Below are 55,968 nucleotides of genomic sequence, written 5' to 3'. Positions count from 1 at the left end.
TGGATATCTACCTGCTGCGTTCCGGCGCCTAGGACTGAGCAGTCGCAGCGGTGCCAGTTCGGCTAGCTGACTTTCTTGCCCAAGAAGCCCTCTGCCCATCGGTGGAGGGCTTTTTCGGCGGCTTCGACGCCGTCGGCGACGGTTACCTTGGTGAGGACCTGATCGTCGTTAGGCAACACGCGTGCGGGATCGCCTGCGGGACGGACGGTGATGCTGACGTGGTCGGCATTGATGACCTCGACGGTTGCTAGTGCGAGCATCTCGACGTTCGTCTGCTCAGCAACCGCAAAGCGGTAGGCGGTGTCGTTTTCCCACTCGGTGGTGGAGTTCCGAAGGAACTCGGCGACGGAGTCAGGGGCCAATTCTGTGAGTAATTGGGTTGCGACCGGGGCGTCATCGACGCGGGAATCGTGGCGCAGCGGACGGCAGTAGAAGCGGCCGGCATTTACTTCCATGGGTTCCATACCGTCCACTCTAGACGTCCTGAACAGTGTTTAAGGGCGCCGGGGGAGGGGCTGAAAAGAATCAAGCGGGGCTGGCTGCGAATCCCATCGCAACCAGCCCCGCTTAGAGCTTTAGAACTACTTCAGTTCCATCAGGACATCGCCCTTGCCGACACCTGAGCCAGCCTCGGTAGCCAGACCCGTGACAACGCCGTCCTTGTGAGCCTTGACTGGGTTTTCCATCTTCATGGCCTCAAGGACAACCACGGTGTCACCCTCGGAGACTTCCTGGCCCTCTTCGACGTTGACCTTGATGACGGTGCCCTGCATCGGAGCAACCACAGCGTCACCGGAAGCGGCCTTCTTGGAACCGCCAGCGCGCTTCTTCTTGCTCTTCTTCTTGGCACCAGCGTTGCCGCCGCCCAGAGCCAGGTCGCCCGGCAGGGCTACCTCGACGCGGCGACCGTCGATCTCGACGACAACCTTCTGAGCCGGAACGGTGTCGGTGTCAGCGTCGGAGTCACCGTCGTACGGAGCAATCGGGTTGTCCCATTCCTCTTCAATCCACTTGGTGTAGACGTCAAACTTCTCGCCATCGCCGACAAACGCCGGGTTCTCCACAATGTGGCGGTGGAACGGAATGACCGTTGCCAGGCCCTCAACCTGGTACTCGGACAGAGCACGAGCGGAGCGGCGTAGGGCCTCTTCGCGGGTCTCGCCCCAAACAATCAGCTTGGCCAGCATGGAGTCGAACTGGCCGCCGATGACGTCGCCCTCCTTGATGCCGGTGTCCATGCGGACACCCGGGCCGGACGGTTCGACGTACTTGGTGATGGTGCCCGGAGCCGGCATGAAGTTGCTGCCGGCGTCCTCGCCGTTGATGCGGAACTCGAAAGCGTGACCGCGCATCTCCGGGTCTTCCTTGATGGACAGTTCCTTGCCTTCAGCAATGCGGAACTGCTCGCGGACCAGATCGAGGCCGGTAATTTCCTCGGTGACCGGGTGCTCCACCTGTAGACGAGTGTTGACCTCGAGGAAGTTAATCAGACCGTCAGCGCCAACCAGGTACTCAACGGTGCCCGCACCGTAGTAGCCAGCCTCGCGGCAGATGTCCTTAGCGGACTGGCGCAGGCGCTCATCCTGCTCTGGGGTCAGGAACGGAGCGGGTGCTTCCTCGACGAGCTTCTGGAAACGACGCTGTAGCGAGCAGTCACGGGTGGAGGCGACAACGACGTTGCCGTGCTTATCAGCGAGAACCTGGCACTCGACGTGGCGTGCCTTGTCCAGGTAGCGCTCTACGAAGCACTCACCGCGACCGAAGGCCGCAACGGCCTCACGGGTAGCGGACTCGTAGAGGTCGGCGACCTCTTCCATCTTGTGTGCGACCTTCATGCCGCGGCCACCGCCACCGAAAGCGGCCTTAATGGCGATTGGCAGACCGTGCTCCTTAGCGAACGCGACGACCTCGTCTGCATCCTTAACTGGCTCCTTGGTGCCTGGAGCCATTGGAGCGTCAGCCTTCAGCGCGATGTGACGAGCGGTGACCTTGTCGCCCAGGGCGCGGATGGACTCTGGTGACGGGCCAATCCAGATCAGGCCAGCGTTCTCAACAGCCTCAGCGAAGTCGCCGTTCTCCGACAGGAAGCCGTATCCCGGGTGGATGGCATTAGCGCCGGACTTCTTTGCGGCGTCCAGAATCTTGTCGAAAACTAGGTAGGACTCAGCGGAAGTGGTGCCACCGAGAGCAAAAGCCTCATCCGCCATGGTCACGAAAGGAGCGTCCGCATCCGGCTCAGCGTAAACGGCGACGGAAGGAATGCCGGCGTCCTTCGCAGCGCGAATAACGCGAACGGCAATCTCGCCACGGTTGGCGACGAGAACCTTCGTGATTTTTTCAGTGGTCTGCTCGGACACGAAATCCTCCATTTTTCGTGGGCACCCCGAGAATTGGCCCTCGGGGCAAGGTTGCGACAGTCATTTGTAGGAATCACAAGCAGCACTGCAGTTAACTGAGTGGTGAACCGCAATGCGGTTCACCACGCGGTAGCTAACAGCGTGTGACCCAATGTCTCCATTGTGTCACAGGTGCGGTAAGCAACCTCTTTTTGCTCGCTACATAAGGGGGTAGGGATTGTGGTCTTGAGCAGCGTTCAAGTGGTCATGGGGGCAGCTGAAGTGGCTATTTTCCGCCCAAAAACCTAGGTTTGTGGTTAAAATTATCACCCAAGAGTGCAAGAGCCGCCCCCTTGATTGGGGGCGGCAGGGGGAAACTAAATCTCCGGTGTAGCGTCAGCCGCTGACGCTGGAAAAACGGTGGGGGAAGCGCCCACCGGTTGCGTCGATCGACTACAGGCTTCCCGGCTCCGAACCGTGGGCAATGGGCATGCCAATCATATTGCCCCACTCAACCCACGAGCCGTCGTAGTTGCGAACATTCTCGTGGCCGAGCAGGTGGTGCAGTACAAACCAGGTGTGCGCGGAGCGCTCGCCGATGCGGCAGTAGACAATCGCCTCATCTTCAAATTGGACGTGCGCGTAAATCTGCTCGAGCTCTTCGCGATCGCGGAAACGCGAGTTCGGGTGAACGGACTGATTCCATGGAATGTTTACCGCGGTTGGAATGTGGCCACCACGCAGGACGCCTTCCTGTGGGTAATCGACCATGTGGGTTCGTGCACCGGCATACTCCTCCGGAGTGCGCACGTCGATAATCGGAGCCTTTCCAATGAGCTCACGTGTATCGCTGAAGTAGGCGCGCAGTGTCTTGTCGTCGCGCTCGACGACAGGGTAGTCAGTGCGTGGGTAATTGGGGACCTCGAAGCTCGTGTCTCGTTCTTCAGTCATCCAGGCATCGCGGCCACCGTTAAGCAGGCGCACGTCGGGATGCCCAAAAAGCTCGAAGACCCAGAGTGTGTAGGCGGCCCACCAGTTGGACTTGTCGCCGTAGATTACGACGGTGTCATCGCGCGAGATGCCCTTCTCGCGCATGAGCTCGGCAAAGCCTTCGGCGTCGATATAGTCGCGGCGCACGGGATCGTTAAGGTCGTGATGCCAGTCGATGCGAACCGCGCCCGGAATATGTCCAATGTCGTAGAGCAGTGAGTCCTCGTCGGATTCAACAACGCGCAGACCGGGAGAGCCCAGTCGGGCAGCAAGCCAGGAGCTAGAGACGAGGCGCTCAGGGTGGGCGTACTGCTGGAACTGGGGGTGCGGGTCGTGCGGAACAGCCATCGGATACTCCCTTGGCGCAAGTTGGGTGGGTGGGACTTTCTGACGTTTATCGTCAATTGCATATCTAGTTTACGGGTCGCGTGGCGAACGGCGGAATAGTCCCCAGTGTGAGCGCTTTCCGACGGCAACAATTGCGTCCGCGGCCACCCTGGGATACGCCTCACAGTTGGGGGTAAAAGCAGTGTTTTCAGCGCGCTTGGAGTCCAGGTAGTGCCCTAAAATTTAGCTGAGAGTTAGCGCAAAAACTGTGTTGATTCGTATCACTGGAAAATGGGCTGAAATGGGCTATCTGCCTGGGTATTCGCTGCGTTACGGAGACAATTGAGTGCCGGAAGTCCATGTATTTTCTTAAAAGGAGTGCCTGTGCACAAGAGCATTGTTGTATTCGAGATCGAGGGCGGCTCGGACAAGTACTTCGACGGACACCGCAAGGACACCATGCCAATCGTCAACGCTATCCGCGAAGCCGGTTGGTCCGCTGAGGTCGTCTACTACCGACCGGAGTGGAAGGACGACCTGTACGACTACGTCTCCCAGAACTTCGACGGCTACATCTCCCGCGTAAACCCGGGCAACATCCCGGGTGGTGAGAGGGGCTACTTCGAGCTTCTGACCAGTCTCTCGGTCGCTGGTTTGGTTGGTATGTCCACCCCGGGCGAAATGATGGCCTACGGCGCAAAGGACGCACTGGTCAAGCTCAAGGACACCGACCTGGTTCCGTCTGACACCGCTGCATACTACGACGTCGAGGCATTCCACAGCACTTTCCCGACCTCCCTGTCCTACGGCGAGCGCGTCCTCAAGCAGAACCGTGGCTCCACCGGATCTGGCATTTGGCGCGTGCGTATCGCTGACGAAGAGGTTGCTAAGAACGTTGAGCCGGGCACCCCGCTGCCGCTGAACACCAAGCTGAAGTGCACCGAGGCCGTGGACAACCACACCGAGACTCGCGAGCTCGGCGAGTTCATGGATTTCTGCGACCAGTACATCATCGGCGATAACGGCATGCTCGTGGACATGCGCTTCATGCCGCGCATCACCGAAGGCGAAATTCGCATTCTGCTGGTCGGTCCGCACCCGGTCTTCGTGGTTCACAAGAAGCCGGCCGAGGGCGGCGACGCTTTCTCCGCAACCTTGTTCTCTGGCGCGAAGTACACCTACAACAAGCCGGAAGAGTGGCAGGACCTCATCGACATGTTTGCTGAGGCTCGCCCGGTCATTGCCGAGAACCTCGGTGGCGACAATATCCCGCTAATCTGGACCGCTGATTTCATGCTGGCAGACGGCGAGGACGGCGAGGACACTTACGTTCTCGGCGAGATCAACTGCTCCTGTGTCGGCTTCACCTCCGAGCTGGATATGGGTATTCAGGAGCTTGTTGCTCAGGAGGCCATCAAGCGCGTTGAGGCTGCTAACAAGTAGTCTCAACAGCTAAGAAAACCGCACCAATTTGGTGCGGTTTTTGCTTTACGACGTCCTTGCGATGCCTACCGATTCCAGAACTGGGAGACCGAATAGCCGTAGCGATACAGAGCTCGGCGCACGACAGGTAGCGACAGTCCGATCACACTGGATGAGTCGCCATTGATGCCATCGACAAACCAGCCGCCTAGAGCCTCCAAAGTAAACGCGCCAGCGCACTTCAGCGGCTCGCCCGTCGCAGCGTAGGCACGGATGTCCTCTTCTGGGACTTCAGCGAAATCGAGGGAAGTAATCGCCACCTCAAGGTGCTCGCCCTTTGGTGTCACGACACAGTGACCAGTAATCAGCTCAGCCGTCCGGCCACTCTGTTGATGCCAGCGCTCAATGGTCTTTTCTTCCGTGTGGGGCTTGCCCTGCAACTGCCCGTCGAGAAGCAGCATTGAATCCCCGCCAATGACAATGTCATTGGGGTAGGCCGGAGAGGCAGCGTGTGCCTTGGCCTGTGCGAGTTCCTCGACGATGCGTACCGGCGATGCGTCCGGAAGGGCTGTGATTACGGCATCCTCGTCGACGTTGGGCGCTACTGTGATGGGCTCGATGCCTGCAGAGCGGAGAATGTGCAGTCGCGAAGGGGAAGTGGAAGCCAAGACGATTCGGGGGCTGCTCATAGTTAGTGATTTTAGTGAGGGCGGAATCGTAAAGCCTAATTTTTGTGGCAAACATGCGTGGGGTTGGCCCGATTGTAAGAACAGGCAGATTCTTTTAGATGGCAGCTGCCTTCTAGTGATGTAAAGTAAAGTGGACATCAAGTTAAAGAAAGTACACAGATGAGTGGGGAAGAACGTTCGAACCAGGTCAGGAGATACCGACGCTGGTTGGAGCTGAGCCAAGCGGATTTAGCCGCGAAGGTGGAGGTCTCGCGGCAAACCATTGCAAATATCGAGCGGGGAAATTACTCGCCTTCGGTGTATTTGGCGTTGCGTATCTGCAAGGTACTGGGAAAAACAGTCGAAGAAATTTTTGGTGAGGAAGGATACTGACAATGTCCTATGCGGATGTCGTAATTGAACGCAACAGCGCCACGGTGGACGATGAGTATCAGCAGATGTTGCTGCATAAGTCCTACACGTACGGGTTCACAATGATGATGTGGGCTAATTACGTGCTTGCAACGGTACTGATTTGGCTCATTCCAGAGCCAAAGATGGTGGGCGTGACAGTGGCAATCATCTTGATGCCGCTGGTTGGACTCCTGTTTTCGCAGCGGTGGTTGCGACGTCAAGTGCCAATGCCGAAGATTAATGGTCTTACAAAAGGCGAGATTGCAGCACTCGTAGCCGTCATTGGGCTGTGGCTGATTGGTTTTATCAGAGTGCAAATGCTCTCTGAGGCAAGCGCTGGTGGGGCACTATCGGAATCGTGGGGATTCATTGCCGGCGCTGTGGTGGGTGCTGCCATCGGTCTGGCGTTTGTGTATTTCCTGTTCAAGGTGGTGTGGCCGGTAGCTCGCAACCGTGATCAGCGTCGGCTGGACCGGGAGCTCGATGACGAGTTTGATGGCGAGTCGCTGGGTGAACAGCGCTAGTAATAAGCAGTGGTCAAGGCTAAGGCAGTAACAAAAACCAAAGCGCCACCATCGGAAAACCCGATGGTGGCGCTTTGTGCTAGCGAATCGACGCAGCTAGCGTGCGGTAACGACTACGCGGTAAGCGGTAGCTGTACTAGTAGAAATGGACGTTGCGGAACGTGCCCGGTACGTGCTGGTGCGGCTGGTGGAAACCCTCTTCCAGCCGACCCCAGTTGTTGCGCGGGCCGCGGTCCTCTGGGGCACCGCCGGCTGCTGCCATACCTGCGAACAAAAGCGCGAGCGTGGCGGTTTCAGCGTCTGACGGGTTGCCCTTGAGGACGGACATGAACGGTGCAGCCGGGGCTGTAGCGGCGTCCTTGTCTTCGGTTGCTGGGGTGTTTTTGGAATCGGTCACAGCGGAATGTTCCCATGCTTCTTGGCGGGTACGTTAACAACCTTGCGATCCAGCAGACGCAGACCCTCGATGATCTGGCCGCGGGTCTCGCTCGGCGGGATAACGGCGTCGATGAAGCCGCGCTCAGCAGCCATGTACGGGTTGACCAGGGTGGCCTCGTACTCTGCCTCGTACTCCTTCTGCAGTGCGACGACATCCTTGCCCTCGGCCGCAGCAGCCTTGAGCTCCTTGCGGTAGATGAAGCCGACAGCGCCGGAAGCACCCATGACCGCAATCTGAGCGGTCGGCCATGCCAGGTTGATGTCAGCGCCCATGTCCTTGGAGCCCATCACACAGTAAGCTCCGCCGTAGGCCTTACGGGTGATGACGGTAATCTTCGGGACGGTGGCCTCAGCATATGCGTACAGCAGCTTGGCGCCACGGCGGATGATGCCGTCGAACTCTTGGTTGGTGCCCGGCAGGAAGCCTGGAACGTCAACCAGCATGATGATCGGAATGTTGAAGGCGTCACAGGTGCGGACGAAGCGAGCCGCCTTCTCGGATGCCTTGATGTCGAGGCAGCCAGCGAACTGAATCGGCTGGTTGGCGACGAAACCGACCGAGCGACCCTCCACGCGACCGAAGCCGATGACCACGTTCTGTGCGTAGTCCTCCTGAATTTCCAGGAAGTCCTCGTCGTCGACCAGACGGGTGATGACGTCCTTGATGTCGTACGGCTGGTTTGGGGAGTCCGGAATCAGCGTGTCGAGCTCGAGGTCAGTCTCAGTGATGTTGTCAGCGATGGAGCCCTCGAACGGCTCAGCCTCCATGCGAGGAGCCTCAGCGCGGTTGTTGGACGGCAGGTAGCTGACTAATTCCTGAACGAAAGTCAGAGCGTCTTCGTCATCAGCGGCGGTGTAGTGCGAAGTACCGGAGGTGCTCATGTGAGTACCAGCGCCACCCAGCTCTTCCTGTGTGACCTCTTCGCCAGTGACGGTCTTAATAACGTCCGGGCCGGTGATGAACATCTTGGAAGTGCCATCGACCATGACAATGAAGTCGGTCAGAGCCGGGGAGTAGACGTGGCCACCAGCGCAGGCGCCCATGATCAGGGAGATCTGTGGGATAACACCAGAAGCCTGGGTGTTTCGGAAGAAAATCTGGGAGTAGAGGCCGAGGGAAACAACGCCCTCTTGGATGCGGGCACCAGCACCCTCGTTGATGCCGATAATTGGGACACCGGTCTTGATGGCCAAATCCATGATCTTGACAATCTTTTCACCGTAGACTTCACCGAGCGCGCCACCGAAGATGGCGCCGTCCTGCGAGAAGACACAGACCTGGCGGCCATCGATGGTGCCGTAGCCTGTCACAACACCGTCAGTGACAGGGCGCTTGGCGTCGAGGCCGAAGTTCTTGGAGCGGTGACGTGCGAGAGCGTCAACCTCCACGAACGAGCCCTCGTCCAAGAGGAACTCGATGCGCTCACGAGCGGTCATCTTGCCCTTGTCGTGGACGCGGTCAATGCTGGCCTGGCCCATTGGAGCCTGGGTCTCTGCGAGACGGGCTCGCAGATCGGCCAGCTTTCCAGCAGTAGTGGTCAAATCCGGGGTTTCACCGGTTGATGTATTTGCGGCAGTCGTCATACCAACTAGTTTACGTTTCGAAAACGGGGGGAGGTAGTTGGGGGCAATCGCTGTTAACAAAAGTAGGGGTAATGACTAGCTCGTTGTACAGCAAAAAGCCTGCTCTTACAGTGGAATATTGCCGTGCTTGCGCGCAGGCCACGGTACTTTCTTTGAAGTTAGAAGGCGCAGATTTTTTATCACTCGAGTTCGTGTCTCGGAGGGGAGGATGACTTCATCAATTAACCCCCGTTCGGCGGCACGATAAGGCGTGAGCATGTGTTGCTCGTATCCCATTTCCAGTTCAGCAATGAGTTCTTTCACACTCTCGGGAGTGCCAAATCTATCGGCCGCTGGGTCTGCTGCGAGAGCTGCTTCGGTGGCGGTTCGAATCTCGGCACGATGGAGGAAGCGTACTGCGCCTGAGGCGCCCATCACGGCGATCTGTGCCGTCGGCCAAGCCAGATTTACATCCGCGCCGAGCCCCTTTGATCCCATCACGCAATACGCGCCGCCATAGGCTTTGCGCATGGTGACGGTGATTTTAGGAACGGTTGCTTCTGCATACGCATAGAGCAATTTAGCGCCACGGCGCAGAATTCCCTGGTGTTCTTGATTTGAACCGGGGAGAAAGCCGGGTACGTCTACGAGAAAGACGAGTGGAATGTTGAAACAATCGCAGGTTCGGACGAATCGCGCGGCCTTCTCCGCTGCATCGATATCTAGGCAGCCCGCGAATTCCATGGGCTGATTAGCGACAAACCCAACAGATTGACCGTTGAGACGGCCAAGGCCAATCACGACATTGGCTGCTCGGTTTTCCTGGATTTCCAGGAACTCCGCATCGTCGCAAAGCGCGTAGATGACTTCGTGCACGTCGTACGGCGTGGATGGGCTGTCGGGAATGAGACTGTCGAGGGTGCGATCGGTGTCGGTGATTTCGTCACTGGCATCGGAATCCCAGCTGGGCGCGGGGGAGGTTGTGTTGTTGGGGAGGTAGTCCAGCAAATCGCAGACCCAGTCGAGTCCATCCTGCTCGCTAGTGGCGGTGTAGTGGGAGTTTCCGGCGATCTCCATATGGGTGTCGGCGCCGCCGAGCTCGTGTTGGCTGATTTTTTCGCCAGTGACTGTTTCGATTACGTCAGGGCCGGTGACGAACATACGGGAGTTTTCCTCCACCATGACAACGAAGTCCGTCAGTGCTGGGGAGTAGGCATTTCCGCCCGCACAGGCACCAAAAATGACTGAAATCTGCGGAATGACGCCGCTGGCGCGAACGTTGTGGTGGAACGTCTGGGCAATAAAGTCAAGTGAGACTGCGCCATCTTGGATACGGGCGCCGGCGCCTTCGTACATGCCAATAAGGGGGCGGCCGGTAGTGATGGCAAGTTCCTGAATCTTGACCATCTTTTCGCCGTAGACCTCTCCGAGTGCACCACCGAAGATTGTGCCGTCCTGAGAGAAGATGCAGACCTCACGGCCGTCTATGGTTCCCCAGCCGGTGATGATTCCGTCGGTCACGGGGCGTTTGGCTTCCATTCCAAATGCGGTAGTGCGGTGGCGGGCTAGTGCATCGAATTCGACAAAAGACCCTTCGTCCAGCAGGTAGTCAATGCGCTCGCGGGCATTCATTCGCTCAGTCAGTTTGAGCTTGTCGTAGCCTCGCGACCCCATCGGAGTCAGTGCAGCAGTGCGTCGGCGTAAAAGGTCTTCATTGAGAAAAGCGGTGGTGTGTTGCTCCGCCGCCAAACGTGAGGAAATAGTCATGTTATGGAATGTAGTGTTTGGGAAGGAAAATAGTAAAGCAGGCGAGCTGTGATGATTCTCACGCTGTCGAGCTCTTGAGAAAGGCCACGACTCAGTGAATCCGGCCATGACGCTAGACTGCTGTGCATGACCGACCCCAGAATTGTTGCTTCCCGCAAGCCTCTTGACGCCACGCGTGTGCGCGCAGCCGCGCCGGGCTGGAGTTCCATTGAGGTTGTCGAAACCACTGGTTCGACCAATGCCGATCTTCGGCAACAGGCGGCACTGGGGCAGGCGGCAGATCTCAGTGCGCTTATCGCCTCGGAACAGACCGCAGGTCGCGGTCGACTGAGCCGTAGTTGGACGGCCCCGAAGGGTGCGTCCATTGCACTCAGCGCAGTGCTGCGCCCGGAAGGGCTCGCACCCGAGCAACTGGGTCTGTTGCCGTTAGTCGCGGGCCTCGCAGTCGTCGATACTGTGGTGGAAGTTGCAGGACTGGCGCCTGAGCGCGTTTCCCTGAAGTGGCCGAATGATGTCCTGGTTGACGGTCGTAAGCTCTGCGGAATTCTGGTGGAGGCCGCGTCGCTGACACCGCCAATTCTCATTCCGGGAATCGGCATCAACGTTTCCCTGCAGGAAGATGAGTTGCCGGTGCCACACGCCATTTCGCTATACCTGGCGGGAGCGGAAAACCTCGACCGCGATGACATCTCCGCTGGTGTGCTGCGGGCGCTGGGACGTCGTCAAGCACAGTGGCGAAAGGGCGATGCTGAGCTGCTGCGGGACTACGAGGCGGTGTGCGCGACCATCGGATCGAACGTGCGCGTGGAGTTGCCGGGAGACCGCGTGCTGGTGGGCAAGGCGGTTGGCGTGCGTGCCGACGGCGAATTGATCGTCACCGACGAAGCTGGCACAAGTCACTTTGTTGCGGCCGGTGACGTGTTCCATGTTCGCGCCACTGACGGCGGCTATGCGTCCCCGCAGGCTGATTCGGAGCGGGGGTAGTGCTGTATGGCCTTTCCCGATGATGAGTTGGACACGCGCGAGGCAATTCTGCTGGACACCAATCCAACTTTTGGTCGGCTGGTGTGGCCGCTCTTGGAACTCATGGTTATCACCGGCGTCTGCTGGTTACTGATTGGGTTTATCGACGGCCCTGCGATTGCTCCGGGAGATTTGCAAGGTGTGCGTCAGCTGCTGCTCTTCGCGTGGCTGGGGCTTATTCTCTGGCGCGTCGTTCGTCCGGTACTAAGTTGGCTGGGGGAGCGGTTTGTACTGACTGATAGGCGAATTATTCTGCGCCGTGGCATTCTGCGCCCGCAGGTGGTCTCGATTGATTTGCGTTCGGTGCGTGCGGTCAATCGCAAGGGCGGCGTGCTGTATCTGCACACCCGCAGTTTCGGCCCGCCGCTGGCTGTGGAAGATATTCCCAGCTCCCGCAAGGTGGCTAAGTTGGTCTCCCGGTTGACTTAGAATTTTGGGTCATAACCTACAATCAGGGGTGTGATTGCTTCGGATACCCCTGAAAACCCCACTAATTCCACTTCTGATTCCGCTGCAGCGCTAACCGCTGCGCAGCATCCCGCGCATGCTGATGGCGTGCCGGTTGTAGCGGTGATTGGTGACGGTCAGCTGGCTCGTATGATGCAGACTGAGGCCATTGAGCTGGGACAGTCCATCCGTTTGCTCGCCGGTTCGCCGAATGCTTCCGCGGCGCAGGTGTGTGCGGACGTTATCATCGGCGACTACCACGTCTGGGAAGATGTTGAACGCGCTGTCGCCGGTGCGCAGGCCGTGACTTTCGACCATGAGCACGTTCCCACCGAATTCCTCAACAAGCTGACCGAGATGGGCTACTCGGTTCAGCCTCAGCCGTCGGCGTTGCTGTACGCGCAGGATAAGCTGCTGATGCGCCAGCGCCTGGAGGAACTGGGCGCTCCAGTACCTGCCTACGCTGCAATTGAGTCCGCCGAGGATGCCGAAGCATTCTTCGACCGCGTTGACGGTGCCGTCTGCCTGAAGGCCCGACGTGGCGGTTACGACGGTCACGGCGTGTGGTTCCCGAAGGACCGCGAGGATCTGCGCGCGCTTGTCGACGAACTGTTGGGCAAAGATGTGCCGCTGATGGCCGAGCGGAAGGTCGCGCTGGTTCGTGAGTTGTCAGCCATGTGTGCGCGCACACCGTCGGGTGAGGTCAAGGCCTGGCCGGTCCTCGAGTCTGTGCAGCGTGACGGCATCTGTGTTGAGGCAATCTGCCCGGCGCCAGGGCTTGCCGACGACCTTGCGAGAGCGGCCGAAAAGCTCAGTGTGACCATCGCTTCCGAGCTGGGAGTAACCGGCGCGCTGGCAGTTGAGCTGTTCGAAACCGTCGATGCTGACGGCAATCCGGAGATTTACGTCAACGAGTTGGCCATGCGGCCACACAACACTGGTCACTGGTCGCAGGACGGCTGTGAGACCAGCCAGTTTGAGCAGCACCTGCGTGCAGTTGCTGACATGCCACTGGGTTCCACTCGCCCGACTGCGCCGGTGACGGTAATGGTCAATACGCTCGGTGGCGATGAGGCCTCGGATGTACCTATTTCACAGCGTTTTGCTGAGGTATGGCGTCGTTTCCCATCAGCGAAGATTCACTGGTACGGGAAGGATTGGCGCCCTGGACGTAAGCTGGGGCACGTCAACCTGTGCGGCTACGACGCAAGCCCGGAAGGCATCGCGGAGACCCGGCGGGTTGCCAACCTCGCTGCTGGCTACATCGTCGATGGCGTGTGGGCAGACGGCTACACCGCATAGGTGGCTGGCGCTGTATAAGAATTAGATTGCTATCTCAAGGAGACAACATTGGCTGAAGCAAACCAGGTGGCAAGCCCGAAGTTGGCCAACGTAACCGGTCCGCTGGTCGGTCTGATTATGGGGTCGGACTCGGATTGGCCGACCATGGAGCCCGCAGCGGAGGTCTTGGCTGAGTTCGGAATTCCCTTTGAGGTAGGTGTGGTCTCTGCACACCGCACTCCGGAACGCATGATTGACTACGCAAAGTCCGCCGCTGACAAGAGGCTGCGCTGCATTATCGCTGGCGCCGGTGGTGCAGCACACCTGCCGGGCATGGTTGCGTCGGCCACTCCGCTGCCGGTTATCGGCGTGCCACGCGCGTTGGAGAACCTGGAGGGTGTCGATTCCCTGCTGTCAATCGTTCAGATGCCGGGCGGCGTTCCGGTGGCAACCGTCGGTGTGGGCGGCGCTAAGAACGCTGGCCTGCTGGCTGTGCGTATTCTCTCGGCCGGTTACCCGGAGCTCATTGTGGCGATGGAGAACTACCAGGCCAACATGCGCGATCAGGTCCTGGAAAAGGACGAGCGTCTGCGCAAGAAGCTGATGGGTGAGTAGGGCGCGCAACCAGCCCCGAACTACCCGCGCATATGAACTGCGGGGTAGTGGAACGTGTCCGGGTCGGCAGTCTCCCAGGCTTCGGCCCAGTTGTGGAAGCGAGTTCCGCTCAGCAGCTCGCCTGGCTGCAGCCAGTTGTAGAGCTCCGCGTAGGTCTCACCGACCTGCTCATTGGTGCGCCGCAGCAGGTGGGACGGCCCCAGCTCAGAGAAGCTATTCAGGCCCATCGATGCCAACAGGCTAGCTGCTTCCGCGACCGTGGCATTGTGATAGTTGGCCACACGCTGACCCTTGTCGTCGACATCGAGGGCCTTCCACAGGCTCGGATCCTGGGTAGCCACACCCACCGGGCAGGTGTTTGTATGACATAGCTGAGATTGGATACAGCCGGTGGCCATCATCATGCCGCGAGCCGAGTTCACAAAGTCAGCACCGATGCACATGCGCTTCACAATATCGAAGCCAGTAATGACCTTGCCGGACGCACCGAGCTTAATGCGATCGCGCAGACCGGCACCTACGAGCGCGTTATGGACGAGAATCAGGCCGTCGGTAAGCGGCAGGCCAACGCGGTCGGAGTATTCCAGCGGTGCAGCACCGGTGCCGCCTTCAGCGCCGTCGACGATGATGAAGTCCGGGGTGATGTTCTCTTCCAGCATGGCCTTGCACACGGCGAGGAACTCAAGCTGGGAGCCAACACACAGCTTGAAACCGACCGGCTTGCCACCGTTGAGCTCACGCATGGTGCCCATAAACCGAACAAGTTCACGCGGGGTGGAGTAGACGCGGTGGTACGGAGGGCTCATCACGCCCTTGCCAACTGGTACGTGGCGAGTAGCCGCAATCTCTTCGTTGACCTTGTGACCTGGCAGCATGCCGCCGAGTCCAGGTTTTGCGCCCTGGCTAACCTTCAGATAGGTTGCCTTGACCTGCGGAATCTTAGCCTTTTCGCGGAAGAGCTCCGGGTCGAAGTCGCCATCCTCAGTACGTGCACCGAAGTATCCGGACCCCAGCTGCCAATAGAGGTCTGCGCCATACTTCAAGTGGTAAGGGCTGATAGCGCCCTCGCCGGTGTCCTGTACGAAGTTGCCCAGCTTCGCGCCCTTATTCATTGCCATGACAGCGTTAGGGGACAGAGAGCCAAAACTCATGGCTGAGATGTTGAAGATAGACGCTGAGTACGGCTGGGCGCAGTCCGGGCCGCCAATATCTACGCGCGGATCCTCGATGACGTGCTGGCTCGGCGCCATCGAGTGGCGGACGTACTCGTAGCCGGGCGCATTAATCTTTCGCTCAGTACCGAATGACTTCTTCGAGGACAGCCCCTTCGCACGCTCGTAGACCACGGTACGAGTATCGCGGTCGAACGGAGCGCCGTCGAAGTTGCGCTCGATGAAGTACTGCTGCATCTCAGGGCGAATGGTCTCACCCATGTAGCGCAGATGGCCGATGACCGGGAAGTTCCGCAAGATGGAGTGCTTCTTTTGAAGCATGTCATAGATAGCCACAACATCCAGGAAGAGGATGAAGGCCATCAGAATCCACCACCACGGGCTCAAATCCCATACAGCCAGTGCGCCCAAGACGTTGATGAGGGCGAGAATCGCAAGAATATATGGTCGGGTAATCACGGTTTCCAGGTTATCGCGACTACTTAGAGCGCTTCTCGACGGGACAGCTGCGACTAAATCACACGGGCTTTTTCGGCCGTAGAAATAGCAGTGACACGCTCGCTATCGCCACCGCGCACGACGACGGCAGCACCTCCACGAACCCAAGCCGACAGCACATTACGTGCCCATTTATCTGCGGTGACCTGTGAAGAATCAGGCACCAGCCAGCCGTCGGAGACGACGCGGGAACCGGTCGTGAGCTGCATCTCGTCCGCATAATCGCCAGCAGATGAAAGCAGTTCTGCAGCCGACTTCTCCCCAATAACGGGGGTTTGGTCGGAGTCCGGGCCTGCGCCTAGATATGCGTCTGGGTGGAAACGAACTTCCGGACCAAAGTCAATGACTCCCGGTGGAATATCATCACCGCATTCCACGACACCGCGGCCAAAGGGATCGTCGGTAAGCACTGCGATATAGGCGTCCGGAAACTTCTCCTCCCACGTGCTGACATTGGCGACCGTGGTGAAAACGACCAGAGGCTCCTCGTCGCTAACTGTGACACCAGCACGCTCGCAGCCCAGGATGATGCAGGCGGACTGCCAAATCAATGGCAGGTCAATCCATGCTTGGTCTCCGGCGACGAGATCGAACTCATCGTGCAGCATGTTGGCGATCTTGCTGGCCCAGTTGTCCAGGGTTTGAGCCGATAAATCGGTACGACCGCCGGTAGTTTCGTCATAACAGGTCAAACGAGGCACGGACGGGTCGGCCTCGAGAAGTGTCTTCAGAATCTCCACGCCTCCAAGGGTAACGAGAATCGGTCGAAGCCGTCGGGAGGAGCCAATGTAGGCAAATGCCAGCCGACCGCGCGAGAGGCAAGATACCTAACTCAACAGCAGGGTGAACAACAGGATCGTCGGCAAGCAGGCGATTGTCGTAATCACGCCGCAGTCGCGCGCCTGCTCAAGGTTCCGGCCGAAGCGGGAGGCGAAGGTGTAGACGTTCTGGGCTGTCGGCAGGCCGGCGATAATCACAGCTGCCAGCAGCGCATGCCCGTTGAGACCAAAAACGAAATGGCCGAACAGCAGAGCCAGCGCGGGGTGGAGGAAAAGCTTCAGCATAGACGCCACCACGACAGCGCGACGAGGGGAGCGGCCGGCTTCCATAAACGGCATGCCATGCAGGCTAATACCGAAGGCCAGAAGTGCCATTGGCACCGCGGCCTGCCCCAATAGCCCCACTGGATGCGCTACGAACTGAGGTACTTCGATAGCAAACGCATTAACCGCAAGCCCCACCATCGCCGCCAGAAAGATTGGGTTCTTCAGCGGCGTCATGATGACATTGCGCGGTCGGAAATGACCGCGGTTAGTGAGGATTTCCAGCACGGTCATGGAAGCGGGCGCATAGAAGGCAATCTGAAAGATAAGGGCCGGGACGACGGCGGTAGCGTCGTGAAGCACTGCGACTGCGATGGGCACGCCGAGATTAGCGACGTTGTTGTAACTCGTCGACATCGCGCCGACCACAGCATCGGCGCCGCGCTGTTTGAACATGGGCGCCACAAAAATCCGGTAGAACGCCGCCGTGCCAAGTGCCGACAGTGCCGCGACACCAAACGCCGAACCGAAGATGCTCGCCGAATCCGCCGTTGCGAGAGTGTGCGCGAGCATGCACGGCATCGCGATCCAGAACACGACCATGTTCAGGGTAAAAGATGCCCGCTTATCGACGATCTCACTGCGCCCAAACAACCAGCCAACAATGATCAGTACTGCGACGGAACCAAAGCCGGTGAATATTTCGGTGAGAGCGGGCATAAGTGCATATTTTAGACAATAAAAAAACGGACCCAATCCAATCCCCTCGGTGGGGAAGGACTGAGTCCGTTTTACGCTGTTATCGCATGTATCGTCATGCGGCCAGCGCGTAAATAAGGCCTTTCGGCGGGTGTTCGAATGATCGGCTCCCGCCGACCAGCCATCTTTAGCGGCTGGTGAACGGCAGGAGTGCCATCTCGCGGGCGTTCTTCACAGCGGTAGCGACCTGGCGCTGCTGCTGCGGAGTCAGACCGGTGACGCGGCGGGAACGAATCTTGCCACGGTCAGAGATGAACTGGCGGAGCAGGTTAATGTCCTTGTAATCAACCTTCTCAACGCCTGCGGCCTTGAGCGGGTTCTTCTTCGGGCGGCGGGACTGCTCCATCCGCGCCTTCTTGTTAGAGTGATTGCGCTTCATTGGTGCTCCTCGACTTACCAGCTGGACTTACGGACGCCCGGGAGTTCGCCACGGTGGGCCATCTCACGAACGCGGACACGGGACAGACCGAACTTGCGGAGGTAGCCGCGCGGGCGACCATCTGCAGCGTCACGGTTGCGGACGCGAATCGGGGACGCGTCACGCGGCTGACGGTTCAGCTCGTACTGTGCGTCCATGCGCTCTTCGTCAGTGGAGTGCGGGGACTTGATGATGCGCTTCAGTTCAGCGCGACGTTCTGCATAACGAGCGACGATTTCCTTGCGCTGCTCGTTCTTGGCAATCTTGGACTTCTTAGCCATGAATTAGCGCTCCTCGCGGAATTCGACGTGCTTGCGGACAACCGGATCGTACTTCTTAATGGTGATACGGTCCGGGGTATTGCGCTTGTTCTTACGGGTCACGTAGGTGTAACCGGTGCCCGCAGTGGACTTCAGCTTGATGATTGGACGAATGTCATTACGTGCCATTTTTTAGATCTTCTCCCCACGTGCACGAATCTGAGCAACAACAGCCTCGATACCGTACTTGTCGATGGTCTTCAGACCCTTCGGGGACACATTCAGAGTGATGTGACGCCCCTCAGAGGCGAGGTAGAACTTCTTACGCTGCACGTTGGGGTTCCAACGGCGCGAAGTGCGCCGGTGGGAGTGGGACACGGTCTTGCCGAAAGACGGCTTGCGTCCCGTAACCTGGCAAATCGCCGACATAGGGATTCCTTTGCTTCCTTGCCGCCCAATGCCGACATCACTGGTGCGCCACGCCGGACTATTGAATAACCGAGGAATCCACCTGGCCTTTTCCGGGGCGCTGCCCACTGACACTCGACGCTGAGCGCGTAAACGAATAACTAGACAACAGCGAGAGAACAGTTTACACACGAGTTGCGGGATAACCTAATCGCTGTTCCACTGTGGTTTTCTCGGCGCGACTCTCGAGTGTCGTCATAGAGTTCGTGCTTGTCGACGGGCGTTAGTGCAGGGCCCTTTTTTAATTTTCGGGCTCGAGCCTGTAATATTCCATCGAGTGTCACATGCCGGTTTATAGAAATATTGACCCGGTGCGTGTCATTGTAAGTCGTGTTCGTACCCAACTCAGGCACGATTCTCTCACTCTTAGCTGGGGGAAAGCGACCTGAAGTTCAATCCTGAGGGAAACGAGAATTAATGAAGAAGGACATCCATCCTGATTACCACCCGGTGGTTTTCAAGGACGCAGGCACGGGTCACTCTTTCCTTACCCGTTCCACCGCCACCTCCGACCGCACTGTCGAGTGGGAAGACGGTAACGAGTACCCGCTGATCGTCGTTGACGTCACCAGCGAGTCGCACCCGTTCTGGACCGGTGCTCAGCGTGTCATGGACACCGCTGGTCGCGTCGAGAAGTTCCAGCGCCGTTACGGTAACCGCATTCGCCGCGCGAAGAAGAACTAAGAATAGGAGGGGAATAAGAAAATGGCAGTACCAAAGCGTCGCATGTCGCGTGCTAACACCCGCGCTCGTCGTTCCCAGTGGAAGAGCAACAACGTCGCTCTCCAGGAAGTCAAGGTAAACGGCCGCGTCTACAACGTTCCTCGTCGCATCGCCAAGGCTGTTCAGCTCGGCCTGGTTGACGTCGAGAAGTTCTAACGCGCATCTTTTAGGATGCTGACAACGTTCCTCGCTGGACCGCCGAGCGCTTCGCGCGCCCAGAGTGTGTTCAGTATGTAAGGAACAGTTGGTAAAGAGCTTTTTAAGCCTCACCCCATCGCTTGTACTTGGCGATGGGGTGAGGTTTTTCAGTTGTATGGCCGAGTTTTATGGGAGCACTCTCACGAAGAATCTGTGTCACATTTACACTCGCCTTATATTTTCAAGGCACAATGGGCAGTATGAAGATTTTGGTAGTTGATGACGATCAAGCGGTACGCGAAGCGTTGCGGCGATCGTTGACTTTTAATGGCTACACGGTCGAGCTCGCCGAGGATGGCGCAGAGGCCTTGGAAAAGATTGCCAAGGATCGTCCGGATTTGGCCATTTTGGATGTCATGATGCCGAAGCTCGACGGCCTGGATGTTTGCCGTCGGCTGCGCAGCGAAGGCGATGATCTGCCGGTCATGATGTTGACTGCACGTGATTCGGTCTCCGAGCGCGTAGCTGGTCTTGATGCCGGCGCAGATGACTACCTGCCCAAGCCGTTCGCATTGGAAGAGCTGCTCGCTCGTGTCCGTTCGCTACTTCGTCGTTCTGCTTTGGAAGTGCCTGCGATGGAGGATGCCGCAACTCTGCAGTTTGAGGATCTCTCCCTGGACCCGGAAACTCGTGAAGTCTTCCGCGGTGAACGTCGCATTAGTCTCACTCGTACAGAATTTGCGCTGCTGGAATTGCTGATGAGCAACCCGCGGCGTGTGCTCTCCCGTACCGCCATTTTGGAGGATGTCTGGGGCTATGACTTCCCGACGTCCGGCAATGCGCTGGAGGTCTACATTGGCTACCTGCGTCGCAAGACGGAGGCAGAGGGAGAGCCGCGTCTGATTCACACCGTTCGTGGTGTCGGTTATGTGATGCGGGAGACCGCACCGTGATGTTGCGCCGTCGTCGTTCGACCGGCGGTGGCGTGCAATCAAATCAGCGTTCTGCCACGGAGGCCAATCCGGGGCAAGGTACCGTCGGTAAGCAAGAGAAGTCCGCGAATACTGAGACGATGGCAGGGGAATCGCTTCCCGGCCTGCCGCGGAGCTCGCGTATCCCTTCGCTGCGTTGGCGGCTGACTATTCTGACAGCGCTCATTGTGGCGATGTCGGTGGGGCTGATGACGCTGGCTGCATTTTTTACTGTGCAGGCAGCGCTATACCGCGAGGTGGACAGTAACCTCCGTAGCCAGGCGGAAAAGCTGCTGATGTCACCGTACGCTTCGGAGTTTGCCATTGGCCCCTCCTTTGAAGCGGACTCGAACAGGATTCTGAACCCCGATTTGGACGCGGTGTACTTTGCCCACGGCAGTGTGGCGGGCAAAGGCGGTGGCTCTATCTCTATTGGTGGCCCCGAACTTGCGGTGTTGCGGGGGAATCGACAGGAATCGATTCGCACCGATGAGTACAACGGCCGTCGCGTATACGCAGTCCGCTCCGAAGACGGTGCGACGCTAATCCTGTCGCAGGATCTGAGCTCGACGCAGTCGGTCTTGAAAGCGCTCAGTGCAGTGCTGCTGAGTATCTCTGCTATCGGAATCCTCTTCGCAATCGGATCAGGTATTACGGTGGCAACAACGGGTCTGCGCCCGGTCACTCGGCTGCGCATTGCTGCGGAGCGAGTGACGGAGACCGACGAGCTGCGCCCAATCCCTGTGGAGGGCGACGATGAGCTTGCACGCTTTACCCGCAGCTTCAATGAGATGTTGGCTGCACTTCAAGCGTCGCGCATTAAGCAAGCGGAGCTGGTTGCAGATGCTGGTCATGAGTTGAAGACTCCGCTGACGTCGTTACGCACAAATATTGAACTGCTGATGATGGCCTCCCGTTCCGGAGCGGCAATCTCGGATGAAGATCGCGCGGATCTGGAAGCTGACGTCATCGCACAGCTGGAAGAGCTGTCGACGTTGGTCGGCGACCTGGTTGATCTGGCACGCGAAGATGGCCCGCAACAGGTTATTGAGCATGTCGATGTCGACGAAATCATTTCCACGTCGCTGGCGCGTGTTGAGCGTCGTCGTCCGGATATTACCTTCGATGTGCAGACAGCTCCGTGGTATGTCTACGGGGATTCGGCGGGTCTTGGTCGCGCAGTTTTGAACTTAATGGACAATGCTGCAAAGTGGTCGCCAGAAAATGGCACCGTGCGGGTTCGTCTAACGCCGCTCAGCGAGGTTGTCGCTGAGTTCACGGTGGCGGACTCGGGGCCAGGTATCCCGAAGGAAGATCGAGACAAGGTCTTCGAGCGTTTCTACCGTTCCATTCAGTCGCGGTCGATGCCTGGATCCGGCCTGGGCTTGGCCATTGTGAAGTCGGTCATCGTCCGCCACGGGGGCACGATTACTGCCGATGAGTCCGATGATGGCGGTGCCTTGATGCGAGTGACTCTGCCGGGCAGTCCGCACAGCGGAAAAGGTGACGACTCCGATTCAGCTCAAGAGCCTAGCTAGAAACGCATAATCCCACGTCAAAGCTGATGTAATCCCCGCTGCGCGCGGCCTTTTAAGGAAGTGTGTGGCGGGGATTCGGTGTTTCATTCGGGGAATTATCGGCGAGACCGCAGACTGCTCTCAGCCAATTGTTAGACAGACAGTGCAAGGTATTACGTATGAGCAACTCTTTCAACGATTCCTCGCGAGGAGATGAGCGGGGACACTACTCCTCGCAATCTCACAACTTCAGCGAGAACCGTGCCATGGGGGATGCTGGTGAGACAAACCAGTTTTCTGTCAATGAGCGCGGCTGGGAGAATTCCCACTACAACACCATCCCGCCTCAGCCGAACGGCGCTTACGGAGGCGGTTCAGAGTGGGACGTTGCGGCCAATCAGCAGAAGACCAAGGGTGCCCAGGGGGCTAAGGGCATGGGGGCGCTGGCAGTCGCTGCCCTGATGCTGTGCTCGGCCGGTATCGGTGGCGGTGTCGGCGCATGGGTAGTTCACAACTCGCAGTCGTCGGCCCCCGCGGATAACGCGCTGGATAAGCCTGCGGAAACCCGTCAGGTAGCAGCAGCTGAGGGGTCCGTGGAGAAGGTCGCGCAGAAGGTCCTTCCCAGTGTCGTGTCCATCACCACTGCCTCGGAGCGGGGCACGGCGTCGGGGTCAGGTTCCATTCTGTCGTCTGACGGTCTGGTGCTGACGAATAATCACGTCGTCGCAGGCGCGGGTCCGGACGCACATATGGAAGTCCTGCTTTCCGACGGCACCACGCACCCGGCAACTCTGGTTGCAGGGGATGCGGCTACGGATATTGCCGTTATTCGAATTGAAGGTGTTAACGGGCTGCGCCCAATCTCGCTCGGCAACTCCTCGCAGGTTCAGGTTGGCCAGGAAGTGGTGGCCGTTGGTTCGCCACTGGGACTGACCTCCACTGTTACGCAGGGCATTGTCTCCGCTAAGAACCGTCCGGTGACCGCCGCTGGTGAAGACGGTCAGTCCTCCGTCATTGATGCAATCCAGACCGATGCGGCGATTAATCCGGGTAACTCCGGCGGAGCGCTAGTGGACATGGAAGGCAACCTCATCGGTGTGCCCAGCGTGATTGCCTCTAACAGTGAGGCATCGGAACAGGCGGGCAGCATTGGCCTTGGTTTCGCAATTCCGGTTAATCAGGCTCGTCGCATAGCCGAAGACCTGATTGATTCCGGTAAGGCGCGGATGCCTGTCATTGGCGCCCAGATCGATTCGCGTCCGATTGCACGTGGTGCACTGGTGCGAGAGGTAACGCCAGGCGGCCCAGCTGATAAAGCGGGGCTGAAAGACGGTGACCTGATTACCAAGGTTGATGACCGCACACTTGACAACGGCGTTGCACTAATTGCGGCTATTCGGTCGCATCGGATCGGGGATTCTGTCACACTTACAGTTACAGATGAGCGAGGCGGCAACGAGCGAACGGTCGATGTCACCTTGGCAGAAGCCCAGGATTGATAGGCAGCGTGGTGGAGTGAGTACCTCACCATCTGTAGAAGAGTTTTCGAGTGAAACTTCGAGTGAAAAGCTGTGGGAGAAAGCGAGATAGAGCAGATGAGTGAAACCGTGAGTACTGAGCCAAGTGACGTCAACCTCGCTGAGATGGAGCGTCTTATCAACGACGACGGCCAGGTCCGAAATGCGTTCGTTGTCCTCGTGGGCGACCATTTCGAGAACCCGGATGGCGCGGCTTCGCTCATGGTTGAGCTGTTGGAAGAAGACGGCTACTCGGTCGATGCCGTGGTCAGCACGGGTGCAGTGAAGCGTGAGATTCGGAAGGCTCTAGATACCGCTGTTGTCGGTGGCGCAGATTTGGTCGTCACGGTGGGCGGTGTTGGAGTTGGTCCTCGTGCGAAGACTCCGGATGCCACTCGCAAGGTTCTTGATGTGCGGCTGCAGGGCATCGAGCAGGCTATTCGTAACTCCGGTATGGGAGCTGGCGCCTTGGATGCGGGGCTGTCCCGCGGTTTGGCCGGCGTGTCCGGTCAGACTGTGATTATCAATCTCGCGGAGTCTCGCGCTGCAGTGCGCGATGGCATGGCGACAATTCTCCCGCTGGTCTCACATGTGCTTGACGATCTCTGCCGCTGGAGCGTCTAGGAATGGGCGACGCTAAGCAGCCCAATCAGCCTGAGCAAGCCGCGCCGCGCAGTGGCAGCCGTAGGCAGCGTCGTCGCGCAGGTGCACCAGCGAAAAACTTTGCCCAGTCGCGCAGTGCGAAAACTGCGCGCACAGTGCACTATCACGATGAATCCCCGGAGGATGCTCGTGATTTTGATGCGGACTACTGGACAAAACAGCGCCCACCCCATTGGGGATGAGCGCTGTGTAAAAAGCGTTAGTTAGCTTCTTATCGGAAGCTCGCAACTAGCAGCTAGAAGCTAGTTCAGCTCCGTCTTCGGCTTGCCGTTCTGCTCTGCCAGCAGGTCACGAATCTCAGTCAGCAGGTCAGCCTCGGTGACCTCCGGCTCAGCGGAGGTCTCCAGACGAGCCTCACGCATCTCGTTGAACTTGTTCATCGGAGCAACGATGACGAAGTAGACAACCGCTGCGACCAGCAGGAAGTTGATGACTGCGGTGATGACAGCTGCGAAGTCAAGGTAGGTCGACGGGTTGCCGCTGATGATTTCGAAGCCAAGGCCAGTGACCTCAGCGCCACCGATGGTGTTCAGCAGCGGCTCGAGCAGGCTGTCGGTGAAAGCAGTGACGATTGCGGTGAACGCAGCACCGATGACAACACCGACCGCCAGGTCGATGACGTTGCCGCGCATGATGAACTCTTTAAAGCCCTTAAGCATAGGAAATTTCCTTCTGTAGAAACGGAACAAACCAAACGAGACCTGTGAGTCATCGTGTTGCTCATGGCAGGCCCATACGATTTTGAGAAACGGGGCAGTGCGATATCTGGCAGTGCCACTCTTCTTAGCTCTAATCGTAGTTTTGAATTGCCTGGCCATTGTATCCCCGCACTAAGTTGTGGGACAAGTCAACTTTCTGCGAAAAACACTGTTCAGGACCATAAAATCTTTGAACCAGTGAGATTTTGGTCACTAACCCGCGAGTAACAGTGTGAGCGGAGATGCTAGCGATGTCGCAGCCACCACCTCCGCGGCGCCGGTGGGCAGAGCGACCAAGACCACCTCATCGTCGACGATGTTGACCACCCTTGCCCCGTGTGCAAGCGGCGCCGCCGCCCCGCGCTCATCCGCTGTCGACACAATATCCACGCTGTCACCAGTGCGAAGAGCGGACACAATGCCCGCATCAGTCAACGTGATGGCAATAATTTTGCTTTCCGACGTCCCCGTCAGCGACTTGGCAAGTGACGGGCCGACCATTCGCTGCTCTGTAATTATCTCTCTCGGTGACATGCCGGTGGCCAGGGTGCGTCCCCGCACAGAGGCGATGTCCGTTACGGCTCCACCGGGAACGAGCTCCCGGGGAATGTCCTTGAAAGCCACATCTTGTTCTGCCACCGATGCGCCAGCGGCAATGGATTTGGCGCTAACCACTACCCGAATATGGCCGCTGCGGGGTGTCAATGACTCCACCGCCGCCAGGCCGACTGCGCATAGGAAAACAGTGAGGGCAACCATCCGCCGAATAGTTGTGGGGCGGAGCTTCCGGAATGGACGCGGAAACCGGGACGAATATTTTGGGCTCATATTAAGTTAGGCGCGAAAATCCCGGAATCGGTTCCATTAAATCTGTGAAATCCCCGCTGGCGTGATCACATAATCAGCAGGAATGTCGTGCTCATCGTAGGCAAGCTCCGTGCGCAATTCGGTGTCGAAAACCGCAACAGCGATGGCCGCAGCTCTCACCCCAGCCGTATCGTCGTCGCGTCGAGAGAAAACCAAGCTGCGATCGTAGTAACCAGCGCCACGCCCTAACCGCATCCCGGTTGCGGGGTCGGCCGCAACTGCCGGCAGAATAATGGCGTCGGCAACACCCAGCTCAGCTGGGCCAGCAGAGTCTTCCACCGAAACAGGTTCCAAGAGTCCAAATCGACCCTTGCTGAAGCTGCCGGTGTAGTAACCCCAGTGCAGCGGTTGTGGTGGACCGGGCGGGCAGACGGGAAGCAGAATTCGTGCTCCGGAAACCGCGTTGGCCAGAGCCTCCACAAAGCCCTGGCTGGGCTTACCGCCAGTCGAACTAGAAACGCTTGCGCCGGGTTCGTCACCAGCGGGGACATAAGCGGCAATGACGGGTTTTGCGAGGTCGCCGACGGTGTTGGATAACCATTCTTGCAACCGCTGTACCAGTGCTTCGTCGTCAAGCATGCGCTCACGCTGCCCCTTGGCGGCGCGTGCGGCGAGTACCTCGTGCCGTGTGCGGGCTTTGAAATCAGACGTGGTTTCGGGAAGCGGAGCCATACCTGCAAACCTACTCTGTCAGGTAGGGGAGCGACCTCTGTCGTCAGCGCAGGAGAAAATTTCTGATTAATGCGTTGAAAAAGCGGGGTCAGCCTCCGAGCAAATGGAAGTTATATAGGTATCGTTGCCATTATGGTCTCATCGTCTAAAGAGTCTGGTTCGGACATGACTACTCCGGTTCGAACTGTCATCGTTCCTGCCGCGGGCATGGGTACGCGATTCTTGCCTGCCACCAAGACAGTGCCGAAAGAATTGCTGCCCGTAGTTGATACGCCGGGCATCGAGATGATTGCTGAAGAGGCCGCCGCCACTGGTGCGCAACGCCTGGCTATTGTCACAGCGCCGAGTAAGGATGGTGTGCTTGGGCACTTCGACCCGCGCCCGGACCTTGAGCAGACTCTCGCCGAGCGTGGCAAGGACAAAATTGCAGCGAAGGTACGCCGCGCCACCGAGGTTATCCGCGTGGAATCCGTTGTCCAGGATCGACCGCTGGGCCTGGGGCATGCGGTGCTGGTCGCAGAGCCGCTGCTCGCAGACGATGAGGACAGCGTTGCTGTCATGCTTCCCGACGATCTCGTGCTTCCCGTGGGTGTGATGGATCGCATGACGGAAGTGCGCGAGCGCTTTGGTGGCTCGGTGCTATGTGCGCTGGAAATTCCTCACGAAGAGGTCTACAACTACGGTGTCTTCGATATTGAGGACGCCACCCCGGCGGAGTCGGGTGAGCTCGGTGAGAACGCGGCTGATGCTGATGCTTGGGACGATGTGAAGCGAGTCAAGGGCATGGTGGAAAAGCCGGACCCTGCGGATGCTCCATCCAACTTCGTGGCAGTCGGACGTTACTTGCTCGATCGTGCCATCTTCGATGCGCTGCGCCGCATCCCGCGCGGTAAGGGCGGCGAATACCAGCTCACCGATGCAATTGAGCTGCTGATTCAAGAGGGGCATCCGGTTCATGTGGTCGTCCACAAGGGGTTCCGCCATGACCTGGGAAATCCTGGTGGCTTCATTCGCGCTTGCGTAGACTTTGGACTCAGGCATCCGGACTACGGCGAGGGGCTGCGCGAGTATATGCAGCAGCGTCTGGCGCAGGATGAACAGGCTTAAAGCCTTTTTATAGAGGCTGTACTTATCTAGAGGCTTGTACTGAGAAGCTGAATAGCATAAAGCGCACCGCGGGTTGGTGCCGAGGAAGGTAAAACATGCGTTCTGTGGAAGAACAGTTGGCGGCAATCACCGCACACGCTGTGATGCCTGATCCTGTGCGCGTTGCTATTTCGGAATCCCTCGGCATGCTGTGCGCTGAAGATGTCATCGCAGAGCAGCCGTTGCCGGGATTCGTGCAGTCAGCGATTGATGGTTATGCGGTGCGCGCTGTCGATATCGTCGGCGAATCTGGTTCTTTACCTCCGGATGCGCGTCAGAGTGATGTTGATTTTCGCGAGGTCGAGCTGCCTGTTGTCGGTGAGGTGACAGCCGGCTCTCACCACCCGATGCGGCTGCAGCCGAAGCAGGCCGTGCGCGTACAAACTGGTGCGCCGCTGCCATCGCTTGCCGACGCTGTCGTGCCCCTAAACTGGACCGACCGCGGTGGCCGTCGAGTTAATGTTCTCCATCCGGTCTACTCCGGTGACTTTGTGCGGAAGGTCGGCGACGACGTGCAGCCGGGTGACGTGGCGGTGTCCTTGGACTCGGTAATTTCGCCGTCGCAGGTTGGATTGTTGGCAGCAGTGGGGCGTTCGAAGGTTTTGGTGCACCCCAAGCCGCGTATGTCCGTGATTTCCATTGGTAATGAGTTGGTCGATGTTGACCGCACGCCAGGCCTCGGTCAGGTCTACGACGTCAACTCCTACGCGTTGGCAGCAGCCGGCCGCGATGCTGGGGCCGAGGTGCACCGAGTGGGTATTGCCACCGGTGAGCCCCGTCGCATTCGGGAAATCATCGAGGGCCAGCTCATTCGCAGTGAGCTTTTGGTCATCACGGGGGCTGTCGGCGGTGCCGCGGGTGAGCAGATTCGCCGTGTGCTGGCTGAATTGGGCGAGGTTGATGTCTCCCGCATCGCTATGCATCCTGGCTCGGTCCAGGGCTTTGGTCTGCTGGGAGATGACAAGATTCCAACGTTCCTGCTGCCGTCGAACCCGGTCGGCGCATTGGTCGTTTTTGAGGTTATGGTTCGTCCCCTCATTCGACTGGCGCTAGGTAAGCGCAATCCTCGCCGCCGCGCTGTCACAGCTCGTGCTGTCGGCCCGATCGAGTCGGCGGAGAAGCGTCGCGGGTATATCCGTGGCCAGCTCATGCGTGACCGTGAGACCGGCGAATACATGGTGCAGCCGCTGGGAGGTTCCGGCGGTGCACAAGCCCACCTATTGGCCGGTATGTCGGAAGCCAACAGCCTCATCGTGATTCCGGAAGACGTGCTCCACGTGCGTCCGGGAGATGTAGTGGACGTGCTGTTCATGGCGCGCCAGGCCTAACCGCACCCAACTACCGCGAGTATCGTTGCCGTGCGTACTTCTCGTCTAGTAACCAGTGGCGGCCGAGTCCGCCTGCGTGTGCCAGAGCGCTCTGATGCCCCTGCATGGCGGGCACTGCGGCTGCGTGACGAGCCCATTTTGCGCCCCGTGGAGCCAACCCTCGCCGACGACTGGGATAATGCCCACAGGGCTTCTGTTTTTCGCCGTAACCTGCGCAGTTGGCGTCGTTCAGAGGCTGCAGGAGACATGATTGTCTCCACCATTGAGGTAGATGGCCAGTTCGCCGGCATGCTCACACTCGGCGGTATTACGCCTTTCCCCGTCGCTCACGCCTGGATCGGTTATTGGGTAGGCAGCGGCTTTACATGTGGAGGAGTCGCCACTGCTGCAGTGGCGTTGGCATCGGATTATGCCAAGAGAGTTGGCGTCCACCGAATTGAAGCGACTGTGTTGGATAGCAATGTCCCGTCGATACGCGTACTGGAAAATTGTGGGTTCGAGTACGAAGGCGTGGCGCGGGAAGCCTTCCATATGGATGGTGCGTGGCGCGATCATCTGACCTATGCGCGGGTGGGGGAGGACAGTGCAGTGGATCTCATCGTGGCGAGTGGTCGTGCGCAATATGAAGAGGCGGAGAAATACCCACCGCAACGGCGCGCCTGAGTAGTCTGAGTAACGCACGCCGATAGGGTGATGACAACTCTACTATTGGGCGAATTCGCTCTAGATACGCTGACTGCCTTCGCAAATGCCTCTGTGGAAGGGCATGTGGGCGGCGTATGTGGGCCGGGGAGAGACGGCGAAACCCCGGGCGAAATCGCAAGGAGACACAAAATATGTCAACTTCACTGTTGCTGATACTCATCGTTGTACTGTGGCTGTTTGTGCTGGCCCCGCTGGTGGTCAATACGCGCAAGCCGATTCGTCGTACCTCCGATGCGCTAGGTAAGACCCGCGTGCTGCATCGTGGTGGCGAGGAGTTGGCCACGACGCGCCGCCGTCCGTCTTTTAAGGAGTCGGACGTGCGCGTGGCCGAAGAAGTCGACGATTCTCTCGAAACCGTTGACGCGCAGGTCGACGATGACTTCGATGTCAGCGACGTGCTTATCGACGACACCGTGGACGAGGCGGCCGACCCGGCCGTCGTTGACGGCGATATCGTCTACGAGCTGGAAGCGGCAGATGCAGAGGAGGAGACCCCGCAGGCGGATGATTCCGCTACCGAGGAAGCCACTGCTGAGTCTTCTGACCGCTCTGACATGGACGTGTCCGATGATGAGTCTGCAGACCAGTCGCTGCAGGCTGTCGTTAATGACGAGGATGCTGAATCTGACTCCGCCGTTGCCTCCGCCGAAGGTGACGTGGTTCGTGCAGATGAGTCCTCTTCCGATGTGAGCGTTGACGTTCGCCGTCAGTTTGTCGACGCCGATGACTTGATGTTCGAAGATGCCGTTGAATCTGACGCTGATTCCGGTGCCGCGGCTGACGCTGAGCACGCGGACGCTGAGGCTCTCTCTGAGACTGAAGAGGCAGCAGACACCGTAGACGAGCAGGCGGAACCCGACGAGACCGTCGAGGACGACAGCGACCACAGTGTCGAGTCCAACGATGACGCAGTCGCTGTCGATGACACCTTGACCGAAGATGATTACGCGTTCGCTGAGAAGCGCCGTGGTCGTGGTGGGTTCGATCCGATTTCGGATGCCCAGTACGCTGAGACTCGCTTTGCCCGCCGCCGCCGTTCGGTTGCTGGGCTGGCAGCGTTCATCGCGGTCACGGTCATCATCGCTGCTTTCGCGGGTGGTTGGACCTGGTGGATTCCACTGGTCGGTGTCGGCTTGATGACCCTGTACCTGGTCAACCTGCGCCGCACCGTGCGTGCAGAGCAGGAACTGCGGGCTCGCCGAATTCGCCGGATGAAGATGGCCCGCCTCGGCGTGCGTAACCGCGAGGATGACGAGCTGGGAATTCCACAGCGTCTGCGCCGTCCGGGCGCGGTAGTGGTCGAGCTTGATGATGAGGACCCGGATTTCGCAGATCTGGCCTACACTGACTACCGCTTTGATGACGACGATTATGACGAAATGCCACAGGCTCGTGTGAGCTAGTCCTGTGAGCTGAGCCGTAGAACAACCTTAAAGTTGTCTGAGCACGTCAGCGCGATTTTTTGTTAGAAACTCGGCCTGTTACGATGTCACTACCTAAGACATGACACACCGGGTGTGTTTGGCGGAAGGCTTCTCCCGAGGGGTTGGGAGAAGCCTTTTTGCATGTTTAAATCGCTGGCCTCTCGCAGCCGCAGTGCTACCGTGTTTTGACCGTGCCGTCGGGTAGCATGTCCCTCATGGATCGACCGGTAATGCGCGATATCGCGCTCGTGATTCTCCGCCTGATACTCGGAATTATCTTCATCTGCCATGGCTGGGACAAGATTTTTATCACCGGTATCGACAAGACGACCGGTTACTTTGTCGCCGCGAATATCCCGCAGGCGCACTTGACGGTCTGGGTTGTCGCTCTAGTCGAACTGGTCGGTGGCGCGTTGCTGATTCTGGGACTCTTGGCACCGACGGTGGCGATGGTCTTCATCATTGAGATGATTGGTGCCTGGTGGTCGATGCACTTGGGCAATGGCCTGTTTATCCGCGACAACGGTGCAGAGCTTGTGATGTCGCTCATCGGTGGTCTGGTGATGATTTTCGTTTTCGGTGCTGGCCGTTTCAGTTTGGACAGGCAGTTCATCAGGTAAGACCTCATTAGGTACAACCCCCTTAAGAGTTAAAGGCGGTGGAGATCCCCCGTGGAGTGCGAGGAAATTCGCGCAGCATTGTCAGCTCGTCTCGATGGCGAGCAGGCAAGCATTGCCGATGAAGTCATCGATGCCCATCTTGGGGCCTGTGAGGAGTGCCGAGCTTGGTATGAGCGAGCGGTGCGGCTGAACCGCGCCCTTACGGTTGGGCCTGCCGATGGTATGCCGGAGATTTCCACGGATGATCTCTCGGAGCGCATTTTGGTCTCCATCGAACCGGAGCGCCGCCGGCGTGAGCGCGCATGGCTGCTCATGGCCGGCACCGCCCGCGGGGTGCTCATTGCACTGGGCCTTTGCTGGGCGGTCTGGGGGATTGCGACACTGGTCGACGCCTCCGGCATGATGACGCTCGGACTTTCCTCGACGCAGCCGCAGGGCGGTGCAGGAATCGCGACAAGCACGGAAGCGCCTATCGACGGTTCCACTGCCACTGTTGACCCAATGGAGCTCGGAGCACGCCTTGCCATCCAGCTTGCGGCAATTCGGCTTGCATTGGCAGTGGGATTGTTCTGGGCTGCCTGGCGGCCACGCGCTGCCATGGGCATGGCGCCGGTCTACGGTGCCGTCGCCACGTTCAGCATTGGTTTTGGTATTCGTGACATTCTCATCGGCGCCCAGGGAGCATCTGAGATTGCTGGCCTGGCCTTGATGTTTGTCTCCGCTTTGACACTGGCCGTTGTGTGGCTGGGCGGTTATACGCCGACGGCAATCGCACAGGCATGGCGAGCCGCCTCCGGGTTGCCGGTCACAGGCGTGCCGCCACAGCGGGACTAGCTCCAGGACGGCAACCAGAACCGCCAATCGAAGTGGTTGAGAGGCAGCGGGTAGCCGGTCAAAATCGGCAGCCAGAACACAAACGCGGCCACCACTAGTGCGGCGTGTGCGCCAACGATTACTAACCCCACCGGCTTATCGCGGGGCCGCCAGTGTGAGAGATCGTCGGCAAGCAGAGCAAAGGCGATGAGTACAAATGGAATCAGCGCGGTGGCGTAGAAGAAGTACATCTGACGGTCGTAGCCGATGACCCACGGCAGCCACGAGGCGAGGAAACCGATGACCGGCAGCGCGTAGCGGCCGTCCCGGCGGCCGAGCCAGCGCCATGTGGCCCACAGGACCACGGGGACCAGCAACCACCAGATGGGCGGGGTGCCAAAGAGCATCATCCAGCCCTTGCACTCTTGGCCGCCACTGCAGGTGGTTTCGGTGGAGTAGTAGAGCATTGGGCGCCAGCTGACCAGCCACTCCCAGGGCTTGGACTCCCAAGGGTGTCTGTGGCCATTAGAGGTGGTCAGCTCGGCGTGGAACTTCAGCACGCTGTTTTGGTAGTGCAGGTAGTTCTGCACGGCCTCGGGAAGCCAGTCGGTGCCGGGGAGTCCCGTATCGCGCTCTTCGGGCGAGACATGGCGATAGACCGACGTTTCTTCGGCGAACCAGGAACGCCAACTTAAGAAGTAAACGCCCAGCGGAACCACCACCAGATCACGCAACGCCGGGGCGGTATCGCGGGCGAGCGCGCCGAGCACGGGCTTGTCCGCACCGGCATTCTTGCGTGACACCAGATCCGTGAAGACGGACCACAGGCCGAATGCGGCCATGTAGTACAGACCGGACCACTTCACCCCGGTGGCAAGCCCCAGCATGATGCCGGCGAGCAGTCGCCACCAGCGATAACTGAGATAGGGGCCGAAACTACCTAACTCCGTGGCAAATTCCAGGCGCTTGCGGGCATCGGCCTGGTCAATGAGAAGTGCCCACGCGGCCGCGATGATGAAGAAGGTCTGAATCATATCCAGCATGCCGACCCTGGAGGAGACAAACAGCACTCCGTCGGCAAGCGCGTAGAGACCAGCGATACCCACTGCCAACCGCGAGCCGCGAGAGATACGTCGGACGATGTCCATGAGCAGCAGGATGACCAGCGTGCCACACACCGCCGACATAGACCGCCAGCCCATTGGTGAATAACCGAAAATCCACTCGCCCAAGGCGATGACCTGCTTGGCCACTGGCGGATGCACAATCAGACCGTAGCCGGGATTGTCCTCAATGCCAGATGAGATGGGGTCGCGCGTGGACTCCAGAATCTGCCAGGCCTGTGGCACATAGTGCTTTTCGTCGAAGAGCGGGGTGCCATTGTCGGTCTTGGCAGCAAGCCCGATGAAACGCGTTAGCGCTGCGACGATTCCGAGAACCACAAAAGTGGCGGTATCCCATTTGTCCCACAGCCGCAGTGGCGGCAGCGGGGGAACCGGGGGAATCGGGCGCAGGAAACGCTTTTTCGCGCGGCGCTCGGTTTCCGGTGGTGGGGTTAAAGCGGCATCGGTCACGAATGTCAGTTTAAGCTATGGAATCATGACGCATTCGGCATCGAACTTCCAACCGCACGAGAACGAGCCCCTCAGCGAGGCTACGACGCTGGCTCCCGGCATCACTCTGGTGGCAACGCCGCTGGGCAATATCGCCGATGCCTCCGACCGCTTGCGCGGTGCGCTTATCGACGCCGATATCATCGCCGCGGAAGACACCAGGCGGGCGCGCAACCTAGCCACAGCGCTGGGCATTTCCCCCAAGGGGAAGTTTGTTTCGAACTTCGATCACAACGAAGAGAGCCGCACTGAGTCGCTGATTCAGGCGGCGAAGGCGGGACAGAAAGTCATTGTGGTGACCGATGCGGGGATGCCGGTGGTGTCAGACCCCGGCCTGGCTGTGGTGGCGGCTGCTCACGACGCGGGCGTGCCCGTGTCCTGCGTACCGGGGCCGAGCGCGGTGACTACCGCATTGGCTCTCAGCGGGTTGGGCGTCGGCCACTTTTGCTTCGATGGTTTTGCACCTCGTAAACAGGGGGCGCGCCGGATCTGGCTGGAATCACTGAAGACAGAGAAGCGGGCCTGTTGTTTCTTTGAGTCGCCGCATCGGTTGGCTGTTACGTTGGCCGATGCCGCGGAGATTTTGGGTGAGGAGCGGCGCGCGTCGGTAAGCCGTGAGCTGACCAAGCGTTTTGAAGAGACTCGCCGTGCGACGCTGGGAGAGCTGGCTGCGTGGGCGGAGGAAGGTGTCCGCGGCGAAATTACGGTGGTGATTGAGGGCGCGGGGCAGCAGGCGACGGAGGTATCCACGGAGGACTTGGTTGACCGCGTGGAGGAGCTTGTGGCTGATGGCATGCGGCTGAAGGATGCCGCGAAGCAGGTTGCGGCAGAGGCTGGAATGACAAAGCACCGTGATCTCTATCAGGCGGTTTTGGCTGCTCGTGAGGGAAATCGTTAGCCGATTGTTACTTTGTGCCAGAAAATGTTCCAGCGCACGCCAGTGAACAGGGTAAACGCTGTTATTGGGAGTTTTGTAATTCAGACGGGAAATGAGGAAAACCTGAGAGAATCCACATCCTGAGTTGAAATCCCAGGTCAATGGTGGACATGGTGGAGGAATGACGAATCCACCAGAGCATGAAATACAACAAGAAGTAGGGGAGTCAGTCGTCGGCGAAGTCAGGGCCGACGATTCTCACGCTCCCGTGAACCTCGGGGTTACCATCCCCGCCGTTGTCGCAATTCTGGCAATCATCGTCTGGGGCCTGGCGTGGCCGGATAGTTTCTCGACGTTTGCATCTAGCTCTCTGAACTGGGTCGTGGAGAACATCGGCTGGCTGTTTATCTTGGCCAGTACCGTCTTTGTCTTCTTCATTGTGTCCATCGCGATTTCCAAGTTCGGTCACATCCGCTTGGGCAAGGACAACGAGAAACCAGAGTTTTCCACGCCTAGCTGGATTGCGATGATGTTCGCCGCCGGTATGGGCATCGGTCTGATGTTCTACGGTGTCGCTGAGCCGCTGACCTTCTATCGCGATGGCGTGCCGGGCCACCAGCCGAAGGAAGTCGGTACCGCCATGGCTTCGACGATGTTCCACTGGACTCTGCACCCGTGGTCGCTCTACGCCATCGTCGGTCTCGCAATTGCTTACTCGACCTACCGCCTCGGCCGAAAGCAGCTGATTTCGGCGGCGTTCATCCCGCTCATCGGCGCGCGTCGCGCTGAGGGGCGGTTGGGCAAGCTTATCGACGCGCTTGCGATTTTTGCCACCGTCTTCGGTACGGCAGCCTCTCTCGGTGTGGGCGTACTTCAGATTTCCGCCGGTTTGGAAATCAACGGGTTCAACGCCATCAAGGGCGCACCTTTGTGGATTGGTCTTATTCTCGTTCTGGGCTGTGCCTTCTTGGTCTCTGCACTGTCGGGCGTGGGCAAGGGAATTCAGTACATCTCGAACTTCAACATGGTTGCCGCAGGTCTGCTGGCTCTGCTGGTGTTGGTCCTCGGCCCTACCGTGGTGATTCTGAACCTGATTCCGACCTCTATTGGCAGCTACCTGGATTCCTTCTTTGAGATGGCCTCCCGCTCCAGTGCTTCCGCTGACGGCACCGCCGGTGAATGGCTCTCTTCCTGGACAATTTTCTACTGGGCCTGGTGGATCTCATGGTCGCCGTTTGTCGGTATGTTCATCGCACGTATTTCTCGCGGCCGTACTATCCGTGAGTTCGTCTTCACCGTCGTCGCCGTTCCGTCGATTGTCTCTGCAGTGTGGTTCTCCATCTTTGGTGGCACCGCCATTACCCACGAGCAGCAGGGTGCGTCCATCTACGGTGACGGTTCGGCCGAGAGTCAGCTGTTCAATCTGCTGGAATCCTTGCCGGGTGGCGCGATTACCTCCGCTATCGCAATGATTCTGCTGGCTACCTTCTTCATTACCTCGGCAGACTCCGCCTCCACGGTGATGGGTACCATGAGTCAGTTCGGTCGACTCACAGCGTCGCGCACGGTCACTGCTATGTGGGGTATTTTCACCGCTCTGATTGCCATCGTCCTATTGGTCACCGGTGGCAGCGATGCCCTGTCGAACCTGCAGAACATCACCATTTTGGCGGCAAGCCCGTTCGTCATTGTTATCTTGGCGCTGATGGTGGCGCTGGTTAAGGGGCTTTCCGACGATCCGATGTACCTCGATGACAAGGAACAGCGTCAGTTTGCCCTGCGCATGGCTCGTGAGCGCCGCTTGGCGGAAGCGGCCGAACAGCGCGAGCGCCGCCGTGCTCGTAAATTGCGCAACTAGCTTTCCAACAGCAGCGGTGCGGCCTTGGCCTCAATCTCGGCCCATTCGCCCTCGGGTGTAGACCCGATGGTGATGCCACCGCCGATGCCAGCTTCGACCCGAACTCTCCCCGAGTTCGGGTCTTTTGTGTACTCAGCGGTACGAATACCGACATTGAGCTCAAGTGCATCACCGTGGGCCGCACCAATCGCGCCGCAGTGAGCGCCACGGGGTTCGGGTTCCCACTCGCGCAGAAGCTCAATTGCTCGCAGCTTCGGTGTACCGGTGACTGAGGCCGGTGGGAAGCAGGCTTCGATTAGTTCAGCGTGGCTGAGCTGATCGGGAAGTTCCGCGGAAACTGTGGAAAAGAGGTGCCACACGCCCGGTGCCGGACGCACACTGAGCAGGTCTGTGACCTTCACGGTGCCGGTCTTGGCAACTTGACCGAGGTCATGGCGCACCAGGTCGACAATCATGATGTTCTCGGCGACATCCTTGTCGCTGCGCAATAACTCGTTCGGGGGCCGGCCAGCGGGAATCGTGCCTTTGATGGGAGTTTCAGTCACGCTTGTGCCTGCGCGGATGAGGAACTCCTCAGGACTCAGCGAGGCCAGGATTGGAATTCCAGCGTCGAGGTTGCCGGGCAAGAATGCTGCTCGAGCCGGCTGATACCGCGCCACGCGGGAGGAAAACCACGCACCGGCGTGGGCTAGTGCAGAGTCGCTCGCTGCCAGCTCCGCGTGAAAGCGTGTGGAAATGCAGGTTTGGTACACCTCGCCTGCGGCAATTGCCTCCTTACAGTTCTCCACCGCAAGCTGGTGGTGTTCTCGGTCGCCCTGATCCCACTCCAGTGGTGTGGCCGCGGGGAGCGCGTCGGCACGCGTGTCTTCGTGCGAGTAGTTGATGGCCTCCTGAAGGGCTTGGAAATCCGGATTGAAGGGGTCACCGGTGCCGGGGCCGTCGAAATGCCACGTGCCGTCGTCGGCAAGCAACGCGACGCAGGTAGCGACCCCGTGCGCGCTGGTGCCGGAGTAGGGGCGGAACCCAAAGATCCACGCATCGGGGTCGGGGATGGTGAAAAGCGCTGCCGACTCGCAGGCAGTGAGCTCGACGTTGGCGGCGAGAACCGCGCGATAACCGAACCAGGAGCCGATGAGCGCGGCGGGACGATGACCGGCAGCGATAAGACGCGCCAGCGCAGTGGTCGCACGCGAAGTGAAGTCAGCAGCCGAGCCGGAGGAGGTAGACCGAGTGGACATAGGACATAAGCGTAGTGACTGCGCATGCGTGCGATGATGGTAGGGGACAGTTCATGTGGACTTCATGAGGACTCCGTAAGGGGCACAGTTCATCGCGATGGCAGGTCATCTATTACCCTGTTAGATATGTCTCGCATTTTCACAGCAGTTGCGTGGCCGTACGCTAACGGTCCGCGACATATCGGCCATGTTGCAGGTTTCGGAGTCCCCTCGGACGTTTTCGCTCGCTACCAGCGAATGATTGGCAATGACGTGCTGATGGTCTCCGGTACTGATGAGCATGGCACGCCGCTGCTTGTGCAAGCGGAGAAGGAAGGCGTTTCTGTCCAGGAATTGGCCGACCGTTACAACCGCCAGATTGTGCAGGACCTCGCGGGTTTGGGGCTTTCCTACGACCTGTTTACGCGCACTACCACGCGCAACCACTACGCGATTGTCCAGGAGCTCTTCCGCGGGCTCTACGAAAACGGTTACATGGTCAAGCAGACCACGATGGGTGCGATTTCCCCGTCGACAGGTCGGACGCTGCCGGATCGTTACATCGAAGGTACCTGCCCAATCTGTGGTGCGTCCGGTGCCCGCGGTGATCAGTGTGACAACTGCGGTAACCAGCTTGACCCGGCCGATCTGATCGATCCGGTGTCGAAAATCAACGGCGAGACCCCGAAGTTCGTTGAAACTGAGCACTTCCTGCTAGACCTGCCAGCGCTGGCAGAGGCCTTGACCGAGTGGCTTCAAGAGCGCAAGGACTGGCGCCCAAATGTACTGAAATTCTCCCTGAACATCCTGAAGGACATCCGTCCACGCGCAATGAGCCGTGACATTGACTGGGGTGTTCCGATTCCGCTGGAGGGCTGGTCGGAAAACGGAACCAAGAAACTCTACGTTTGGTTCGACGCTGTCGTCGGTTACCTATCCGCTTCCATCGAGTGGGCCTGGCGCATTGGCGACCCGGAAGCGTGGCGTAAGTGGTGGAATGACCCGGAGGCGCTGTCTTACTACTTCATGGGCAAGGACAACATCACTTTCCACTCCCAGATTTGGCCGGCTGAGCTGCTGGGCTACCGTGGCGAGGGCTCCCGCGGGGGCGAGGTCGGGGAGCTCGGTGAGTTGAACCTGCCGACGGAGGTCGTCTCCTCGGAGTACCTGACCATGTCAGGCTCGAAGTTCTCCTCTTCCAAGGGCGTTGTCATCTATGTGAAGGACTTCCTAGCGGAGTTCGGCCCGGATCCGCTGCGCTACTTCATCGCAATGGCAGGCCCGGAGAACCAGGACACCGACTTCACCTGGGATGAGTTCGTCCGCCGTGTGAATAACGAGCTGGCCAACTCCTGGGGCAACCTGGTCAACCGCACCGTGTCCATGGCTTTCAAGAACTTCGGTGAGGTGCCAACTCCGGGCGAACTCACTGACGCTGACCGTGAACTGCTCGACCTGGCTGAGCGTTCCTTCGCCGAGGTCGGCGACGCACTCGCACTGTCCCGCTTCCGCGCTGGTATCACTGCCGCAATGCACCTGGTCGGAGAGGCCAACGCCTACATTGCTGCGCAGGAGCCGTGGAAGCTAGCCAAGGATGAGTCTCAGCGCGAGCGCCTGGCCACCGTGCTGTGGACAGCACTGCAGGTAGTCAGCGACGCCAATGTCCTGCTGACCCCGTACCTGCCGGAAAGCGCGCAGAAGGTCTTCGAGACCCTGGGCGGCGAGGGCATCTGGGCCGCAATGCCGGAAGTGCAGGAAGTCCAGGACGACATGCCGGTCGAACCGGTCGGCGCAGACCTGCCGGCAGAGGGCAGGAGCTACCCAATCATCACTGGTGACTACGTCAATCAGAAGGCCGCCTGGCGTCGCTTCGACATTGAGCCGGGTACGGCGCTGGCCAAGCCGAAGCCGATTTTCACCAAGCTCGACGCTGAGTTGGCTGAGCACGGCCCTGAGTGGGCACAGGTGAAGTAGGGGCACAGTAGAGGTATGGGAAAGCGCAAACGCAAGATTGCAGAACCCGCGGAGTATCTCACTCCGCTGTTTGACGCCCACACGCATCTCGCGTCCTGTGGGGCGCAAACTCCGGAGGAGATTGCGGCTCTCATGGACCGGGCCGCCGCAGCGGGCGTCGTCGGAGTCTGCACGGTCGGCGACGGCATGCCGGAAACCGAACTGGCCTTTGCCGCCGCGCACGCGCACCCCAACGTCTGGGCCGCCGCCGCCATCCATCCGACGCGCGCGCACGAGCTTGACGACGACGCCAAGGCCCGCTTAACCGAAATGGCTGCCGACCCCAGGGTTGTGGCCGTGGGGGAGACGGGATTGGATTGGTACTGGCTGGATTCCCTCGACGGCTGCGCGTCGAAGAGCGAACAGCTGGCTGCGTTGCAGTGGCATATGGAGCTCGCAGCAACCGTCGGCAAGCCGTTGATGATTCATAACCGCGACGCCGATGAAGACCTGATGGCGGCGCTGGACGGCTATGACAATACGGTTATTTTGCACTGTTTCTCCTCGCCCATCGAGGTTGCCCGCGAGGCCATTACACGTGGTTACCTGCTGAGTTTTACTGGCAACGTGACCTTCAAACGCAATGATTACCTGCGGCAGGCTGTGGCTGAGGCGCCGGCGGAGCAGCTGCTGGTGGAAACCGATGCCCCGTACATGACCGCGGAGCCTTTCCGAGGTGCGCGCAACGAGTCCACTTTTATCGGTCATCAGGCGCGTGCGATGGCCGCGGCCCGAGAAATCGGGGCGGAGGAGATGGCACAGATTTTGACGGATAACGCACGTCGGGTGTACGGCATTTAAGCACGTGCTGGCGTATTGTCGCCCCTGAGCTGCGGAAATGCAGCCGGGGCGGTTTGTTGTATTTCCCGTCACTTTTATCGATATATTTTAGACAACACTGAATCTTTACCGTACTGTTACAAACTGTATTTCTTTTATCTGCTAACTGCCCATCCTCCGAAAGGCTGTGACGAACCCCGTGAGTGCTGCGAAGAAGCGTCATCTCAATCGTGCTAACGACGGAGTTTCCACTTCGTCCAAGATCGCCGCAGGCGGTCTGGTCGCTGCTGTTGCTCTGGGTGGCACTGTCGCAGCATCCAACTATGACACCATCACCGTCGAAATCGACGGCAAGGTCGAGCAAATCGCAACCTGGTCCAAGGATGACAAGGTCATTCTGCAAAAGGCTGGTGTCGAAACCACCGGTGGCGACCTGGTTCAGCGTCAGGGCGATCTCACGGACGGCGGCAAGCTGGTCTACCGCTCTGCCAAGCCGGTCACGATGATTGTCGATGGCAAGCCGCAGGAGCACAAGACCAATGCCATCACTACCGATGAGCTGATTGAAGGTCTGAAGAAGCAGGGGCTCATCTCCGATAAGGACAAGGTAGAGGTCGAAAAGGGCGAGATTTCCGCTAAGGGGGTCGAACTCGACGTCGTTCGTGCCAAGAATATTGTGCTTCACGACGATGCCAAGGACATCGACCTGACCGTCCCGGCTATGACCGTCGGTGATGTGCTGGCTCAGCGTGGCATTGAACTGCGTGAAGGTGACACCGTCGAGCCGGGTCTGGATGCTCCGGTCACCGAGGGGATGCGCATCGCTCTGTCTCGTCTGATTGATAAGACCATCACCGAGACTGAGGAGATTCCAGCTCACGAGAACATCATTGAAGATGATTCGATGTTCGAAGATGAGCGCATCGTTGAGCAGGAGGGTGAGCCGGGCCAGGTAGAGCGTCAGGTCAAGGTCACCTCTCGCGATGGTGAAGAGCTCGGACGCGAGGTCCTGGAAGAAAAGGAGCTAAAGGCTCCGGGTATCTCCACTATCCGCCAGGGCACTAAGTCCCGCATTGCAGCTCCGGCTGCCGGCTACGGCGTGTGGGATCAGCTGGCTCAGTGTGAGTCCGGCGGCGACTGGGCTATCGATACCGGTAACGGTTTCTCCGGTGGTCTGCAGTTCACCGATTCCACTTGGGCAGCTTACGGCGGTACTGAGTATGCACCGCGTGCATCGCAGGCTTCCCGCGAGCAGCAGATTGCTGTCGCTGAGCGTGTCCAGGCTGGTCAGGGTTGGGGCGCATGGCCCGCTTGTACCGCTTCCATGGGGCTTCGTTAAAGCTAGTTCCGTCTAGCCATAACGAGCTAAGCCTATTTTTTGTGTTGACCCCGTAGTATCTAACTGTGACTAAAGCAGAAGTTTCTTTCTTGGGGCCGGTCGAAGTACGCGACTTGGCGGCGCAGTTGGATATTGTCCCGACGAAGAAATTGGGGCAGAACTTCGTCCATGACGCCAACACCGTGCGTCGAATTGTCGCTGCGGCGGACTTGCCGGAGGATTCCTACCCTGTTGAGGTCGGCCCCGGCTTGGGCTCGCTGACCCTCGGGCTGCTCGAACACTGCGGCCGCGCCGCGGCTGTTGAAATCGATTCTCGGTTGGCGGAGCGTTTGCCCCAGACAGTCGCTGAGCGCGCTGACGGCTGCGCGCTAGAGCTCATTGAGAAAGATGCGTTGAAAGTCAGTCGCGAGGACTTTCGGACCGCCCCAGATGCGCTGGTGGCCAATCTGCCATACAACGTTTCTGTACCGGTGCTGCTGCACATGCTTGCCGAGCTCCCCACCATCCGCCGCGTGCTCGTGATGGTGCAGTCTGAGGTCGCTGACCGGCTGGCGGCTCAGCCGGGCTCCAAGATTTACGGCGTCCCCAGCGTCAAGGCCGCCTACTACGGCACAGTGCGTCGCGCCGGTGCCATTGGTCCGCACGTCTTTTGGCCGGTCCCGAAGGTTGATTCCGGGCTTGTGCGCATTGACTGCTACGCCCGCTCCGACGCTCCTGAGAACTCCAATGCCGCCGATGCCCCCGAGGCTCCGTGGGAGATTTCGCCGCAATTTCGCGCGCGCCTTTTCCCGCTTATCGACGCTGCTTTTGCGCAACGTCGCAAGACCCTCCGTGCGGCCCTATCGGGGATTTACGGATCTGGTGCCGCAGCCGAAGAAGCGCTTATGGCAGCGGGGATTGACCCCAAGCAGCGAGGAGAGAAGCTCGAAATTGCCGATTTCGTTCGCCTCGCTGAGGTCTCACGAGACCAGCGCTTTTAACAAAGGACAGGCGATCTTTCCCCCATGCACCGTGACGGCAACCCCAGCAGGGCCGAAATCGGCCGGCGCGAACCGCGCGACCTGGCTTGGACTAAGTTCTGGCCTGACGACGACGGCTGGGTGTGCAACTGCATAGTTTTCCGAGGTGACCGCTTGCTGCTTCTGCTGCGTGAATACGAGGGCTTCCTCGGGGGCCAGTGGGATTTGCCCGGTGGCAAGCTCGACGCGGGGGAGGAGCCCGCGGAGGCCGCTGTGCGCGAACTGCGTGAAGAGGCCGGCCTGCGCGCAGCGGAGGTCAGTGAATTTGCCCACTATTCCAATCCGGACTTGGGCGGGGAGAATTTCCGCTTCCACACGGTGACCTTTCTAGTACGCGAGGCCGACGACACGCAGAATGTCCAGCTCAGCGGCGAGCATCCGGAGTTTAAATGGGTAACCCGAGAGCAGTTCGATGAGCTGCCGGTGGCCTGGTATGTCCGGCGTGTGCTTGGCAACGTCGAATGGGGCACAATAAATACTCATCATGGCGAATCTGATTAATTGCGAGAATATTTCTAAGTCCTTCGGGCTCAAGACTCTGCTCGACGGCGTCAGCCTCGATGTTCAAGAGGGCGACCGCATCGGTGTTGTCGGTTTGAACGGTGGCGGCAAGTCCACACTGCTGAAGATTCTGGCAGGCGTGGAGCCAGCGGACTCCGGACGTATTTCGCGAGCCAACGACATGGCCATGGCGCATGTCACCCAGGGCGCCGAGCTCGACCCGAATTCCACCGTGTTTGAGTGCGTCATTGCACCGCTGGGACTCGCTGAACACGAGTGGGCGGGTAACGCTTCCATCCGCGAGGTCCTCGATGGCATCGGTATCAATGACCTCGGTATGGATACCAAGGTCGCCAATCTCTCCGGTGGTGAGCGCCGTCGCGTTAACCTGGCGGCCGCGCTGGTCCGAGATCTGGATCTGCTCATTCTCGATGAGCCAACGAACCACCTCGATATTGAGGGTGTGCAGTGGTTGGCCGATCATGTTCTTTCGCGCCGGGCAGCCCTGGTCGTCGTCACGCACGATCGTTGGTTCCTGGATACCGTTGCCACGAAGACGTGGGAAGTCCACGATGGCACCGTCGATTTTTACGATGGCGGTTACAACGACTGGACGTTCGCGCGTGCCGAGCGTGCGCGCCAAGCCGATGCCGCCGAGCAGCGTCGCCAGAACCTTGCGCGTAAGGAACTCGCGTGGTTGCGCCGGGGTGCGCCGGCCCGCACCTCAAAGCCTCGCTACCGCATCGAAGCAGCTGAGGCTCTCATCGCCGATGTCCCGGCGCCGCGTGATTCCGTGGAGTTGATGGCGTTTTCGCAGCGTCGACAGGGCAAGGTGGTCGTGGAGCTAGAGCATGCGTCCCTGGAAACGCCCGACGGTAGGGAATTGCTTAACGACGTCACGTGGCGTCTGGCCCCCGGCGAGCGCATTGGCCTGGTCGGTGTCAACGGTTCGGGTAAGACCACTTTGTTGCGTGCTTTGGCGGGAGACTACCCCTTAAGCGATGGCAAGCGGATTGAGGGCAAGACGGTGCGCCTGGGCTGGCTGCGACAGGAGCTCGATGATCTGCCGCTGGATATGCGCGTGCTCGATGCCGTGGAGGATGTAGCGACCTACATTGACCTGGGCAAAAAGCAGATTAGCGCCTCGCAGTTGGCCGAGCGATTGGGTTTTTCCCCGAAGCGGCAGCGCACCCCAATCGCAGACCTTTCCGGTGGTGAGCGCCGTCGCCTACAACTGACACGTGTGTTGATGAGCGAGCCGAACTTCCTACTGCTCGACGAGCCGACGAATGACCTGGACATTGACACGTTGCAGGAGCTGGAAGACCTGCTGGACAATTGGCCGGGCACGTTGGTGGTCATCTCGCACGACCGCTACCTGATTGAGCGTATTGCCGACTCGACCTGGGCCCTCTTCGGCGATGGCGAGCTGACGAACTTGCCAGGCGGGATTAGTCAGTACCTCCAGCGTCGCGCACAGCTGGCTGACTCGGCCGCTAGTGGTGGTGCCTCTCAAGCAAATGCCGGTAGTCCGCAGACCCGTGGCGCAGCTTCAGAGGAGGATACCTCGAAGCTCTCGGCTGCGGAAGCTCATGCTGTCCAGAAGAAGATGAGTGCTCTGGAGCGGAAGATGGCGAAGCTCAGCCAGCAAGAAAGTGAACTGCATGCGCAGATGGCGGAAGCGAGTGCTGATGTAGCCAACTTGGACACACAAAAGCTGGCGGACCTCGATCGCCGTGCTGCGGAGGTGGTTGAGCAGAAGGCAGAGCTGGAGATGGAGTGGCTGGAGCTAGGGGAGCAGCTCGAGGGCTAGCATCTTACTTCAGCTACTAGCCGAACATTTTAGGTATGAGCCGGGTACTCGTGGTCAGCGTGCCCGGTTCTTTCAATTTGCACCGTGGCGTGTTCAATCCCGTGGACGTCGTGAAGCAGTGCCTGCGCGCGGTCGAGCAATGCGTGCTCGTCGCCGTTGGGGAGCGTGTCGCAGCGCACGAGATGGACAGATGCCAGTAGGTCGCTGCCGTTGAGGGACCAGACGTGGAGATCGTGGACATCGACCACTCCGTCCAAGTCAGACAGGTCAGCAGTGATTCTCTCAGTGTCGACGCCCTTCGGGGTGTACTCCAGCAACACGTGGAGACAGTCGCGCACCAGAACGGCGGCTCGGGGGACGATGAAGAGCGCAATCACGATAGAGACCACCGAGTCGATGGCAGTCCAGCCGGTGTATGCGATAGCGATAGCGGAGATAATGACGGCGACCGAACCAGCGGCGTCGACAAGCACGTGCAGATACGCGCCGCGGACGTTGACGCTTTCCTTGGCAGCGCCGGCGAGCAGAAACGCCGCAATCACATTGGTGAGCAGGCCGATGACTGCGATGATGAGCATCGACGTGGTTTGAATCTCAGATTGCTCCACTGACCCGAATCGCCGGATTGCGCCCCAGAGAATCACAGCGGCAATGATGAAAACTGTCAGACCGTTGACGAGAGCAGTCAGAACCTCAACACGACGGTACCCGTACGTCGCGCGGTGATTGGCTCCGCGCTGGGCGATAGCCAAACCGGCAACTGCCATAAGCAGGCCTGCGGAGTCCGTCACCATATGGCCGGCATCTGCCAGCAGCGCCAGTGAACCCGAGACCAAGCCGCCGATGAGCTCGGCGAGAAATACGACAAGAGTTAGACCCGCAGCTGCGAGCAGGCGACGGGCAGGAGTATTCGCGGGGTCAATATGAGCGTGGTCATGGCCGTGTGAATGACCGTGTGAATGACCGTGGCCGTGTGAGTGGCCAGAGTGTTCAGTTGTGTCCATAACCCCTAATGATAACAGGGCTATTCAGCCTCCGGAAGATAGCTATCCGCCCACGCATAAATCAGGTCAGCAGCGCGCGCGGCGGACTTAGCGCGAGTGAGCAAGTGGTCTGCGCGATCCAAGCTCATCAGGGATTTTGGATAGCGAGAGACCTGGAAAATCTTCTGGGCGCTATCGATACCAACAGTCTGGTCGGTCGGGGAGTGCAGAATAAGCAGTGGCTTGCGCAGCTGGCTGAGATAAACCTCCGGGTTGTAGTCCGCCAACACTTCCAAGAACTCACGGGAGATGGGAATGCCACGACCTTCAATCTGCAGAACCTGCGTGCCGTGCTCATCGACCGTCGAAATGTCACCGGCGATGCGCACAATCGAGTGTGCCGGATCGAAGGGTGCACCGATTGTCGCTACCGCCTTGATTTTCGGCATATCGTGGCCGGCGTTCAGCGCCGCTGCGCCACCGAGCGAGTGCCCAATCAGTAGCGAGGGGGCCTCAAATTCTGCCTCCATGAACTCGTAGGCGGCCTTAAGGTCATCGATGTTGGTCTGGAACGTCGTCTCACCGAAATCACCAGTGGACTGCCCGAGGCCAGTGAAGTCGAACCGGAATGCCGCAATGCCCTTCTTCGCCAGCGCCTTGCAGGTGCGTGACGCGCCGGGCACCATCCGATTACACGTGAAGCAATGACCAAATAGCGCCCACGCGCGTGGCTGACCGTCCGGCAAATCAATTGATGCAGCCAGAGTCTCGCCGGTCGATCCCGTAAATTTTAGGTGCTTTGTTGGCATAGGTTATATCCGCGTCTCAGTGTGTGCTCAATGTGTGTACGTTTTCGCTTTACGACGCCCGTTGTGGTGGCGACCGTACGCAATATTAAGCCCGGGTGCCACAAATAAGTGAGGGATTGGGCGAAAAATTCGACCAATCCCTCAATCTCCTAGTGGCTGTGAGTTAACGCACCGGAACCCCCGGCCCCAGCGGAATGCCCGCGAGATACCAGAGGACGAAGAATAGGAACCAGCCCACCATCATGCACAGCGAGTACGGGATAGCCAGCGACATCAGCGTGCCGACACCCGCAGGCTTGTAGTACTTCTGCAGGAAAGTCAGCGCCAGCGCAAAGTACGGCGACATCGGCGTAATGATGTTGGTCGGGGAGTCACCAATACGGAATAGCTGCTGGGAGACCTCTGGAGAGACGTTGACGTACATCAGCATCGGCACAACGACCGGCGCCATCAGAGCCCACTGTGCGGAGCCCGAGGTAATCAGCAGGTTGAGAACAGCCACCATCAGGACGAAGGCAGCAAAGAGCAACAGCGGCGGCAGATCCGCCTTGGTCAGGAATTCGGAGCCCTTGATAGCGGTCCACTGGCCGATATTGGACCACTTGAAGTAGGCCGTGAACTGCGAGACGGCGAAGAAGAGCACCATCATTGTGGTCAGTGTGCCCAGGCCGCGTTCCATGAAGGCGGGCACGTCTGCTGAGGAGGTGATGGTTTTGGCACCGATGCCGTACGCAATGCCGACCACTGCGAAGAAGAGGGCGATGGACACCACGACGTCGGTAAGCAGCACGGAATTCAAGATGCCGTCGCCTTCGCCGCGCAGAGGCGAACCCGGGATGAACAGGGCAGCGAACCAAAGCGCCAGGAAGATGACAGCGGCGATGTTGCCGTAGCGGAGGCCATGGCGTTCGGAGGGATTTAGAACGAGCTTATCGCGGCCGCTGTTGGAGCTGCTCGACGCGGTGTCTTGCTCCTTTTTCTTAGCGTTTTCCTCAGCAGCCTCCTCCGAAGCGCCCGGCTTGGTGAACTCGGCAGCTTCGTGGTCAATATGATCGTCGTGGATGGTCTTCTCCACGTGCTTGGTGATGAACAGCTCAGTAACAGCCGTAATAATCAGAGCCAGCACAATCGACGAGGCCATGGTGAAGAAGTAGTTGGCCAGCGGCGAAACTACGTATTCCGGATCTACGAAGTGCGCAGCATGCGTGGAGATGCCTGCCAGCAGCACATCGGTAATGTTGAGCACCAGTGATGAATTGAACCCGGCCGACGAGGCGGCAAAGGCGACCATCGCACCGACAATAGGGTTACGACCAACGGCGGCAAATGAGGCGGCGCCCAGCGGAATGAGAATCACGTAGACGGCATCAGAAGCGATCGAACCAGTCACGCCGGCCAGTGCAACGATGAATGTCAGCAGGACAGGGGAGTGCACCTTGGAAATTGCCGCGCGAATTGCCGAGCCGATGTAACCGGAGTACTCCGCAATGGCGACACCGAGCATGCACACCAGAATCAGGCCAACTGGTGCGAAGTCCGTGAAGTTCGTTACCGCCTCAGAGACCATCTTTTGCAGGTACTCTGCGGTAGCAAGGCTTTCCACCTCGATGATGTCACCCGACGCGGGATCCTTGGCCTGCATACCCGCAGCCTCACCGAGCCACGAAGAAACGATGACTACACCGGCAAGAATCACGAATAGCCAAAATGGATTTGGCAGTGCGTTGCCGATACGTTCCAGTGTTGCTAGGAACCCCTTTGGCTTCGGTGGCGCTTTGTCCGGTTCCAACGTTTTTGACTGTCCCATATATATAAATCCCTCTGTGTTAGACGTTGGTAAAAGGTTAGGGGAAAGTAAGTTGCGTCACAACGTAAAAGGCCAGAGGCATATGTATGTCGGGTGCGAGCAGGCGCATAAGGGAAAGTTAAGGGAATAGCTAGGGAATAGCTGTAGTGCACCTTCTTCGACTAGAGTTAATCAGGTTATGGGCAAGAAGAAGTCGAAGAAAGAAAAGGTCAGCGCCAACAACGCGGTGGTGGCCACCAATCGTCGTGCCCGCCATGACTACAACATTCTGGACACCTACGAATGCGGTGTCGTTCTCGTGGGCACTGAGGTCAAGGCGCTGCGCGAGGGCAAAGCATCGCTTAATGACGCCTTCGCGACCATCGACGACGGCGAAGTGTGGCTCCGCGGGCTGCATATCCCGGAGTACTCCTACGGTTCGTGGACTAATCACTCACCGCGTCGCTCGCGCAAGCTGTTGTTGCACCGCAAGGAGATTGACACCCTGTGGGGCAAGGTCCGCGATGGCAACAACACGCTTGTACCCCTGAAGCTGTATTTCACCGACGGCCGCTTGAAGGTCGAGCTCGCACTCGCCCGCGGTAAGCAGGATTATGACAAGCGCCAGGACATCAAGCGCCGCACGGAGGAGCGCGAAGCTACTCGTGCGCTGGGCCGTCGTGTGAAGGGCATCAAGGGGTAAAAGAGGTCTTCATTAGAAGAAACCCTTTTTAGAAGGGGAACTCAGTCGCATCGACTGGGAGGATGAGTAGGCCAATGACGTTTTCGTGACGGTCAAAGGCAACTCGAGCCATCCATTCGCCAGCCTCATGTTTGAGGGTGGTGATGACGAGACTTGTGCCGAGAATCTTCGACAGGAGTTTCTGCGAGGTCGGTTCCTTAGTCCTGGTTCCCCCGAGGCTGGTGACTTGGGTGTCGTCGAAAGATTCGAACGCCCCAGTCTCGGTGAGAACATCTTCCCAGACAGAGTAGATAGTGGACCAGGGGAGATCCTTCCGGAGCTTTGGGGAAATCATGCTTACGGTTTCTGCTTCTTCGCCGTTGATGATGTGGCGAAGGAATTTTTCGCCGAGCTCGGCGATATGTGTAGTTTTTGTGGCAGTCATCAATTCTCCTGAAACGGGGTTTTGGACACTTCCGAACCGCTTGAATGCCGCTTGCCGGGAGATATTGAGTACATTTCCAATCTCTGCCCATGAATGGCCCGCTGCGCGAGCCTGCGCCACGGCATCTTCAAGTTCTTGTTCGGCAATGTTCGTTGCTTGCAGTCGGTGACGGATTGTCGTCAATGGATCCATGACTGCAGTCAACCATTGGTTGACGTCAGTGTCAACCCGGAGTTGACATTCGGGGGGGGCTGTGGGCCTTGCGGCGAAGCTTGTTGACTTTTCCCGTCGTAAAGCGTTATTCTTGAACATCCTTTGAGCGCAACGCACTTTCCCGTGCTCGAAGGCATTGTATGGGGCTGACATGGTTTCGACACCGTACAGTGAGCCAGGGGAAGCGTGCCGGTGCAGGCTAGAGACCACCGTTTAAGCGTCGTAGCAACTGATTAAGCGCCGAGAACACTCAGCGCGACTACGCTCTCGCTGCCTAATTAAGCGACTAGCGTGTCTGTCAGACCGGGCTTGCCCTTTGGTCCGGACCCTGGCATCGACTTAAAAGGGCTCGCCCGATGGGTGTGCCGTAAGGCTCATCGGGGATCTTCTTACTTGCGGCTGGGCCCGTCATTCGGACATGTTTGCCTGAGCCGAAGGGTCGAGTAGAGGCGATCGTGCGAACTGCGCACGGAGAAGCCCTGGCGAGTTGGCGGTGGACCCGAGTTCAATTCTCGGCAGCTCCACAAATGGAAATCCCCGGTCATTACGACCGGGGATTTTTCGTTGTACTTGAAGACGTCTGAGCGACGTCGAAAGACCTTAGAAGGTGCTCTTGTAGACGTTGGCGATAGTGGTGCCAGCAACTGCCGAACCGTGGAAGGTCGGGTGGTTGGTCATGTTGTAGGAAGCAACATCGGTATCCAGAATTGCGGAGACCTGACGCTCACCGTCCGGACCGCACATTGCGACGTCGATGTTGGTGACCTCCTTCATGTTGACGAAACCGATACCGGATTCAGCGGCAGCACGCATCTGGCGGTTCTGCAGAGCCATCTCAAAGTGGTGCATACCGGCAGCCGGAATGTGCGGTGCAAAACCTGCGGCGTTAACCGGGCAAGCGTAGTGAGTCGGGTCATTAGAGGTGAAAGCCGGGTAACCAATCAGCATGACGCGAGCAGTTGGGTTAGCGGCCTTGATCTTCTCCACAGCGGCCACAACGTTGGTGGTGTACAGGTCATCCTGAACCGGCATTGGCAGCACAGCGCCCTGCATCGCGTCATTGGCGCCAACGTAGATGGTTACTAGCTGGGTAGCCGGGCCGAGGGAGCCCTGAGCGATGGCGTTGTCAACCTGGCCCATCAGGGACTTCTGCGGCTGAGTCGGCATGAAAGCGGTAGTGCCGTTGCAGGAGTAGTCGTGCAGTTCAAGACCAGTCTCACGAGCAACGTGAGAGCCGATGTTCGAGACCGAAATCGGGCAGCCACCACGGCCCGGTACGGCTGGATCGGACTGACCCGGGTTAGCAGCGAAGGAATCGCCGAAGGCAACGTAGTTACCAGTAGGAAGAGCGTTGGCAACACCACCGGTCAGGAGGGAGGCTGCCAGCGCAGAAGCTGCAGCTGCCGAGGCTGCTGCACGGCGAACAACGTTGTTCTTCATAATTAAAAACCTCTTAGTTGAAAACCTATAGAAGGAAAAACTCGCGCTACACTCGCGATTTCTTCGCCACAGACCGTCCCTGGAAGAACCAAGTCCGACAGAACCAAGTCCGACAGAACCCTGAGCGGATACTTAGAGACGCGCCTTTATCACTTTGTTATACAACTAGGTTCTAAGTCCGATGTCAACCGGAATCAGCTAGTTATATGTATATTCGGCGCTTTCAATACCTCTTTTTGTCTCTTATCGCTGGTAGGTGGATTTATGAGGCGCTTCCGAACGTGGAATACAACGCAGCGATGACACCATCGGCTACCCCAGAACCATCTTTTAGCTCAATCTCATCTTCAGCAAAGGGCCCACGCTCATCCAGTTCCGCCTCTGTGGGGCGAGGTTGGATCAGTGTTAGGTGTGGACCTTCGCTGATAACACCACTGAAAAGACGTGCCTGGCGAGCCGCCTCACCATCCGCCTGTGCCCGCACCTCGTCCAGGGATGCACCCTCAAAGCTGTCCGCCTGCTCCGGAGCGATGACCATTATTTCCTGCGCTAACACGGCACCGACGACACCTGCCGGCCACGATGTCCGAGCGATAAAGTCCGCCAACTCAGGGCTACCGCCTTCAATTCCCTCGGGGAGGGGTTCCTGCGCAACGACAGTCAATGGGGCGCTGTCAATCAGCTCGTCGGCAAGCACGTCGGCAAGCGCGGCGGTGGGGACGAGGGCGAAGAGGCTCGGAGCGCGGTCCCAACCTTCGGTGTGGACGTATTCGACAGCTTCGCGCACGGCGCGATTGAGTGCCTGCTGGCTGAGATGAGTCTGAGTGCCGTTGTTTTCGCTCATGACGCTTGACGACGCCCCTTTCCTGGCAACGCTGTATTAACAGCATCCTTAGTCAAATGTTAGGAACTTTATTTAGAGTAGATGACAGATAAGCGTACGACCGACTTACCAGCTCGCTGGCAAGTCAAGCTCAACTCGAACAGGAGAGACGTTGTCTCTAAACCAGACTCGACCGAGACGATCGGCGGGTGGCCGACCGGGGTGGCTGGCAATTACCGTGTTGGTGATTGCCGCGCTGACCTTTGTTATTCCAATCGCCGTCAATTTTTATACGGACTTTCAGTGGTTCGGTGAAGTGGGGTATCGAGGGGTATTCGCCACCACGTGGCTCACTCGTATCGTCCTGTTTATCACTGTAGGCCTGATAACGGGCGCACTGACATTTCTATCTATGTGGCTGGCGTGGCGCTCGCGGCCCGTCGACCTCGGACTGACGGATCCACGCAGCCCGCAGGCAGTGTACCGACGGATGGCTGAATCTGGTTCGAAGTCGATGTTCACCACGCTGCCTGTTGTATTCGGCGTACTCGGTGGCCTTGTGGGGCAGGGCAAATGGCAGACGGTGCAGCTGTTCTTAAACCGACAGTCCTTCGGTGAGACGGACCCGCAGTACGGCAAGGACTTGGGCTTCTATGCGTTCCAGTTGCCGCTGTGGTCGTACATCGTGTCGACGCTGGTTGTCCTGGTAGTTATTGCGTTCCTGCTGTCGCTGGTGACGCATTACTTCCTTGGTGGTATCCGCCCAGGTAATCCGACTACAGGGGAGAAGACCCGCGTTTCCAATGCGGCTCGTGCGCAGTTGGCGTGCTGGGCCGGTGTTTTCATGCTGCTCAAGGCTGTGTCTTACTGGCTGGACCGCTATGAGCTGCTGAATAACAAGCAGAAGACTTTCACCGGCGGTTCCTACACCGATATCAATGCGCTGCTGCCGGCGAAGATTACGCTGCTGGTCATCGCAATTGTCGTGGCCGCTGCATTCTTCGCAGCCATTTTCTTGCGCAATCTTTCCATCCCGGCGTTTGCCACCGTGCTGATGTTGGTTTCCGCCGGCCTGATTGGCGTGGCCTGGCCGATGGCAGTTGAGCAGTTCTCGGTTAACCCGAACCGCGCTTCCAAGGAACGTGAATACATTGCGCGCAACATTGAATCGACGCGCTACCACTACGGGCTTACCGACGACAAGGTGAAGGTCGAGCGCGACTGGGGCGTTCCGGCTGAAAAGGAAGGCGATAAGGAAGCCGCGAAGGAAGGTGCGGATTCGATTTCGCGCGATGCCGCTACTCTGGCCAATATCCGAATTCTGGATCCGGAGGTGCTGCCGCGTACCTTCACGCAGCAGCGCCAGCTGAAGAACTTCTATGGTTTCTCCGATCCGCTTGCCATTGACCGCTACCAGATTGATGGCGCGTCCCGTGACTTCATCGTCGCTGCTCGTGAGCTGAACCCGCAGACGCTGCAGGGCAACCAGACTGACTGGATCAACCGTCACACGGTCTACACCCACGGCAATGGTTTCGTTGCCGCGCCGGCTAACAAGGTCGATGAGGTTGCCTCTGAGTCCGGTTCCGCCCGCGGTGGTTACCCGTTGTACACCGTGGCTGATCTGTTCGAGTCCGAGGACCCGAACGGCATGAACCTGAACCTGAAGCAGCCGCGCATTTACTACGGTCCGGTTATCGCCAACAGCGATGCCGACTACGCGATTGTCGGCGGCAATGGTGACGGCAAGGACTACGAGTACGATGCTGACGGCCGAAACTTCACCTACGACGGTGAGGGCGGTGTTGGCGTTGGCGGACTTGCCAGCCGCATGATTTTCGCCACCCGTTACCAGGAACTCAACATCCTGCTGTCCGACCGCATTGGGTCGGACTCCAAGATTATCTACAACCGCGATCCGCGTGACCGTGTTCAGAAGGTCGCCCCATGGCTGACTACCGACACCAAGACGTACCCGGCTGTAGTCGATGGCCGTATGAAGTGGATCGTCGACGGCTACACCACGTTGGCCAAGATGCCGTACTCCCAGCGTATGAGTCTTCAGGAAACCACGCAGGACTCCATTAACCCGGATGGCACTCCACGCCCGCTGCCGAACAGCGAGGTCAGCTACATCCGCAACTCGGTCAAGGCGACCGTCGATGCCTACGATGGCACCGTTGAGCTCTACGAGTTCGATGAGGAAGATCCCGTATTGAAGGCTTGGGAGGGCGTCTTCCCAGGTGTGGTGAAGCCGAAGTCAGAGATTTCCGAGGAGCTGCAGGAGCATCTGCGTTACCCGGAGGACTTGTTTAAGGTTCAGCGTGAGCTGATGGCCAAGTACCACGTCAGCGATCCGGGTGTGTTCTTCGCCAACGATTCCTTCTGGTCCGTCCCGTCCGATCCGACCGCACCGGAAGAGAAGAATCTCTCCCAGCCACCGTACTACGTTGTCGCTTCCGATCCGAAGACCGGCAAGCCGAGTTTCCAACTGATTTCCGCTTTCCGTGGTCTGGAGCGCGAGTTCCTCGCCGCCCAGATGAGTGCTTCCTCCGATCCGGAGACGTACGGTCAAATCACCATCCGTGCCCTGCCGACCAACACCCAGACCATGGGTCCACGTCAGGCGCAGGACACGATGATGTCCGCAGATGAGGTCGCCCAGGACCGCACCCTGCTCGAGGGCACGAACGTGGTCACCAACGGTAACCTGCTGACGCTGCCGGTTGGTGATGGCGAGATTCTCTACGTCGAACCGGTCTACACCCAGCGCAAGGGCCAGGAGACCGCATTCCCGAAGCTGTTGCGCATTCTCGTTGCTTACCGCGGTCAGGTGGGCTACGGCGCCACGGTCACTGAGGCTCTGAGCCAGGTCGGTATCGACGCTTCCGCCGTGACCAAGGTCCGCGGTGAGGAAGAGGCTGAGGAGCAGCCGGCAGATAAGGACAAGGGTGCCGCCGCCGAATCCGACGACGAGGCGCCGAAGGAAGAGCGCAAGGTTGATGTCGCTGCGCGTGACGACGCCGCTCGCCGTATCTCCGACGCACTGCAAAAGCTTAACGACGCTCAGAAGAACGGTGACTACGCGGCACAGGGCCAGGCACTTGCCGAGCTCGACCGCGCTGCCGCTGACTACCAGAAGGCCAACGGCCAGTAAGACGTGCAACGAGTAGTTAACCGAGAATCATAGGTTTCTATGGTCCGAAGACTCCCTAGGTTGTAGCGAAATTGGCTATGACCTGGGGATTGGTCTTTGTTGGGAGCGTCGTGCTACAGTTACTTCTCGTTGGTCAGAGAGACCAGCGCCCGCTGTGAGTGCTTGTAAAAGCCAGGACAGTTGACGCGGGGTGGAGCAGCTCGGTAGCTCGCTGGGCTCATAACCCAGAGGTCGTAGGTTCGAATCCTGCCCCCGCCACTAAGAAAAGACCCCTACCGGTGCAACGCCGGTAGGGGTCTTCTTTTTTCTGGGGCCAAATCACCGTTTTTCAGGGTTAAACGACAAAATGTGTGTCTGGCTCGGCG

The 55,968-nt window shown here is 58.7% G+C and carries 55 protein-coding genes, 1 tRNA gene and 1 other RNA gene (1 of these 57 only partly in view); 32 read left to right on the top strand and 25 right to left on the bottom strand.

The features are described 5' to 3' along the window. A protein-coding gene (gene cobF / locus HMPREF3053_RS01860; protein ID WP_070767162.1) for a precorrin-6A synthase (deacetylating) crosses the window boundary here: on the top strand, positions 1–32 show its 3' end. The gene continues 817 nt to the left of window position 1, outside the view; 32 of the gene's 849 nt are visible here — the last part of the coding sequence; the start codon falls outside the window, past its left edge; it ends in the stop codon at positions 30–32. A 30-nt stretch (positions 33–62) separates the two neighbouring features. On the opposite strand, the gene HMPREF3053_RS01855 is transcribed toward cobF, so the two are convergent. The 3 genes from HMPREF3053_RS01855 to HMPREF3053_RS01845 all read right to left on the bottom strand — a co-directional run bounded on the left by HMPREF3053_RS01855 (position 63) and on the right by HMPREF3053_RS01845 (position 3,674). Beyond that, positions 63–464 (bottom strand): hypothetical protein, encoded by a 402-nt coding sequence (locus HMPREF3053_RS01855; protein WP_042388876.1) that lies wholly within the window; start codon positions 462–464, stop codon positions 63–65. 117 nt (positions 465–581) lie between these two features. Next, on the bottom strand, positions 582–2,369 hold the full coding sequence (locus HMPREF3053_RS01850) for an acetyl/propionyl/methylcrotonyl-CoA carboxylase subunit alpha (RefSeq protein ID WP_042388874.1): 1,788 nt from the start codon (positions 2,367–2,369) through the stop codon (positions 582–584). 420 nt (positions 2,370–2,789) lie between these two features. Beyond that, the gene (locus HMPREF3053_RS01845) at positions 2,790–3,674 is read right to left on the bottom strand and encodes a sulfurtransferase (RefSeq protein ID WP_049189714.1); all 885 of its coding nucleotides are present in this window, start codon (positions 3,672–3,674) and stop codon (positions 2,790–2,792) included. A gap of 363 nt (positions 3,675–4,037) precedes the next feature. Here HMPREF3053_RS01845 and HMPREF3053_RS01840 point away from each other — a divergent pair, with 363 nt between their 5' ends. Further along, entirely contained in the window at positions 4,038–5,096 is a 1,059-nt protein-coding gene (locus HMPREF3053_RS01840; RefSeq protein WP_070767161.1) for a Cj0069 family protein, read from the top strand. A gap of 65 nt (positions 5,097–5,161) precedes the next feature. Here HMPREF3053_RS01840 and HMPREF3053_RS01835 read toward each other — a convergent pair whose 3' ends face one another. Further along, on the bottom strand, positions 5,162–5,764 hold the full coding sequence (locus HMPREF3053_RS01835) for a Maf family protein (RefSeq protein WP_016423286.1): 603 nt from the start codon (positions 5,762–5,764) through the stop codon (positions 5,162–5,164). 159 nt (positions 5,765–5,923) lie between these two features. On the opposite strand from HMPREF3053_RS01835, the gene HMPREF3053_RS01830 reads away from it, so the two are divergent. Beyond that, a complete protein-coding gene (locus tag HMPREF3053_RS01830) occupies positions 5,924–6,136 on the top strand; it encodes a helix-turn-helix transcriptional regulator (protein WP_048733637.1) in 213 nt (70 codons plus the stop codon). A gap of 2 nt (positions 6,137–6,138) precedes the next feature. Beyond that, on the top strand, positions 6,139–6,681 hold the full coding sequence (locus HMPREF3053_RS01825; protein ID WP_049193052.1) for a hypothetical protein: 543 nt from the start codon (positions 6,139–6,141) through the stop codon (positions 6,679–6,681). Between the two features lie 136 nt (positions 6,682–6,817). Here the strand turns inward: HMPREF3053_RS01825 and HMPREF3053_RS01820 are convergent, their stop codons facing one another. From HMPREF3053_RS01820 to HMPREF3053_RS01810, 3 genes are all read right to left on the bottom strand, one after another. Continuing rightward, positions 6,818–7,078 carry an acyl-CoA carboxylase epsilon subunit gene (locus HMPREF3053_RS01820; RefSeq protein WP_016423284.1) on the bottom strand — a complete coding sequence of 87 codons (261 nt, stop codon included), beginning with the start codon at positions 7,076–7,078 and terminating at the stop codon, positions 6,818–6,820. Continuing rightward, on the bottom strand, positions 7,075–8,703 hold the full coding sequence (locus tag HMPREF3053_RS01815; RefSeq protein ID WP_016423283.1) for an acyl-CoA carboxylase subunit beta: 1,629 nt from the start codon (positions 8,701–8,703) through the stop codon (positions 7,075–7,077). Before HMPREF3053_RS01815 ends, HMPREF3053_RS01820 begins: the two co-directional genes overlap by 4 nt. Before the next feature lie 105 nt (positions 8,704–8,808). Further along, positions 8,809–10,449, bottom strand: a complete 1,641-nt coding sequence (locus HMPREF3053_RS01810) for an acyl-CoA carboxylase subunit beta (RefSeq protein ID WP_070565954.1) — start codon at positions 10,447–10,449, stop codon at positions 8,809–8,811. 126 nt (positions 10,450–10,575) lie between these two features. On the opposite strand from HMPREF3053_RS01810, the gene HMPREF3053_RS01805 reads away from it, so the two are divergent. The 4 genes from HMPREF3053_RS01805 (at position 10,576) to purE (ending at position 13,815) form a co-directional block, all read left to right on the top strand. Further along, on the top strand, positions 10,576–11,433 hold the full coding sequence (locus HMPREF3053_RS01805; RefSeq protein WP_048733626.1) for a biotin--[acetyl-CoA-carboxylase] ligase: 858 nt from the start codon (positions 10,576–10,578) through the stop codon (positions 11,431–11,433). Positions 11,434–11,439: 6 nt separating this feature from the next. Next, positions 11,440–11,901 carry a YdbT family protein gene (locus tag HMPREF3053_RS01800; protein WP_069359648.1) on the top strand — a complete coding sequence of 154 codons (462 nt, stop codon included), beginning with the start codon at positions 11,440–11,442 and terminating at the stop codon, positions 11,899–11,901. A gap of 30 nt (positions 11,902–11,931) precedes the next feature. Further along, positions 11,932–13,221: a 5-(carboxyamino)imidazole ribonucleotide synthase gene (locus tag HMPREF3053_RS01795; protein WP_083317203.1), complete on the top strand. Its 1,290-nt coding sequence runs from the start codon at positions 11,932–11,934 to the stop codon at positions 13,219–13,221. Positions 13,222–13,338: 117 nt separating this feature from the next. Then, positions 13,339–13,815: a 5-(carboxyamino)imidazole ribonucleotide mutase gene (gene purE / locus HMPREF3053_RS01790; RefSeq protein ID WP_070767181.1), complete on the top strand. Its 477-nt coding sequence runs from the start codon at positions 13,339–13,341 to the stop codon at positions 13,813–13,815. Positions 13,816–13,835: 20 nt separating this feature from the next. Here the strand turns inward: purE and HMPREF3053_RS01785 are convergent, their stop codons facing one another. The 7 genes from HMPREF3053_RS01785 to rpmB all read right to left on the bottom strand — a co-directional run bounded on the left by HMPREF3053_RS01785 (position 13,836) and on the right by rpmB (position 18,394). Beyond that, positions 13,836–15,446 carry an FMN-binding glutamate synthase family protein gene (locus HMPREF3053_RS01785; RefSeq protein ID WP_048733621.1) on the bottom strand — a complete coding sequence of 537 codons (1,611 nt, stop codon included), beginning with the start codon at positions 15,444–15,446 and terminating at the stop codon, positions 13,836–13,838. Between the two features lie 53 nt (positions 15,447–15,499). After that, a complete protein-coding gene (locus tag HMPREF3053_RS01780; protein WP_069359646.1) occupies positions 15,500–16,225 on the bottom strand; it encodes a TIGR03089 family protein in 726 nt (241 codons plus the stop codon). A gap of 87 nt (positions 16,226–16,312) precedes the next feature. Further along, positions 16,313–17,248: an AEC family transporter gene (locus HMPREF3053_RS01775; protein ID WP_070767160.1), complete on the bottom strand. Its 936-nt coding sequence runs from the start codon at positions 17,246–17,248 to the stop codon at positions 16,313–16,315. A gap of 166 nt (positions 17,249–17,414) precedes the next feature. Continuing rightward, the gene (gene rpsR / locus HMPREF3053_RS01770) at positions 17,415–17,666 is read right to left on the bottom strand and encodes a 30S ribosomal protein S18 (protein WP_005511410.1); all 252 of its coding nucleotides are present in this window, start codon (positions 17,664–17,666) and stop codon (positions 17,415–17,417) included. Positions 17,667–17,680: 14 nt separating this feature from the next. Continuing rightward, positions 17,681–17,986 carry a 30S ribosomal protein S14 gene (gene rpsN, locus HMPREF3053_RS01765; RefSeq protein ID WP_005511414.1) on the bottom strand — a complete coding sequence of 102 codons (306 nt, stop codon included), beginning with the start codon at positions 17,984–17,986 and terminating at the stop codon, positions 17,681–17,683. Between the two features lie 3 nt (positions 17,987–17,989). After that, positions 17,990–18,154, bottom strand: a complete 165-nt coding sequence (gene rpmG / locus HMPREF3053_RS01760; RefSeq protein WP_005511413.1) for a 50S ribosomal protein L33 — start codon at positions 18,152–18,154, stop codon at positions 17,990–17,992. A 3-nt stretch (positions 18,155–18,157) separates the two neighbouring features. Continuing rightward, positions 18,158–18,394 carry a 50S ribosomal protein L28 gene (rpmB, locus tag HMPREF3053_RS01755; RefSeq protein ID WP_016423274.1) on the bottom strand — a complete coding sequence of 79 codons (237 nt, stop codon included), beginning with the start codon at positions 18,392–18,394 and terminating at the stop codon, positions 18,158–18,160. Between the two features lie 456 nt (positions 18,395–18,850). Between rpmB and HMPREF3053_RS01750 the strand changes: the two genes are divergently transcribed. From HMPREF3053_RS01750 to HMPREF3053_RS01725, 6 genes are all read left to right on the top strand, one after another. After that, positions 18,851–19,117 (top strand): type B 50S ribosomal protein L31, encoded by a 267-nt coding sequence (locus HMPREF3053_RS01750; protein ID WP_005511390.1) that lies wholly within the window; start codon positions 18,851–18,853, stop codon positions 19,115–19,117. Positions 19,118–19,138: 21 nt separating this feature from the next. After that, the gene (gene rpmF, locus HMPREF3053_RS01745) at positions 19,139–19,312 is read left to right on the top strand and encodes a 50S ribosomal protein L32 (RefSeq protein ID WP_005511439.1); all 174 of its coding nucleotides are present in this window, start codon (positions 19,139–19,141) and stop codon (positions 19,310–19,312) included. Positions 19,313–19,554: 242 nt separating this feature from the next. Beyond that, a complete protein-coding gene (locus HMPREF3053_RS01740) occupies positions 19,555–20,247 on the top strand; it encodes a response regulator transcription factor (protein ID WP_005511429.1) in 693 nt (230 codons plus the stop codon). Continuing rightward, positions 20,247–21,803 (top strand): sensor histidine kinase, encoded by a 1,557-nt coding sequence (locus tag HMPREF3053_RS01735; RefSeq protein WP_070429951.1) that lies wholly within the window; start codon positions 20,247–20,249, stop codon positions 21,801–21,803. The genes HMPREF3053_RS01740 and HMPREF3053_RS01735 overlap by 1 nt, the downstream gene beginning before the upstream one ends. A 158-nt stretch (positions 21,804–21,961) precedes the next feature. Then, positions 21,962–23,281: a S1C family serine protease gene (locus HMPREF3053_RS01730; protein ID WP_070429950.1), complete on the top strand. Its 1,320-nt coding sequence runs from the start codon at positions 21,962–21,964 to the stop codon at positions 23,279–23,281. Between the two features lie 72 nt (positions 23,282–23,353). Further along, positions 23,354–23,923 carry a MogA/MoaB family molybdenum cofactor biosynthesis protein gene (locus HMPREF3053_RS01725; protein WP_005511427.1) on the top strand — a complete coding sequence of 190 codons (570 nt, stop codon included), beginning with the start codon at positions 23,354–23,356 and terminating at the stop codon, positions 23,921–23,923. A gap of 281 nt (positions 23,924–24,204) precedes the next feature. Here HMPREF3053_RS01725 and mscL read toward each other — a convergent pair whose 3' ends face one another. The 3 genes from mscL to HMPREF3053_RS01710 all read right to left on the bottom strand — a co-directional run bounded on the left by mscL (position 24,205) and on the right by HMPREF3053_RS01710 (position 26,199). Next, positions 24,205–24,621, bottom strand: a complete 417-nt coding sequence (gene mscL, locus HMPREF3053_RS01720) for a large-conductance mechanosensitive channel protein MscL (protein WP_048733605.1) — start codon at positions 24,619–24,621, stop codon at positions 24,205–24,207. Positions 24,622–24,873: 252 nt separating this feature from the next. Then, complete coding sequence (locus HMPREF3053_RS01715) at positions 24,874–25,419, bottom strand: SAF domain-containing protein (protein WP_246815152.1); 546 nt, start codon at positions 25,417–25,419, stop codon at positions 24,874–24,876. Positions 25,420–25,524: 105 nt separating this feature from the next. Continuing rightward, the gene (locus HMPREF3053_RS01710; protein WP_070767159.1) at positions 25,525–26,199 is read right to left on the bottom strand and encodes a 5-formyltetrahydrofolate cyclo-ligase; all 675 of its coding nucleotides are present in this window, start codon (positions 26,197–26,199) and stop codon (positions 25,525–25,527) included. A 132-nt stretch (positions 26,200–26,331) separates the two neighbouring features. Here HMPREF3053_RS01710 and HMPREF3053_RS01705 point away from each other — a divergent pair, with 132 nt between their 5' ends. The 6 genes from HMPREF3053_RS01705 to HMPREF3053_RS01680 all read left to right on the top strand — a co-directional run bounded on the left by HMPREF3053_RS01705 (position 26,332) and on the right by HMPREF3053_RS01680 (position 32,256). Continuing rightward, complete coding sequence (locus HMPREF3053_RS01705) at positions 26,332–27,306, top strand: UTP--glucose-1-phosphate uridylyltransferase (protein WP_049171295.1); 975 nt, start codon at positions 26,332–26,334, stop codon at positions 27,304–27,306. A 95-nt stretch (positions 27,307–27,401) separates the two neighbouring features. Then, on the top strand, positions 27,402–28,673 hold the full coding sequence (gene glp, locus HMPREF3053_RS01700; protein WP_005511382.1) for a molybdotransferase-like divisome protein Glp: 1,272 nt from the start codon (positions 27,402–27,404) through the stop codon (positions 28,671–28,673). 30 nt (positions 28,674–28,703) lie between these two features. Next, entirely contained in the window at positions 28,704–29,336 is a 633-nt protein-coding gene (locus tag HMPREF3053_RS01695) for a GNAT family N-acetyltransferase (RefSeq protein ID WP_049171292.1), read from the top strand. 173 nt (positions 29,337–29,509) lie between these two features. Continuing rightward, positions 29,510–30,781, top strand: coding sequence for a divisome protein SepX/GlpR (gene glpR, locus HMPREF3053_RS01690; protein WP_016423263.1), 1,272 nt, complete (start codon positions 29,510–29,512; stop codon positions 30,779–30,781). A gap of 236 nt (positions 30,782–31,017) precedes the next feature. Then, positions 31,018–31,422: a DoxX family protein gene (locus tag HMPREF3053_RS01685; RefSeq protein ID WP_038629133.1), complete on the top strand. Its 405-nt coding sequence runs from the start codon at positions 31,018–31,020 to the stop codon at positions 31,420–31,422. 51 nt (positions 31,423–31,473) lie between these two features. Continuing rightward, positions 31,474–32,256 (top strand): zf-HC2 domain-containing protein, encoded by a 783-nt coding sequence (locus HMPREF3053_RS01680; protein ID WP_016423261.1) that lies wholly within the window; start codon positions 31,474–31,476, stop codon positions 32,254–32,256. Here the strand turns inward: HMPREF3053_RS01680 and HMPREF3053_RS01675 are convergent. Beyond that, the gene (locus tag HMPREF3053_RS01675) at positions 32,253–33,749 is read right to left on the bottom strand and encodes a dolichyl-phosphate-mannose--protein mannosyltransferase (protein ID WP_371450014.1); all 1,497 of its coding nucleotides are present in this window, start codon (positions 33,747–33,749) and stop codon (positions 32,253–32,255) included. The two genes, HMPREF3053_RS01680 and HMPREF3053_RS01675, sit on opposite strands and share 4 nt — an antisense overlap. 85 nt (positions 33,750–33,834) lie before the next feature. On the opposite strand from HMPREF3053_RS01675, the gene rsmI reads away from it, so the two are divergent. Together rsmI and HMPREF3053_RS01665 are read left to right on the top strand one after the other, a co-directional pair. Next, positions 33,835–34,746: a 16S rRNA (cytidine(1402)-2'-O)-methyltransferase gene (rsmI, locus tag HMPREF3053_RS01670; protein WP_049171286.1), complete on the top strand. Its 912-nt coding sequence runs from the start codon at positions 33,835–33,837 to the stop codon at positions 34,744–34,746. Positions 34,747–34,906: 160 nt separating this feature from the next. Then, on the top strand, positions 34,907–36,583 hold the full coding sequence (locus HMPREF3053_RS01665) for a BCCT family transporter (RefSeq protein WP_070767158.1): 1,677 nt from the start codon (positions 34,907–34,909) through the stop codon (positions 36,581–36,583). Here the strand turns inward: HMPREF3053_RS01665 and HMPREF3053_RS01660 are convergent. Then, entirely contained in the window at positions 36,580–37,821 is a 1,242-nt protein-coding gene (locus HMPREF3053_RS01660; RefSeq protein ID WP_070767157.1) for an aminodeoxychorismate synthase component I, read from the bottom strand. The two genes, HMPREF3053_RS01665 and HMPREF3053_RS01660, sit on opposite strands and share 4 nt — an antisense overlap. Positions 37,822–37,947: 126 nt before the next feature. Here HMPREF3053_RS01660 and metG point away from each other — a divergent pair, with 126 nt between their 5' ends. From metG to HMPREF3053_RS01630, 6 genes are all read left to right on the top strand, one after another. After that, on the top strand, positions 37,948–39,774 hold the full coding sequence (metG, locus tag HMPREF3053_RS01655) for a methionine--tRNA ligase (protein ID WP_070767156.1): 1,827 nt from the start codon (positions 37,948–37,950) through the stop codon (positions 39,772–39,774). Positions 39,775–39,789: 15 nt separating this feature from the next. Further along, the gene (locus HMPREF3053_RS01650; protein ID WP_048733569.1) at positions 39,790–40,614 is read left to right on the top strand and encodes a TatD family hydrolase; all 825 of its coding nucleotides are present in this window, start codon (positions 39,790–39,792) and stop codon (positions 40,612–40,614) included. A gap of 166 nt (positions 40,615–40,780) precedes the next feature. Beyond that, entirely contained in the window at positions 40,781–41,932 is a 1,152-nt protein-coding gene (locus tag HMPREF3053_RS11270) for a resuscitation-promoting factor (RefSeq protein WP_305764464.1), read from the top strand. 65 nt (positions 41,933–41,997) lie between these two features. Next, on the top strand, positions 41,998–42,912 hold the full coding sequence (gene rsmA, locus HMPREF3053_RS01640; protein ID WP_070767154.1) for a 16S rRNA (adenine(1518)-N(6)/adenine(1519)-N(6))-dimethyltransferase RsmA: 915 nt from the start codon (positions 41,998–42,000) through the stop codon (positions 42,910–42,912). A 24-nt stretch (positions 42,913–42,936) separates the two neighbouring features. Then, on the top strand, positions 42,937–43,452 hold the full coding sequence (locus HMPREF3053_RS01635) for an NUDIX hydrolase (RefSeq protein ID WP_049189699.1): 516 nt from the start codon (positions 42,937–42,939) through the stop codon (positions 43,450–43,452). Further along, positions 43,436–45,265 carry an ABC-F family ATP-binding cassette domain-containing protein gene (locus HMPREF3053_RS01630; protein ID WP_070767153.1) on the top strand — a complete coding sequence of 610 codons (1,830 nt, stop codon included), beginning with the start codon at positions 43,436–43,438 and terminating at the stop codon, positions 45,263–45,265. The genes HMPREF3053_RS01635 and HMPREF3053_RS01630 overlap by 17 nt, the downstream gene beginning before the upstream one ends. Positions 45,266–45,294: 29 nt before the next feature. On the opposite strand, the gene HMPREF3053_RS01625 is transcribed toward HMPREF3053_RS01630, so the two are convergent. From HMPREF3053_RS01625 to HMPREF3053_RS01615, 3 genes are all read right to left on the bottom strand, one after another. Beyond that, positions 45,295–46,269: a cation diffusion facilitator family transporter gene (locus HMPREF3053_RS01625; RefSeq protein ID WP_016423250.1), complete on the bottom strand. Its 975-nt coding sequence runs from the start codon at positions 46,267–46,269 to the stop codon at positions 45,295–45,297. Between the two features lie 20 nt (positions 46,270–46,289). Continuing rightward, positions 46,290–47,057: an alpha/beta hydrolase family protein gene (locus HMPREF3053_RS01620; protein ID WP_048733555.1), complete on the bottom strand. Its 768-nt coding sequence runs from the start codon at positions 47,055–47,057 to the stop codon at positions 46,290–46,292. A 163-nt stretch (positions 47,058–47,220) separates the two neighbouring features. After that, positions 47,221–48,864: an AbgT family transporter gene (locus HMPREF3053_RS01615; RefSeq protein ID WP_070767152.1), complete on the bottom strand. Its 1,644-nt coding sequence runs from the start codon at positions 48,862–48,864 to the stop codon at positions 47,221–47,223. Positions 48,865–49,042: 178 nt separating this feature from the next. Between HMPREF3053_RS01615 and smpB the strand changes: the two genes are divergently transcribed. Next, positions 49,043–49,546, top strand: a complete 504-nt coding sequence (gene smpB, locus HMPREF3053_RS01610; protein ID WP_038626299.1) for an SsrA-binding protein SmpB — start codon at positions 49,043–49,045, stop codon at positions 49,544–49,546. A 28-nt stretch (positions 49,547–49,574) separates the two neighbouring features. On the opposite strand, the gene HMPREF3053_RS10970 is transcribed toward smpB, so the two are convergent. Continuing rightward, positions 49,575–49,970, bottom strand: a complete 396-nt coding sequence (locus HMPREF3053_RS10970; protein WP_016423247.1) for a DUF3887 domain-containing protein — start codon at positions 49,968–49,970, stop codon at positions 49,575–49,577. Between the two features lie 355 nt (positions 49,971–50,325). Here HMPREF3053_RS10970 and ssrA point away from each other — a divergent pair. Further along, positions 50,326–50,710: a transfer-messenger RNA gene (gene ssrA / locus HMPREF3053_RS01600) on the top strand. A gap of 73 nt (positions 50,711–50,783) precedes the next feature. On the opposite strand, the gene HMPREF3053_RS01595 is transcribed toward ssrA, so the two are convergent. Then, positions 50,784–51,623: a GDSL-type esterase/lipase family protein gene (locus HMPREF3053_RS01595; RefSeq protein ID WP_048733544.1), complete on the bottom strand. Its 840-nt coding sequence runs from the start codon at positions 51,621–51,623 to the stop codon at positions 50,784–50,786. A gap of 262 nt (positions 51,624–51,885) precedes the next feature. After that, the gene (locus HMPREF3053_RS01590; protein WP_016423245.1) at positions 51,886–52,467 is read right to left on the bottom strand and encodes a PPA1309 family protein; all 582 of its coding nucleotides are present in this window, start codon (positions 52,465–52,467) and stop codon (positions 51,886–51,888) included. A 151-nt stretch (positions 52,468–52,618) separates the two neighbouring features. Between HMPREF3053_RS01590 and HMPREF3053_RS01585 the strand changes: the two genes are divergently transcribed. Next, positions 52,619–55,603, top strand: coding sequence for a UPF0182 family protein (locus HMPREF3053_RS01585; RefSeq protein ID WP_070767150.1), 2,985 nt, complete (start codon positions 52,619–52,621; stop codon positions 55,601–55,603). A 184-nt stretch (positions 55,604–55,787) separates the two neighbouring features. Continuing rightward, positions 55,788–55,861, top strand: a tRNA-Met gene (locus HMPREF3053_RS01580). Positions 55,862–55,968: the final 107 nt, after the last annotated feature.

The organism is Corynebacterium sp. HMSC064E07 (assembly GCF_001815745.1).
Lineage (GTDB): Bacteria > Actinomycetota > Actinomycetes > Mycobacteriales > Mycobacteriaceae > Corynebacterium > Corynebacterium jeikeium_D.
This window is presented reverse-complemented; position numbering and strand designations above follow the sequence as displayed.

Excerpts from the sequence above, each read along its gene's own strand:
- HMPREF3053_RS01625 (WP_016423250.1), bottom strand. The coding sequence starts at position 46,269 with ATGGACACAACTGAACACTCTGGCCACTCACACGGCCACGGTCATTCA.
- HMPREF3053_RS01715 (WP_246815152.1), bottom strand. The coding sequence starts at position 25,419 with ATGGTTGCCCTCACTGTTTTCCTATGCGCAGTCGGCCTGGCGGCGGTG.
- HMPREF3053_RS01615 (WP_070767152.1), bottom strand. The coding sequence starts at position 48,864 with ATGGGACAGTCAAAAACGTTGGAACCGGACAAAGCGCCACCGAAGCCA.
- HMPREF3053_RS01830 (WP_048733637.1), top strand. The coding sequence starts at position 5,924 with ATGAGTGGGGAAGAACGTTCGAACCAGGTCAGGAGATACCGACGCTGG.
- rpmB (WP_016423274.1), bottom strand. The coding sequence starts at position 18,394 with ATGTCGGCGATTTGCCAGGTTACGGGACGCAAGCCGTCTTTCGGCAAG.
- metG (WP_070767156.1), top strand. The coding sequence starts at position 37,948 with ATGTCTCGCATTTTCACAGCAGTTGCGTGGCCGTACGCTAACGGTCCG.
- HMPREF3053_RS01705 (WP_049171295.1), top strand. The coding sequence starts at position 26,332 with ATGGTCTCATCGTCTAAAGAGTCTGGTTCGGACATGACTACTCCGGTT.
- rpmF (WP_005511439.1), top strand. The coding sequence starts at position 19,139 with ATGGCAGTACCAAAGCGTCGCATGTCGCGTGCTAACACCCGCGCTCGT.
- HMPREF3053_RS01650 (WP_048733569.1), top strand. The coding sequence starts at position 39,790 with ATGGGAAAGCGCAAACGCAAGATTGCAGAACCCGCGGAGTATCTCACT.
- HMPREF3053_RS01590 (WP_016423245.1), bottom strand. The coding sequence starts at position 52,467 with ATGAGCGAAAACAACGGCACTCAGACTCATCTCAGCCAGCAGGCACTC.
- HMPREF3053_RS01665 (WP_070767158.1), top strand. The coding sequence starts at position 34,907 with ATGACGAATCCACCAGAGCATGAAATACAACAAGAAGTAGGGGAGTCA.
- rsmI (WP_049171286.1), top strand. The coding sequence starts at position 33,835 with ATGACGCATTCGGCATCGAACTTCCAACCGCACGAGAACGAGCCCCTC.
- rpsN (WP_005511414.1), bottom strand. The coding sequence starts at position 17,986 with ATGGCTAAGAAGTCCAAGATTGCCAAGAACGAGCAGCGCAAGGAAATC.
- rpsR (WP_005511410.1), bottom strand. The coding sequence starts at position 17,666 with ATGAAGCGCAATCACTCTAACAAGAAGGCGCGGATGGAGCAGTCCCGC.
- HMPREF3053_RS01805 (WP_048733626.1), top strand. The coding sequence starts at position 10,576 with ATGACCGACCCCAGAATTGTTGCTTCCCGCAAGCCTCTTGACGCCACG.
- HMPREF3053_RS01730 (WP_070429950.1), top strand. The coding sequence starts at position 21,962 with ATGAGCAACTCTTTCAACGATTCCTCGCGAGGAGATGAGCGGGGACAC.
- HMPREF3053_RS10970 (WP_016423247.1), bottom strand. The coding sequence starts at position 49,970 with ATGACTGCCACAAAAACTACACATATCGCCGAGCTCGGCGAAAAATTC.
- rpmG (WP_005511413.1), bottom strand. The coding sequence starts at position 18,154 with ATGGCACGTAATGACATTCGTCCAATCATCAAGCTGAAGTCCACTGCG.
- HMPREF3053_RS01740 (WP_005511429.1), top strand. The coding sequence starts at position 19,555 with ATGAAGATTTTGGTAGTTGATGACGATCAAGCGGTACGCGAAGCGTTG.
- HMPREF3053_RS01845 (WP_049189714.1), bottom strand. The coding sequence starts at position 3,674 with ATGGCTGTTCCGCACGACCCGCACCCCCAGTTCCAGCAGTACGCCCAC.
- HMPREF3053_RS01630 (WP_070767153.1), top strand. The coding sequence starts at position 43,436 with ATGGCGAATCTGATTAATTGCGAGAATATTTCTAAGTCCTTCGGGCTC.
- purE (WP_070767181.1), top strand. The coding sequence starts at position 13,339 with ATGGGGTCGGACTCGGATTGGCCGACCATGGAGCCCGCAGCGGAGGTC.
- HMPREF3053_RS01620 (WP_048733555.1), bottom strand. The coding sequence starts at position 47,057 with ATGCCAACAAAGCACCTAAAATTTACGGGATCGACCGGCGAGACTCTG.
- HMPREF3053_RS01710 (WP_070767159.1), bottom strand. The coding sequence starts at position 26,199 with ATGGCTCCGCTTCCCGAAACCACGTCTGATTTCAAAGCCCGCACACGG.
- glp (WP_005511382.1), top strand. The coding sequence starts at position 27,402 with ATGCGTTCTGTGGAAGAACAGTTGGCGGCAATCACCGCACACGCTGTG.
- HMPREF3053_RS01775 (WP_070767160.1), bottom strand. The coding sequence starts at position 17,248 with ATGCCCGCTCTCACCGAAATATTCACCGGCTTTGGTTCCGTCGCAGTA.
- HMPREF3053_RS01855 (WP_042388876.1), bottom strand. The coding sequence starts at position 464 with ATGGAACCCATGGAAGTAAATGCCGGCCGCTTCTACTGCCGTCCGCTG.
- HMPREF3053_RS01825 (WP_049193052.1), top strand. The coding sequence starts at position 6,139 with ATGTCCTATGCGGATGTCGTAATTGAACGCAACAGCGCCACGGTGGAC.
- smpB (WP_038626299.1), top strand. The coding sequence starts at position 49,043 with ATGGGCAAGAAGAAGTCGAAGAAAGAAAAGGTCAGCGCCAACAACGCG.
- HMPREF3053_RS01850 (WP_042388874.1), bottom strand. The coding sequence starts at position 2,369 with ATGGAGGATTTCGTGTCCGAGCAGACCACTGAAAAAATCACGAAGGTT.
- glpR (WP_016423263.1), top strand. The coding sequence starts at position 29,510 with ATGTCAACTTCACTGTTGCTGATACTCATCGTTGTACTGTGGCTGTTT.
- HMPREF3053_RS01685 (WP_038629133.1), top strand. The coding sequence starts at position 31,018 with ATGGATCGACCGGTAATGCGCGATATCGCGCTCGTGATTCTCCGCCTG.
- HMPREF3053_RS01750 (WP_005511390.1), top strand. The coding sequence starts at position 18,851 with ATGAAGAAGGACATCCATCCTGATTACCACCCGGTGGTTTTCAAGGAC.
- HMPREF3053_RS01660 (WP_070767157.1), bottom strand. The coding sequence starts at position 37,821 with ATGTCCACTCGGTCTACCTCCTCCGGCTCGGCTGCTGACTTCACTTCG.
- HMPREF3053_RS01735 (WP_070429951.1), top strand. The coding sequence starts at position 20,247 with ATGTTGCGCCGTCGTCGTTCGACCGGCGGTGGCGTGCAATCAAATCAG.
- HMPREF3053_RS01815 (WP_016423283.1), bottom strand. The coding sequence starts at position 8,703 with ATGACGACTGCCGCAAATACATCAACCGGTGAAACCCCGGATTTGACC.
- HMPREF3053_RS01800 (WP_069359648.1), top strand. The coding sequence starts at position 11,440 with ATGGCCTTTCCCGATGATGAGTTGGACACGCGCGAGGCAATTCTGCTG.
- HMPREF3053_RS01635 (WP_049189699.1), top strand. The coding sequence starts at position 42,937 with ATGCACCGTGACGGCAACCCCAGCAGGGCCGAAATCGGCCGGCGCGAA.
- HMPREF3053_RS01810 (WP_070565954.1), bottom strand. The coding sequence starts at position 10,449 with ATGACTATTTCCTCACGTTTGGCGGCGGAGCAACACACCACCGCTTTT.
- HMPREF3053_RS01835 (WP_016423286.1), bottom strand. The coding sequence starts at position 5,764 with ATGAGCAGCCCCCGAATCGTCTTGGCTTCCACTTCCCCTTCGCGACTG.
- mscL (WP_048733605.1), bottom strand. The coding sequence starts at position 24,621 with ATGCTTAAGGGCTTTAAAGAGTTCATCATGCGCGGCAACGTCATCGAC.
- HMPREF3053_RS01595 (WP_048733544.1), bottom strand. The coding sequence starts at position 51,623 with ATGAAGAACAACGTTGTTCGCCGTGCAGCAGCCTCGGCAGCTGCAGCT.